53 protein-coding genes and 1 other annotated feature (1 of these 54 running past the window's edge) are annotated in these 57,671 nt (G+C 45.9%); of the genes, 18 read left to right on the top strand and 35 right to left on the bottom strand.

All coding sequences use genetic code 11. The features are described from left to right. The 8 genes in view from BLR65_RS07160 to BLR65_RS07125 are tightly spaced (at most 38 nt apart) and all read right to left on the bottom strand, a layout consistent with a single transcriptional unit that may run on beyond the window. Nucleotides 1-1,106, bottom strand: partial view of a thiamine pyrophosphate-dependent enzyme gene (locus BLR65_RS07160; protein ID WP_093793509.1) — the 5' portion only. Its footprint begins 172 nt before the window's first position; only the first 1,106 of its 1,278 coding nucleotides appear in the window; the start codon lies at nucleotides 1,104-1,106; its stop codon lies beyond the left edge, outside the window. A gap of 20 nt (nucleotides 1,107-1,126) precedes the next feature. Continuing rightward, entirely contained in the window at nucleotides 1,127-2,383 is a 1,257-nt protein-coding gene (locus BLR65_RS07155; RefSeq protein ID WP_093793508.1) for an NAD(P)/FAD-dependent oxidoreductase, read from the bottom strand. Nucleotides 2,384-2,393: 10 nt separating this feature from the next. Continuing rightward, entirely contained in the window at nucleotides 2,394-3,569 is a 1,176-nt protein-coding gene (locus BLR65_RS07150) for a hypothetical protein (RefSeq protein WP_093793507.1), read from the bottom strand. Continuing rightward, nucleotides 3,570-4,460 (bottom strand): 2-oxoacid:acceptor oxidoreductase family protein, encoded by an 891-nt coding sequence (locus tag BLR65_RS07145; protein WP_169716969.1) that lies wholly within the window; start codon nucleotides 4,458-4,460, stop codon nucleotides 3,570-3,572. A gap of 31 nt (nucleotides 4,461-4,491) precedes the next feature. Next, a complete protein-coding gene (locus tag BLR65_RS07140; protein ID WP_093793505.1) occupies nucleotides 4,492-5,187 on the bottom strand; it encodes an acetate--CoA ligase family protein in 696 nt (231 codons plus the stop codon). Nucleotides 5,188-5,225: 38 nt separating this feature from the next. Beyond that, entirely contained in the window at nucleotides 5,226-6,659 is a 1,434-nt protein-coding gene (locus BLR65_RS07135) for an acetate--CoA ligase family protein (RefSeq protein WP_093793504.1), read from the bottom strand. A 38-nt stretch (nucleotides 6,660-6,697) separates the two neighbouring features. Continuing rightward, nucleotides 6,698-7,753 (bottom strand): Ldh family oxidoreductase, encoded by a 1,056-nt coding sequence (locus tag BLR65_RS07130; RefSeq protein WP_093793503.1) that lies wholly within the window; start codon nucleotides 7,751-7,753, stop codon nucleotides 6,698-6,700. Nucleotides 7,754-7,790: 37 nt separating this feature from the next. Continuing rightward, nucleotides 7,791-9,185 (bottom strand): sodium:solute symporter family protein, encoded by a 1,395-nt coding sequence (locus BLR65_RS07125; RefSeq protein WP_093793502.1) that lies wholly within the window; start codon nucleotides 9,183-9,185, stop codon nucleotides 7,791-7,793. Nucleotides 9,186-9,943: 758 nt separating this feature from the next. Here BLR65_RS07125 and BLR65_RS07120 point away from each other — a divergent pair. Both BLR65_RS07120 and BLR65_RS07115 read left to right on the top strand, forming a co-directional pair. Beyond that, on the top strand, nucleotides 9,944-10,705 hold the full coding sequence (locus BLR65_RS07120) for an IclR family transcriptional regulator (protein ID WP_093793501.1): 762 nt from the start codon (nucleotides 9,944-9,946) through the stop codon (nucleotides 10,703-10,705). A 17-nt stretch (nucleotides 10,706-10,722) separates the two neighbouring features. Continuing rightward, the gene (locus BLR65_RS07115) at nucleotides 10,723-11,274 is read left to right on the top strand and encodes a UbiX family flavin prenyltransferase (protein ID WP_093793500.1); all 552 of its coding nucleotides are present in this window, start codon (nucleotides 10,723-10,725) and stop codon (nucleotides 11,272-11,274) included. A gap of 185 nt (nucleotides 11,275-11,459) precedes the next feature. On the opposite strand, the gene BLR65_RS07110 is transcribed toward BLR65_RS07115, so the two are convergent. Then, nucleotides 11,460-13,049, bottom strand: coding sequence for a sigma-54 interaction domain-containing protein (locus BLR65_RS07110; protein ID WP_093793499.1), 1,590 nt, complete (start codon nucleotides 13,047-13,049; stop codon nucleotides 11,460-11,462). Between the two features lie 236 nt (nucleotides 13,050-13,285). Here BLR65_RS07110 and BLR65_RS07105 point away from each other — a divergent pair, with 236 nt between their 5' ends. Beyond that, nucleotides 13,286-14,176 (top strand): LysR family transcriptional regulator, encoded by an 891-nt coding sequence (locus tag BLR65_RS07105; protein WP_093793498.1) that lies wholly within the window; start codon nucleotides 13,286-13,288, stop codon nucleotides 14,174-14,176. 174 nt (nucleotides 14,177-14,350) lie between these two features. On the opposite strand, the gene BLR65_RS07100 is transcribed toward BLR65_RS07105, so the two are convergent. The 13 genes from BLR65_RS07100 to BLR65_RS07045 all read right to left on the bottom strand — a co-directional run bounded on the left by BLR65_RS07100 (nucleotide 14,351) and on the right by BLR65_RS07045 (nucleotide 31,305). Further along, nucleotides 14,351-15,148, bottom strand: a complete 798-nt coding sequence (locus BLR65_RS07100; RefSeq protein WP_093793497.1) for a methyltetrahydrofolate cobalamin methyltransferase — start codon at nucleotides 15,146-15,148, stop codon at nucleotides 14,351-14,353. Nucleotides 15,149-15,199: 51 nt separating this feature from the next. Continuing rightward, nucleotides 15,200-15,841, bottom strand: a complete 642-nt coding sequence (locus BLR65_RS07095) for a corrinoid protein (RefSeq protein ID WP_093793496.1) — start codon at nucleotides 15,839-15,841, stop codon at nucleotides 15,200-15,202. 45 nt (nucleotides 15,842-15,886) lie between these two features. Continuing rightward, complete coding sequence (locus BLR65_RS07090; protein WP_093793495.1) at nucleotides 15,887-17,410, bottom strand: sodium:solute symporter family protein; 1,524 nt, start codon at nucleotides 17,408-17,410, stop codon at nucleotides 15,887-15,889. Next, nucleotides 17,411-17,680 (bottom strand): hypothetical protein, encoded by a 270-nt coding sequence (locus tag BLR65_RS07085; protein ID WP_176772708.1) that lies wholly within the window; start codon nucleotides 17,678-17,680, stop codon nucleotides 17,411-17,413. 206 nt (nucleotides 17,681-17,886) lie between these two features. Continuing rightward, nucleotides 17,887-19,335 (bottom strand): trimethylamine methyltransferase family protein, encoded by a 1,449-nt coding sequence (locus BLR65_RS07080; RefSeq protein WP_093793494.1) that lies wholly within the window; start codon nucleotides 19,333-19,335, stop codon nucleotides 17,887-17,889. 541 nt (nucleotides 19,336-19,876) lie between these two features. Further along, nucleotides 19,877-22,609, bottom strand: coding sequence for a molybdopterin-dependent oxidoreductase (locus BLR65_RS07075; protein WP_093793493.1), 2,733 nt, complete (start codon nucleotides 22,607-22,609; stop codon nucleotides 19,877-19,879). Between the two features lie 104 nt (nucleotides 22,610-22,713). Further along, the gene (locus BLR65_RS07070; protein ID WP_093793492.1) at nucleotides 22,714-23,400 is read right to left on the bottom strand and encodes a cysteine hydrolase family protein; all 687 of its coding nucleotides are present in this window, start codon (nucleotides 23,398-23,400) and stop codon (nucleotides 22,714-22,716) included. Then, entirely contained in the window at nucleotides 23,397-24,755 is a 1,359-nt protein-coding gene (locus tag BLR65_RS07065) for a uracil-xanthine permease family protein (RefSeq protein WP_211285218.1), read from the bottom strand. Before BLR65_RS07065 ends, BLR65_RS07070 begins: the two co-directional genes overlap by 4 nt. A 43-nt stretch (nucleotides 24,756-24,798) precedes the next feature. Next, nucleotides 24,799-25,557, bottom strand: a complete 759-nt coding sequence (locus BLR65_RS07060) for an MFS transporter (RefSeq protein ID WP_245692556.1) — start codon at nucleotides 25,555-25,557, stop codon at nucleotides 24,799-24,801. Next, entirely contained in the window at nucleotides 25,493-25,807 is a 315-nt protein-coding gene (locus tag BLR65_RS30770) for a hypothetical protein (protein WP_245692542.1), read from the bottom strand. Before BLR65_RS30770 ends, BLR65_RS07060 begins: the two co-directional genes overlap by 65 nt. Nucleotides 25,808-26,540: 733 nt before the next feature. Continuing rightward, complete coding sequence (locus tag BLR65_RS07055) at nucleotides 26,541-28,121, bottom strand: sigma-54 interaction domain-containing protein (RefSeq protein ID WP_211285220.1); 1,581 nt, start codon at nucleotides 28,119-28,121, stop codon at nucleotides 26,541-26,543. Between the two features lie 393 nt (nucleotides 28,122-28,514). After that, nucleotides 28,515-30,146 (bottom strand): sigma-54 interaction domain-containing protein, encoded by a 1,632-nt coding sequence (locus BLR65_RS07050; protein ID WP_211285221.1) that lies wholly within the window; start codon nucleotides 30,144-30,146, stop codon nucleotides 28,515-28,517. 262 nt (nucleotides 30,147-30,408) lie between these two features. Then, entirely contained in the window at nucleotides 30,409-31,305 is an 897-nt protein-coding gene (locus tag BLR65_RS07045; protein ID WP_093793490.1) for a uroporphyrinogen decarboxylase family protein, read from the bottom strand. 289 nt (nucleotides 31,306-31,594) lie between these two features. Here BLR65_RS07045 and BLR65_RS07040 point away from each other — a divergent pair, with 289 nt between their 5' ends. Beyond that, nucleotides 31,595-32,083: a CarD family transcriptional regulator gene (locus BLR65_RS07040; protein ID WP_093793489.1), complete on the top strand. Its 489-nt coding sequence runs from the start codon at nucleotides 31,595-31,597 to the stop codon at nucleotides 32,081-32,083. 74 nt (nucleotides 32,084-32,157) lie between these two features. Here BLR65_RS07040 and BLR65_RS07035 read toward each other — a convergent pair whose 3' ends face one another. Together BLR65_RS07035 and pdxR are read right to left on the bottom strand one after the other, a co-directional pair. Then, a complete protein-coding gene (locus BLR65_RS07035; RefSeq protein WP_245692539.1) occupies nucleotides 32,158-33,414 on the bottom strand; it encodes a purple acid phosphatase family protein in 1,257 nt (418 codons plus the stop codon). A 74-nt stretch (nucleotides 33,415-33,488) separates the two neighbouring features. Next, complete coding sequence (pdxR, locus tag BLR65_RS07030) at nucleotides 33,489-34,949, bottom strand: MocR-like pyridoxine biosynthesis transcription factor PdxR (protein WP_093793487.1); 1,461 nt, start codon at nucleotides 34,947-34,949, stop codon at nucleotides 33,489-33,491. A 187-nt stretch (nucleotides 34,950-35,136) separates the two neighbouring features. On the opposite strand from pdxR, the gene pdxS reads away from it, so the two are divergent. The 9 genes from pdxS to BLR65_RS06995 all read left to right on the top strand — a co-directional run bounded on the left by pdxS (nucleotide 35,137) and on the right by BLR65_RS06995 (nucleotide 44,207). Continuing rightward, a complete protein-coding gene (pdxS, locus tag BLR65_RS07025) occupies nucleotides 35,137-36,015 on the top strand; it encodes a pyridoxal 5'-phosphate synthase lyase subunit PdxS (protein WP_093793486.1) in 879 nt (292 codons plus the stop codon). 2 nt (nucleotides 36,016-36,017) lie between these two features. After that, nucleotides 36,018-36,599 carry a pyridoxal 5'-phosphate synthase glutaminase subunit PdxT gene (pdxT, locus tag BLR65_RS07020; RefSeq protein ID WP_093793485.1) on the top strand — a complete coding sequence of 194 codons (582 nt, stop codon included), beginning with the start codon at nucleotides 36,018-36,020 and terminating at the stop codon, nucleotides 36,597-36,599. A gap of 108 nt (nucleotides 36,600-36,707) precedes the next feature. Then, a complete protein-coding gene (locus BLR65_RS07015) occupies nucleotides 36,708-36,950 on the top strand; it encodes a hypothetical protein (protein ID WP_093793484.1) in 243 nt (80 codons plus the stop codon). Between the two features lie 95 nt (nucleotides 36,951-37,045). Continuing rightward, nucleotides 37,046-37,270: a hypothetical protein gene (locus tag BLR65_RS28985; RefSeq protein ID WP_143122520.1), complete on the top strand. Its 225-nt coding sequence runs from the start codon at nucleotides 37,046-37,048 to the stop codon at nucleotides 37,268-37,270. A gap of 38 nt (nucleotides 37,271-37,308) precedes the next feature. Then, nucleotides 37,309-37,458 carry a hypothetical protein gene (locus BLR65_RS29610; RefSeq protein ID WP_169716970.1) on the top strand — a complete coding sequence of 50 codons (150 nt, stop codon included), beginning with the start codon at nucleotides 37,309-37,311 and terminating at the stop codon, nucleotides 37,456-37,458. Between the two features lie 211 nt (nucleotides 37,459-37,669). Continuing rightward, nucleotides 37,670-39,694: a helix-turn-helix domain-containing protein gene (locus tag BLR65_RS07010; protein WP_169716971.1), complete on the top strand. Its 2,025-nt coding sequence runs from the start codon at nucleotides 37,670-37,672 to the stop codon at nucleotides 39,692-39,694. Between the two features lie 160 nt (nucleotides 39,695-39,854). Continuing rightward, nucleotides 39,855-40,895 carry an HD-GYP domain-containing protein gene (locus BLR65_RS07005; RefSeq protein WP_093793482.1) on the top strand — a complete coding sequence of 347 codons (1,041 nt, stop codon included), beginning with the start codon at nucleotides 39,855-39,857 and terminating at the stop codon, nucleotides 40,893-40,895. 56 nt (nucleotides 40,896-40,951) lie between these two features. Beyond that, a complete protein-coding gene (locus tag BLR65_RS07000) occupies nucleotides 40,952-42,115 on the top strand; it encodes a methyl-accepting chemotaxis protein (RefSeq protein WP_093793481.1) in 1,164 nt (387 codons plus the stop codon). Between the two features lie 31 nt (nucleotides 42,116-42,146). Then, nucleotides 42,147-44,207 carry a methyl-accepting chemotaxis protein gene (locus BLR65_RS06995; RefSeq protein WP_093793480.1) on the top strand — a complete coding sequence of 687 codons (2,061 nt, stop codon included), beginning with the start codon at nucleotides 42,147-42,149 and terminating at the stop codon, nucleotides 44,205-44,207. A gap of 2 nt (nucleotides 44,208-44,209) precedes the next feature. On the opposite strand, the gene ilvA is transcribed toward BLR65_RS06995, so the two are convergent. The 9 genes from ilvA to BLR65_RS06950 form a co-directional block, all read right to left on the bottom strand. Next, a complete protein-coding gene (gene ilvA / locus BLR65_RS06990) occupies nucleotides 44,210-45,199 on the bottom strand; it encodes a threonine ammonia-lyase (RefSeq protein ID WP_093793479.1) in 990 nt (329 codons plus the stop codon). A 46-nt stretch (nucleotides 45,200-45,245) separates the two neighbouring features. Beyond that, nucleotides 45,246-45,509 (bottom strand) — a binding site (T-box leader). An 86-nt stretch (nucleotides 45,510-45,595) separates the two neighbouring features. After that, nucleotides 45,596-46,042: an OmpH/Skp family outer membrane protein gene (locus BLR65_RS06985; protein ID WP_169716972.1), complete on the bottom strand. Its 447-nt coding sequence runs from the start codon at nucleotides 46,040-46,042 to the stop codon at nucleotides 45,596-45,598. A gap of 422 nt (nucleotides 46,043-46,464) precedes the next feature. After that, entirely contained in the window at nucleotides 46,465-46,755 is a 291-nt protein-coding gene (locus tag BLR65_RS31730) for a type II toxin-antitoxin system PemK/MazF family toxin (protein ID WP_425441012.1), read from the bottom strand. A gap of 19 nt (nucleotides 46,756-46,774) precedes the next feature. Continuing rightward, complete coding sequence (locus BLR65_RS06975) at nucleotides 46,775-48,436, bottom strand: ribonuclease J (protein ID WP_093793476.1); 1,662 nt, start codon at nucleotides 48,434-48,436, stop codon at nucleotides 46,775-46,777. A gap of 157 nt (nucleotides 48,437-48,593) precedes the next feature. Next, nucleotides 48,594-49,262, bottom strand: coding sequence for a trimeric intracellular cation channel family protein (locus BLR65_RS06970; protein ID WP_245692535.1), 669 nt, complete (start codon nucleotides 49,260-49,262; stop codon nucleotides 48,594-48,596). Nucleotides 49,263-49,577: 315 nt separating this feature from the next. Next, nucleotides 49,578-50,525: an efflux RND transporter periplasmic adaptor subunit gene (locus tag BLR65_RS06965; RefSeq protein WP_245692532.1), complete on the bottom strand. Its 948-nt coding sequence runs from the start codon at nucleotides 50,523-50,525 to the stop codon at nucleotides 49,578-49,580. Then, on the bottom strand, nucleotides 50,518-52,950 hold the full coding sequence (locus tag BLR65_RS06960) for an ABC transporter permease (RefSeq protein ID WP_093793474.1): 2,433 nt from the start codon (nucleotides 52,948-52,950) through the stop codon (nucleotides 50,518-50,520). Before BLR65_RS06960 ends, BLR65_RS06965 begins: the two co-directional genes overlap by 8 nt. Next, nucleotides 52,943-53,704, bottom strand: coding sequence for an ABC transporter ATP-binding protein (locus BLR65_RS06955; RefSeq protein ID WP_093793473.1), 762 nt, complete (start codon nucleotides 53,702-53,704; stop codon nucleotides 52,943-52,945). Before BLR65_RS06955 ends, BLR65_RS06960 begins: the two co-directional genes overlap by 8 nt. A gap of 97 nt (nucleotides 53,705-53,801) precedes the next feature. Then, nucleotides 53,802-54,398, bottom strand: coding sequence for a TetR/AcrR family transcriptional regulator (locus tag BLR65_RS06950; protein WP_169716974.1), 597 nt, complete (start codon nucleotides 54,396-54,398; stop codon nucleotides 53,802-53,804). A gap of 379 nt (nucleotides 54,399-54,777) precedes the next feature. Between BLR65_RS06950 and BLR65_RS06945 the strand changes: the two genes are divergently transcribed. The 5 genes from BLR65_RS06945 to BLR65_RS31720 all read left to right on the top strand — a co-directional run bounded on the left by BLR65_RS06945 (nucleotide 54,778) and on the right by BLR65_RS31720 (nucleotide 56,910). Then, the gene (locus BLR65_RS06945; protein ID WP_093793471.1) at nucleotides 54,778-55,110 is read left to right on the top strand and encodes a hypothetical protein; all 333 of its coding nucleotides are present in this window, start codon (nucleotides 54,778-54,780) and stop codon (nucleotides 55,108-55,110) included. Nucleotides 55,111-55,434: 324 nt separating this feature from the next. After that, nucleotides 55,435-55,764 carry a hypothetical protein gene (locus BLR65_RS06940; protein ID WP_093793470.1) on the top strand — a complete coding sequence of 110 codons (330 nt, stop codon included), beginning with the start codon at nucleotides 55,435-55,437 and terminating at the stop codon, nucleotides 55,762-55,764. Beyond that, nucleotides 55,727-56,107, top strand: a complete 381-nt coding sequence (locus tag BLR65_RS31725; protein ID WP_093793469.1) for a type II toxin-antitoxin system RelE/ParE family toxin — start codon at nucleotides 55,727-55,729, stop codon at nucleotides 56,105-56,107. Before BLR65_RS06940 ends, BLR65_RS31725 begins: the two co-directional genes overlap by 38 nt. Before the next feature lie 12 nt (nucleotides 56,108-56,119). Continuing rightward, nucleotides 56,120-56,332: an iron-containing alcohol dehydrogenase gene (locus tag BLR65_RS31980; RefSeq protein WP_218130626.1), complete on the top strand. Its 213-nt coding sequence runs from the start codon at nucleotides 56,120-56,122 to the stop codon at nucleotides 56,330-56,332. Between the two features lie 356 nt (nucleotides 56,333-56,688). Beyond that, on the top strand, nucleotides 56,689-56,910 hold the full coding sequence (locus BLR65_RS31720; RefSeq protein WP_373657529.1) for an ATP-binding cassette domain-containing protein: 222 nt from the start codon (nucleotides 56,689-56,691) through the stop codon (nucleotides 56,908-56,910). A 298-nt stretch (nucleotides 56,911-57,208) separates the two neighbouring features. Here BLR65_RS31720 and BLR65_RS29605 read toward each other — a convergent pair whose 3' ends face one another. Together BLR65_RS29605 and BLR65_RS06925 are read right to left on the bottom strand one after the other, a co-directional pair. Then, nucleotides 57,209-57,382 carry a hypothetical protein gene (locus BLR65_RS29605; RefSeq protein ID WP_176772707.1) on the bottom strand — a complete coding sequence of 58 codons (174 nt, stop codon included), beginning with the start codon at nucleotides 57,380-57,382 and terminating at the stop codon, nucleotides 57,209-57,211. After that, nucleotides 57,379-57,671 (bottom strand): transposase (locus BLR65_RS06925; RefSeq protein ID WP_218130625.1); only part of this gene is annotated, 293 nt, incomplete at its 5' end. The genes BLR65_RS29605 and BLR65_RS06925, both read right to left, overlap by 4 nt.

The following is a 57,671-nucleotide window of genomic DNA, read 5'->3' as shown; positions in this document are numbered from 1 at the left end:
GCTTCCCATAGCGGGAAAAAGTTGGTTTCCACAGCGGCTCTGGTTATTTCCACACCGCGCTCGCTCTTGTATTTCCAGCCGGTAGGACAAGGCGTTAAAACATGAATATAAGCCATTCCTTTTTTAACAGCCTCTTTCGCCTTCAAAAGTTTCTTCATGAAATCTTCCGGATAGGCAAGGGTCGCTGTGGCAACATATTCAATATTGTGATAGGCCATGAGCAACGGCACATTCTTCGGCATACCCTGTCTGCCGCGTCCCACTGACCCCACCTGCGTAGTAGTCGTCCAACTCCCGAATGGCGTCGTGCTGCTTCTTTGAATACCGGTATTCATATAAGCTTCATTATCATAGCAAATGTACAAAATTCTCTCGTTTCTCTCCGCCGTAGCCGATAACTGACCAAATCCTAAATCAGCTGTGGCCCCATCGCCAATGATTGCTAAACAAATCGTGTCTTTGCCGATACGCCGGAAATAGCGGGACACGCCTGTAGCACTGGAAGCAACGTTGGTCATCAGCGTCCCGTAATAAGAAGCCTTGATCCTAGAACTCGTCACGTTACAGCTTGGTGCGCCAAACAAAACAACATCATTGCCGATAGTACGCATAATAAACCGGTCAACCCATTCCATGCCGCAGCCTTCGCAGAACGGCAGCCCCGGAGCAAAGGGATCTTCCAACATGTTCGCCAGGATGGGTTCGGCCTTTTTATATTCAAGAATATTATGCGGGCACGCTTCGCTGCACAACGGCTTATCACCGCAAAGATCGCATTTTTGCGATTTATGCTCTTGTTTTTTAGGATAAATGCCGCCATATGGACATACTAAATTACAGATGCCGCAACCGACACAAATAGCTTCGTTGATAACAACCGTTCCTGAATCTGAACGGCTTATCGCACCCGTAGGACACACTTCCAGACATTCCGGCTGACTGCATTCATTACAGGTTAACACGGAATGAAAATTCACTTCGGGAAGATCAATTTTCTCAATAACTGCTTCCTGACCTGCCTGTTTTCTCTTGCTGCAGGCTTCAACACAAAGGCTACACGCTGGCGGACAGTTAGCCCCGCAAACCACGAGGGTATTATTTAACATTATCTTTCCTCCTTTGACAGTTAAATCATGTTATTTTTACGATCTTGCAACATCAGCCAGCAAGCCGCTTCTCTTGGTTTTGCAAGCAATAATTGCTTATATTTTTTTACTGATACCTGTTCTCTGATCAGATAAGTAAACACACCGGGGTGAATAAATTTCATGTTTACGCCTTCAACCCCAACTAAATAATCTTCTTTAAACACTAACTTCAAAAAGCTCTTGTCCGCTGCGGTTTCCGAAACTTCATAGCCGGCTTCAGCCTGCGGATTGGTAATGCCAACACTAAACAGGCTTTCATCAAAACAGCGTAACTGATTTTCTGAAATCCAGCCTTTATACTCTAGCTCTTCCCCGGCCATATTGGCTCCCGCTACTCTTCCTTGGCTAACGGCCTCAGGCAGTATCGGGCAAGTAGCATTTTCGCCGTCAAAAAATGACGGTGCGGCGGCAATATCGCCGGCAACATAAACATTAGGCAGGTTTGTTTGCATATGTTTGTCGGCTTTTATGCCACCTGCCACAACTGAAATTTCGCTACTGGCAAGCATGTTGCCAGCCACCCCGGTAGCTACAATTAACCGGTCAACGGTTAGTTTTTCGCCGCCGCTTAACACCAGTTCAAGCTTATTTTGCACTGTTTGGGCCGACACCAGCGTATTTTGGGTGATTACCTTCCCACCATTCTGCTTGAATGCTTTTTCAATTAACGCCACATTTTGCGGGCTGAAATACTTGCGCAGCAGTGAGCTACGGGCTATAATCGTGACTGCATGACCTGCCATACAAAGTTTTTCCGCTGCCTCCACAGCCACAAGCCCGGCACCATAAATAGCAATATTCTCCTTTGGGCCCAAGCCCCTATGCAACCTTTCAAAGTCTCCATATGTTCTAAAAGTATAAATATTTTCCGGTTCCAATTTATCGATGGGCGGGATCTGCGGACCAGCGCCGGTGGCAATCAGCAGTTTATCATAGGTTTCACACTCACCATTACTGTATTTAACTTTGTTAGCGTCATGTAAAATCTCCACTACTTCTTTGCCGCATACTAATTTTAAATTAGCATTCCTTAATATATCCTTGCCTTTCACAAATAGATCATTTTCGGTTAATTCCTTGCTAAGCAAATAGGGCAAAACTGCTGGTGAATAAGGTAATGTTTCTTCCCTGGTAACTAGTGTTATCATAGCAGTTTGATTGATTGCACGAATCGAGCGGGCGGCAGCCAGAGCGGCCGGGCCTGCGCCGATAATCAAATATTTGGCATTATCCATAGTATCCTCCTTATTCCCACATCAGCCAATTGGTTTCCGCTGTTTCTTTACCTTTTAACGCAGCGTTACTAACGGCAACGGCTTTTTTGATATGATCCGCAGTAATATCGGTACTTGCAAAACCATCAATAAAATCAAGCATCCTGGGCGGTTTGACCATATCCGGCAAAACCGCTTTAGTCTCCATAAATAAATGGCCGCAGTCCCAGCCCAAACAGACACTGCGATCAATTACGGCGACCATTTTTTTGCCATCTAAAACTTCCCGCAATTTTTCGCGGGGGAACGGCCTAAACATCCTCAGTCTGGCTAAACCCACTTTCATCCCTTTTTCACGGGCTTCGTCAATAACAACCCGCACGGTTCCGGCAGAGCTGCCGGCGGTGAGAACCATAATTTCTGCATCTTCCGCTCTGTACGTATCTACCATACCGCCATAGCTGCGGCCGAAAATATTTTCAAACTCTTTTTCAATTTCTATTAGTTTAGCTTTAGCCCGCTCCAAAGCCTTGCTTGTCTTATAACGGAATTCGGCGAATTTCGTACCGGCAATACTTGGACTAAACTGCAAATCTTTATTGGAAACCAGTGTGGGACGCGGACTGTTTTTAACCGGCGCCAAAAATCTGTCAACAGCTTCCTGATCCGGTATTTCCACACGCTCGGATAAATGGGAAATATAAAAACCATCATAGGCAACCACTACCGGCAGCAATATTTCCGGATCTTCTGCCAGACGGTAGGCCATAATAACCGAATCAAGGATTTCCTGGCAGGTTTCCGGTTCAATTTGAATCCAGCCACTGTCTCTGATACTCATAATATCCTGACGGCCGCCGCCAACACCACGCATTGATGGGGTTTCCCTGGTAACGTCAACCATAACTGCGGGGATACGCAACCCTGCACAATACATAAGTGCTTCATTCATATACGCTAATCCCCAGGATGATGTAGCCGTAAATACCCGGGCGCCAGCCACACACGCGCCGGTGATAGCACTCATAGAAGTGTGTTCCCCTTCGACTTCTACCATCTCTGCATCTAACTGGCCTTCAGCATGAAAGTGTGCCAATTCCTCAGCAAGCGGTGTCTGCGGAGTAATGGGATACATGGCAATTACATCCGGGCGTGATAAACGTACGCCATGTGCCGCTGCTTTATTACCGGTAAGTACTTTTATCAATTAAATAACCTCCTCAACTTTCATCTTGAGCGCATGTGCCGGACACTCATTGGCACATATGCCGCAGCCTTTGCAATAATCCAAATCCGGATGGAAATATCCGTCTTTTTCCTGCTTCATACAGCCACCAGGGCAATAAATACTGCACCACCCGCAGATTTTACACGCCGCTTTATCCAACGCGGGCCGTCTGTATCTCCATTCTCCTGTCTGCGCTACAAGCAGATTTTTACTTACATCCGCCCATGCTGATTCCAGGGAAGTGGTAATTGTCGGCGGTTTTACTACCGGATCTTGTTCGTTGAGCAAATCCTTTTGTGCGCCACTTGCCTCTGACGGAGAGAATTGAAGTATTTTTACTTCATTAAAACCTCTTTCCATACTACGAAGGTTGCCGGCTAAAATTTTCTCCTTGAAAAAGAGGGGTAATGCCTTTTTCAAATCCTCAAGCTCTACAAGCCCTGTAGTTTTAGCAAAAGCACCCAGCATGCATGTATTCGTAATGGCTGTCCCGGTTTCTTCCAGGGCAATGCTGACAGCATCAATAAATCCCAGCGTCTTTTGATTTACCTGTAAATCAATAATATGTTGTTCATGCTTCGTATTGGCGATAATAACACCGCCGGCTTTAAACCCTTCATAGCATGTCGGATTATCGGTCAATGACTGATCCAGCATCAATAAAATATCCGGATTATAAACCCGCGTATGTTCCCGGATCGGCGCATCCGCATACCGGGCAAAAGCCATAACCGCCGAACCTCTTCGCTCAATACCAAAAGACGGGAAGACAGAAGCGTACTTGCCGCCAAAAACAAACGCGTTGGCCATCATTTCCGCAGCCATGACTGTTCCTTGTCCACCTCGACCATGCAACCTTATTTCACCCATATGACTACCCTCCATTTATGTTTAAACTTCATTATGCTTTTAAAATAAGTCGTGCATCGACAACGACACAGCCGTCAGGATAACAAAATACCGGATTGAAATCCAATTCTTTAATATCAGGGAAAGCTGACAGCAATCGGCCGGTATTTACAATGACTTCACAGAGTGCGTCAAGATCGCACGCTTTTTCCCCTCTAACTCCCTTCAGCAATTTAAATACATTGGTTTCTTGTATTTGCCGTAATGCTTCTTTTTTGTCTAAAGGCGCCAAACGGAAAGACACATCCTTAAAAACTTCTACATAAATGCCGCCTAACCCGAACATCACAACCGGACCAAACTGGTCGTTTTTCAGGCCGCCGACTACAACTTCCACACCTTTAGAAACTTGCTTTTGTACGACCACACCTTCAATCTCGGCAGTGGGGCATGCTTTTTTTACGTTATCCATCAGTTTGTCGTACGCATTATCAAGTTCAGCTGCGTTTTGTATTCCTGTAATTACTCCCCCCGCATCTGACTTGTGAATAATTTGTTTGGAATGGATTTTTATAACCACAGGATAACCCATATCCCGGGCACTGTTCAGGCAGTGTTCCTTATCGGCTGCCAGCGCAGTTGCGGGGCTGGCAATAGTAAATGCCTTACAAATTGCTTGTGCTTCCAGTTCCGGCACAACGGTTTTCCCTTCAGTAATACACTGTTTGATTATATCTTGGCAGGGCATATTGAGCCTCCTTATACTTGTCCTAATATAGTAATGTATTAACTATTTTGCCGCCGGTAGGCGCTGTATCTAATCATATTTACCATAACCCTAGCGGCATCATCCGGATACTCAAATGTCGGCAAGCCGTTTTCTTCTAAAATGGTCCGGCACTTAGCTACAGCATTACCCGCTAACATCACAGAAAGTAAAGGTTTCTTTTTCGCCTGCGGCACTGAATTATAGCCTTCCAAAATCGCCTCTGCCAATCCTTCATCTTTGATAAATCCCGGAGGAGTTGTCATAAATATAATTCCATCAATGTCGTCATCCTGCATTAGCAACTTAAGTACATCCGCATGCATTTTTTCGGTTACGGAAGCAGTCATGTCAATATACCCATCCGGATGACCGATATTGGCACTAGGCACCAGGTATTTGGCCAATTCTTTTTTCAGCGGCTCGCTAAAATGGGCCAGTGTAGCCTCGCCTGTCAGCACTAGCTCGTCCACGCAAATTGTGCTGGGGCCGCCAACAACAGTAAGAATGCAGATCCTGTTACCCTTTGGCAGCGGCTGCTTGTCAAACGTCCTGGCAGTATGATAAAAATCGGCGACACTTTGTGCTCGGATTACGCCTGCCTGACGAAAAGCACCATTATAAATATCATTATTGCCGGCAATCGAAGCGGTGTGGCTGTGTGCCACATTTGTTCCCATGCTTGTTTTACCCGCCTTAATAACTACAACCGGCTTTTTCCTGGTTACTTTCGCGGCCACATCAATCATACTGCGAGCGTCGTTAATGCCATCCATATACATGGCAATAACTTTGGTTTTTTCATCGTCCGCCATGTAGGTCAGCAGTTCTGTAAAATCTACATCAGCCATATTACCCAAAGATACAAACTTATTAATGCCTACCAGTTTCTGATCCCTAGCCCAGCGCAAAAAGGAAGTCGCAAATGCCCCACTTTGACTTACTATGCTAACTCCGCCTTTGGGCGTATTAGGCGGTACACTAAACGTAGTGTTAACGCCGTTATAGGCATCTACTACCCCCTGGCAGTTCGGACCAATAATCCTGGCCCCACACTCCGTAATCGTTGCCATCATTTCCTGTTGCAGGTTTTCCCCTTCTTCGGTCCCCATTTCCCGAAAACCGGCGGCCACAACCGTAACCGCCCCTGCATCGCCTTTTTCTTCCCGCCGTTTTTTTATATCATAAGCAACACGCACACAATTTCGGGGGCTTACGGAAAGAACAATTAAATCAATCGGTGCGGGAATGGATAAAAGGTCTGGGTAACATGTTAAACCGGAAATTTCATCAAGTTTAGGGTTTACCGGATAAACATTCCCGTGCAAACTCATTTGTTTGGCAAACTCCAAAATCTGGTTATTGGGTTTTCCCGGCGTAGCGGAAGCACCAACTATTGCTATTCCTCTAGGCTGAAAAAATTTATCAATATTGGTTGCTACTACTTCTGCCATCTATATTGCCCCTTTCCTTTTTACACTGTCATTGCTTTTTATTGCAAATTTAATCTCTTGGCCCAATCCTGCAACGTGTTCCAAGTCGCGGTTGGTAATGTAATACCCTCTTTGATGGACTGATTGTATTTATTGGCTTCAATTTCACCTGGTACAAAGACTTCCTGACATCCTTTCGCCAATTTTGATGACTTAATTTCTTTACGGCTTTGTTCCATTTCTTTCATATAATCATCCAGCGAAATAAAGTCTTCAAGATTAATAATCACTGCAAAATGGCCGATATTTTGCATATGTTCCAAATCACCGTATAAAGAAGTAATGTTCTGACCATGATTTGAACCGGTAACAATGCCGGCAAGAATGTCAATAATTAAAGATAAGCCATAGCCTTTAGGCCCGCCAACCGGCAGCAAAATACCTTCCAGTGCTTCTTTGGGATTAACAGTCGGTTCACCCTCTTTATTAAGAGCCATTCCGGCCGGCAAGTCGTAACCTTTTTGCGCTGCCAAAAATACTTTGCCCCTCGCCGTAGCGGTAGTAGCCATATCTAAAACAACCGGATGCTTCGGCCCGGGAAATCCGTAAGAAAAAGGGTTCGTGCCAATGCAGGGAGTAATACCGCCCCACGGAGCCATTAAGGGTGTGCCGTTAGTCATGACCAATGCTGCCATGTCGGCCTCTGCCGCTTTGGCTGTATAATATCCGCAAGCGCCAAAATGATTGGAGTTGCGAATCGCAACTGCACAAATTCCAGCGGTTTTGGCTTTGGCAATCCCCATATCAATACCTTTGCTCATGGCTACTTGTCCCAACCCTCCCTGGGCATCCAACAGTAATAAGCCGGCTTTCTCTTTTATGGTTTTTAATGCGGTTATCGGCTTTACACAGCCAGACTGAATGCGCTTCAAATAAATATCCAACCACCGGACACCATGCGATTCCACGCCTTTAAGATTGGTATCCACCATAACTTCAGCCGCAATTGCTGCGTCTTCAGGCGGAACGTTTACTGCTTCGAGTAGCTTACGTGCCAATTCTTGCAATTCGCTGGAATTGACTATCACATTTTCTCCATTCACTTTAACTGACATCTGACTCCATCTCCTATAATTGTTTTTTTATTTTATATTATTGGTTTTCAATCTGGGGGTTCGACGTCTGCTTCATCTTATTAAATGCATAATCAAGCAGAATTACTACAGTCGGAATAACAATGGCAACATAAATATTGTCGATTCCATAAGGGTTTCCTAGGATCATCCAAGTAATCGTTCCAATAAGACTCAGAACTAAGGCAACAGTGCCGCCTGTTTTGGTCGTCATTAACGGCGCAAAAATCATAAACAGTAGTAAAACCGTGATTGAGGATCGCAAAGCCCGTGCGAAAAAGAAAGTTTTGATCATACCCGGTACGCCTAATGCAAAGGGAATCGGTATTAAGCCAATTATGATAGACATAATTCGTGTAGCCCAAATTTTCTTCTTTTCATTAGGTTTTGCATAAGGGACATAAAAATCTTTAATCATCAACGCCGTTGCCCCCAGTTGACAAGCCAAAATAGATACAAATGTCGAAGCAATAATCGATGCTGTTACAATACCAACCAGCCAGGGGTTCATAATATCAAAGTAAGCCGGCATAGCCATTACGCTTTTTATACCTGGAAAAATAGCCGTAGCCATAACGCCAATATAAGCGGCTAAAAAACCAATCGGGAAAATTGCTAACCCGGCAACAATCGTGGCTTTTCGCGCTTGAGCGGGATTTGGCAACGAACAAATGGATTGAAGAACGTATTGAGTAGAAAATACGGCACCAATATTGCCGACTGTCCAGGCCAGCAATTGAGAACTCTTTACTCCGGCAAATAAAGAATAATGTGTTTCAGGAATTTTAGTCAGTAATTGCGGATTATTATGAGTAACAATCCAGGCAGTAGCACACAAAATTATCAGCCCTAAAAACTTAAAAGCGGTATGGATAATATTGGCATACCCGACGCCCCGAAGGCCGCCAAAGGACACATTCAATGTAGCTGCCACGGCAATCATGTAAACGGCGTTTTCGATAGGAATGTGAAGCAACGCCGCAATAGCCGAAGCACCTCCTGTATACACAGCAACACAAACTGTGGTTAAAGCAATTGCCATGGCGACAGATACAACCATCTTAACGCCGTTTCCATAATGATGAGCTAATGCACCTGAGATGGTATATTCACCCAAGGCATTCATTTTAGGAGCCAACATGTAAGAATATAAGAGATATCCCAAAGCTAATGTAGAACAGTTCCAAGCAACAGCCATACCTTTTTCATAGGCGCCCTGAGCTGTACCAATCGTTGCCCCGGAACCAATGAATTCTGACATCAGCAAAATGCCGATAACCCAAGTACTCATTTGATTTTTCGCCGTCATAAAACTTTCAGTATCTTTCGTCTTTTTGACCGACCACATGCCCACAACTGTAGTAACAATTATATAGACAACTGAAAAACCAAAAATAATCCACAATCTATCCACCGACGGTCCCCCCTCTACTTAATACTATCGCCCGTTAACTTTTAACTTCCTCGCCACTGCTTAGCCAAGCTAATGCACTGTTGTTATTTCACCGCAGCGAATTACGTTACCCGAAAAATTGATCACATATTGGATCTTTTATCTCCTCCTTTCGTGTTTCCAATTTATATCTGCCCCGGCCGGTGGCGAATACACGCTGAATATTTTAAAAATTTACTTGCTTATACTGAAATATTTATTTACTATATTGAAATTTTAATTTTACATACTGCAATTATTCTACAGGTATTCTAATATTCCTCCTTTTTTGATAATTTTTTTATAATTTTCTCGACAGTCAAAACTTTGTTAATATTAAGATACTAGCGAAACAAGGTAGCTTCTGCTGGGATGTATTTATTTGCATTATGGATAAATATGGCTATAAGCAAACAAAAAAAATATGCTCGCGCATACAGTACATAATCGTAGCCCCCAAGACAATGTTTTCTCAAATAATGTCAAAAGAAAGCGGGAATCCTATGACTAGAACATACCTCAATCGCCTTAATGTAGCCTAACCATGGTTACTCTTTCGGCGATTGAATTTCTTTCTTGAATTGGAAGCATGAAGTATCATTGTCTTTCGATTTTCTATCTTTACTATTGACATTTATACAATACGCTATAATAATAGAGATAAAATTCCCAAAATAAAGGAATAACCTATATATTGATAGAAGATTTTAATATTTTAGGCATGAAAAGGATGATATAAAATAAATACGAATAAAGATTCTCTAAATAATAGTCTCGTAAAAGCTATTGCGATCATAAACAGTTTCTCGCCTGACAAACCAAGATTACGCTTAAAGGATATTAGTGATTTAACTGGTATCAGTCAATCTACTGTATATCGATTATTAAATACTTTGAAAGAATTTAATATGATTGAGCAAAGCGAAAAAATTTATTCATTAGGTAAAGTATTTCTAAACTATGAAAGAGTCGTTCTCAATTCGATAGAAATACGCCGAATTTGCTTACCATTTTTGGATGAACTGGCTAGCGCAACTCGTGGCAATGCCAATTTGGCAATACTTGACGGCAATGAAGTTCTCTATATTGCAAGATCGGAAACCTCTTACAATTCTTTTGGCTGTTTTAATGTTGGAATGAGGCGCCCCATATATTGCAATTCTCTGGGCAAAGTGTTAGTCTCTAATAAACTTGATCAAATAAAAGATATATTTAAAAATGGAGTTAGGCGATTCACAATGAATACAATTACTAATGAAGAAGTATTCATTGAGGAAATTGAAAAAGTCCGTCTGCAGGGATATGCCACTGACTTTGAAGAATGGGGAAATGGCATTAATTGTATTGGCGCTCCGCTTTACGATTCCAGTGAACAAATAGTTGCTGCCATTGGTATATCAGGTCCCACAACGGTTTTTGACAAAGATACAATTCTGAAACATGTTCCTGTTTTAATCGAATATGCCAACAGAATTTCTGGACGTCTAGGTGCTACGCGCTAGGGATAAGGAGCAAAGAAATGAAAATAATTGTTGCTATCACAGGAGCAACCGGTACTATTTATGCTATTCGCTTATTAGAGTTATTAAAAAAATTAACTATTGAAACCCATCTTATTATGAGTAAATGGGCGATCGAAACGCTTCACACGGAAACGAATTATTCCGTAGATTACCTTGAAGGTTTAGCAACAGAAGTTTACGACAATGGCAATTTGGCAGCTGCAATTTCCAGCGGTTCGTTTAAGACTGACGGTATGGTCATAGCTCCCTGCAGCATGAAAACACTGGCGGCGATCAGTCACGGGTTTAGCGAAAATTTAATACAGCGGACAGCCGATGTTGCTATTAAAGAAAATCGCAAGCTTATCCTTGTTCCGCGCGAAACCCCATTAAATCCAATACATCTGGAAAATATGTTAAAACTCTCACGAATGGGAATAGTCATAATGCCGCCTATGCCTGGCTTCTACAACCAGCCTCAAAGCCTTGATGACATTGTTAATTTTCACGCCGGGCGCATACTTGATCAGTTAGGAATCGAACATAATTTTATCAAGCGCTGGCATTAATATAGGCATACACATTTATTAATAAACTAAAAGCCGGTCAATATGATAGGATCGCCGGCTTTTGTTGCCGACCTGATAAAAAGACTGAACCTCTGATAATGGACTTTTATAAAGCCCTTCATCAGAGGTTCAGTCTTCATCTGGTTTTATTTTATTCGCTAAATCCGGCTTGCCTGCCAACTATATTAAGAAATATTATACTCCCGCATTTTTCGCCACAATGTGGTACTGCTGATGCCAAGCTTGCGAGCCGCATGACACCGGTTATTATTCGCCTGCTTCAACACTCTTACAATAGCTTGCTTTTCCGCATTTCTCAGGATAGCTGCCAAACTGTCCTCGCCACCGCTTATCATGTTTTTATGTACTGTTAATGAGTTATAAAGCTGAGGGGGAAGATGATAGATCTCCAGTTTCTTTTCTTCAGTACGTACCATATTCATCGCACTTTCTATGCAGTTTTGCAACTCCCGGATATTGCCGGGCCACGAATAGCTCTGGAAAACGTCATATACTTGCCGGGATATCTCCGTTACATTTTTTCCAAATACCTGATTATATCTAGCTGTGAAATAATTGGCCAACAGGGATATATCCTTGCCTCTTTCACAAAGTGAGGGGACACGTAATTCGATAACATTAATACGATAATACAGGTCCTCGCGAAAACGCTTCTTTTGAATTAATTGTTGAAGATTTTTATTGGTCGACGATATAATACGGACACTGACGGGGATTGGCTTAGTACTGCCAATTCGCGTCACTTCCCGCTCTTGAATCACGCGCAATAGCTTTGCCTGCAACTCCCAATCCATTTCACTTATCTCATCAAGAAATACCGTTCCCATATTGGCCGCCTCAAAAATCCCCATATTCCCGTCTTTTTTGGCGCCGGTAAAAGAACCGTCCACGTAGCCAAACAGATTGGCTTCTATTAATGTAGACGGTAAAGCCCCGCAATTAATGGCGATAAAGGGTTTATCCCTGCGGTCACTGGCATTATGTATTGCCTGAGCAAACAGTTCCTTGCCCGTACCGGTCGCACCATAAATCAAAACGGAAGAAAGCCCCTTGGATACATAATTAACGATGTTTTTGCATTTTTGGATAGCTTCGCTTTGGCCGATAATATCGGCTAACGTATAGCGGGCATACTGATATTTCTTAACTTCATTAACTAGTTTTTCTTTTTGTGACACCATCGCTTGGTTGTTAAAACCCAAGCCGAACTTCTCGGTAATGGGAATGCGTACCGCCGTAACACCGTGCAGAGTAATAGACTCGCCGATAACCGGCTTCTGACATTGCATAGATGCCTGCGCCGCTTTACTGATCTTGCCAATAAGCTTGTCACTTTTGCTGCCTGTATAATCAGCCGTTTCTAACCGGCGTCCGGAGTAATCAAAAAGTACGGCATCTCCACCTGCAACCTTGGCGATCATGGGCAAAGCTGCCGACAGTGCTTCCCGCAGTTTGTGATTACGTTCTATGCGCTCTATATTACTACAGCAGAGCACATAATTGCCGATTGGTAATGCCCAGGCTTCGGCTTCCTCAATAAATTGTGAGGTCCCCACTGCCGGTTTTCGCTGTTGACCGGCCTGTCTGGCTATGTCATACACTTCCCCTTGAAATTGAGATATTTCTTGCCCATGGGTATCAACACTTCTAAGTCTACGCCCTGTTTTATCGGTTACAGTGGCGTAGCCGCCTGTAATATGGGCAATAAAAGGCAATGCTGCGTACAGATGATCTAACAGTTCTTTATTATCCATGTTTCACCCGCCCTTGAATAAGCACTTCCGTAAACTCCGCCGAAGTTCATCCTCTAGCTATAAACCGCCCAATAAAGGATTTTATCATTCAAGGCTAACCGTATTGCTTACGCTTGCCGCCACCGCCAAATTTGTTGCTTTTCTTTCTAGTATAGGTGTAAACTACAAATAAGAAAAGTGAATATTTTTAACATTCTGGTTTAAAATAATTCATCTTGCAAAGGAGCGGAGTTGCTTTGAGCTTATATAAATATGAGGTTTTTCATTCCATCACAACGTTGGGAAGTATGTCCAAAGCGGCAGAAACTCTTAATCTAACCCATTCGGCGGTCAGTCATATCATTACTAACCTTGAAGGCGAATTAGGCTTTCCTCTGTTTACCAGAAATCGCGCCGGCCTAACGGTAACCAGCAATGGCGAACGCCTGTTGCCTTATATAAAGCAAATTTTAGAAATCAACGAACATCTAAAAAAAGAAGTGGCCGCTATCAACGGCTTAACCGCCGGTACGGTCCGTATCGGTTCTTTTTCCAGTGTCTCCAATATGTGGCTGCCCGGAATACTTGCCCAGTTTCATCAATACCATCCTTCCATACAGGTTGAATTGGCTGACGACGGCAATTATGATGAAATTGAGCGGTGGATAGACACCGGCCTCATTGACTTTGGCTTTGTCTCTTTGCCGACCGCCAAAACCTTTGACGTGCTGTTTTTAAAGAAGGACCGCCTGCTATGCGTCCTGCCAGCGGCACATCCTTTATCCCACAAAGATACGATTCATTTACAGGATATCGCCCGGGAAACATTCATTATGCCTAAATGGGGCAGTTACAATGATATAGGCAGGATTTTGCAGGAGAAGGGTGCCAAACTAACTGTAAAATATGAAATAACGGAAAGCCAGACTATTATATCGATGGTAAGCAAAGGCCTGGGCATCAGTATTCTGCCGGAAATGGTCCTAGCCAGGAATGCGGAAGATATCCGTACTGTCTACTTGGATCAATCCTATTACCGTAAAATAGGCATCGCCGCCCGCTCATTAAAGAACTGCTCACCGGCAGCAAAAAAATTTATTGCCTGTACAAAAGCATGGTTAAATGATCATAATCTGCTTGATTTTTAATATCATGAACTTAAAGGCCATCCTTACTCCTGCAAGGATGGCCTTTCTCTATTGTCTGCCGGGCCTACATGCCGGTATTTCCATTTCATTATCTTATATTAGAATAAAGACGTAACGCTAAGTTCCAAAAGAAACCGGAACTTAGCGTCAAGCGTCAGGGTGTAAACCGTCACTTTAATCGTAATAACCGTTTCTATAAGCCGTTAAGTAATCTCCGCAATATTCATCCTGGCCTAATAAAGTCCTGCCGGCCTGAATGAATCCCATCATTCCCTTATCTGTAGGATTTAGAATATAACCATCCATGCCTAGGGCCATAGTTTGCACTACAAATAATCGGTTCAGCACTTTCCGGCCCGGCAGTCCAAAAGATACATTGCTCAAGCCGCAGGCAAAGTGGACGTTCGGATAATCCTGCTTTATCCATTTGATGGTCTCCAAAACTTCTACCCCGGCTTGACTAACAACACTGATCGGCTTCACGAGCGGGTCAAAATGAATATTTTCCTCCGCAACGCCTGCCGATGTCAGCTTTTTGTACAGGCTGCTAACCACCCGCATGCGATCTCCTGCCGTATTCGGCATTCCCGTATCGTCCATGCATAAGGCAATCACCTTGGCCTTGTACTTAAGTACCAAAGGTAAAACTGCCTCATACCGCACCTTCTCGTCAGTAATGGAATTAATCAAGGGTTGTCCAGTGCGGGCCAGAGACAGTCCGGCCTCTAAGGCTTGGGGATTGGGACTGTCAATACATAACGGGATGTCAACGGCCGCCTGAATATTTTTTACCAGCCATTCCATGATTTCTACTTCGTTATGCACCTTGTTGCCGCAGTTCACATCAATGTATGTGGCTCCCGCTTGCATTTGCTCAATGGCGACTTTTTTTATATAGGCGGCATCCCGCTTATCCACCGCTTCACTGATGGATTTACGGCTTGTATTAATAAGCTCACCGATAATAACCACTGCTAATTTCTCCTTTGTCTTGTAATAACCCTAGCAGCCGGAAATGCTGGATCAGGCACTCATTTGGGTGGCAATTTCCTTCGTGACAATGGCATCCGCACAGTATGCATCCGCACGGATTTCATCAGCAAATTCCTGGGAAATGGGAGCACCGCCGATTAAAATTTTAACTTGGTCTCTAAGACCGGCAGCCTGTATCGCGTCAACAGTCTCCTTCATGGCCATCATGGTCGTGGTTAGCAATGCGGCCAAACCGACAAATTGCGGTTTATGCTCCTTAATAGCCTCAACAAATTTCTGGGGCGAAACATCAACCCCAAGGTCGATTACATGAAACGAGGCACTCTCTAAAATAAGGATTACCAGGTTTTTTCCTATGTCATGCAAGTCCCCGGCAACCGTGCCGATGACAACGGTTGCCAGCTTCTTCAAACCGCTCCCTTCACCCGCTCCTAACATCGGCTTCAGCAATTCCATCCCGCACCCCAAAGCTTTTGCCGCCCGCAAAACTTCCGGCACAAACATTTCCCCGGCCTTAAACTTGGGGGCCACGATATCCATCCCGCCAATCAAGCCCTGGTTAATGATATCATCCGCCTTTGCGCCGCCATCAAGTAATTCTTGCGTGAGCGCCTTGACGCCCTTTAAATCCCCCTGAAAAACCGCCTGTGCCAACTTGTTAAAATCACTCATGATAATCCTCCTCTAATTTTTATGTTTCTCTTGTTGTCCCGCCTGCTAGTTCTCATAATATTCCGCTTCCGCTTTCGCCAAAGCTCCGTAAAAGTCATCCAGTACTTCTTGGCTGGTTTCTTCGGTCAGATAGCTGACCACGACCATAAGTACGGCCGAGGCCAGCATGCCGAAGACGCCGTACCAGCTGTCGCCCAGCCCATAGTAGTAAGTCAACAATACCCCGATAACACCTGTAACAGAAGCAACGATCGCCGCCGGCGCGGTGGCTCTTCGCCAATAAAGAGCGGCTACCAGCACAGGAAAAATCGGCATAACCAGGGCAATGGCAAACATGATTAATGTCCACATTAAATCCGGCGGATTGAGAGCCAGCCATAATGCCGCAATACCTAAGCCGACAACGGCCAAGCGGGCAATTGTAATATGCACATTAGGGCTAACCTTAAGGTTGAGCAATCTGGTAAGAATATCCTCCGAAACGATCGAGCCGGCCACCAACAGGTGCGAGGTGGCGGCAGACAGCCCTTTAGCCAACGTACCCCAGACGAATACTGCCATGAGTACCATAGCAACAGTTAGCGATTCCGGTGAAATAATTTTGGTAAGCAGCAACGGAATAACCAGTTCGGTATCGCCGCCCTTTAGCCCCGGCAGCATAGCAATAGCGGCGAAGCCAATAAACATCGTACCGGTCCAAACGATAGTCTGCAAAACCGGTTGTAAAAACATCAGGCTGCGCTGGGTTTGCATGTCTTTGCCGAAATACCCGGCCCTGATAAATACGTCCGGCAGCATAATCGTCCAGCCAATAGCACAGGCGATTGGATAGCCGAATCTGGCAGAATAGGGTACCCACTTTTCCGGTCCGGGATAAGAAAACCAGGAGTTGGTGTTTTCCCAGACACTGGCTGCCGCCCCAAAAACATCACCGCCAAAGCCGTAAGCAATGGCGCAAATCCCTATGCTCCACAAGGCAACCATGAATATCCAGGCCTGGACTGTCGCCGCCCAGGCCACCGATTTTACGCCGCCAAACGGAATGAAGAGCAAGGCTGTCAACCCAACGAATATCACTGCGCTGCTTTGGGTAATAGCGCCATTGGTGGCAACCGTTGCCGCTTTGCCGCAGGCAATGTAAATAGCAGCGGCATAAGGCATGGAAACACAGAAAAACACGATGGCCAAAATCAGGCGCAGGGTTGGACTGCGAAACCGGTCCACGAATATATCGGCCTGCGTGGTGTAATGCCGTTGGGTATTTAACAACCAGACTTTATTCATCACAAAATAAGTAAGCACCGGGAATAACGGGATATAGCTGAGTTCGGACATATAGTACCCAAAACCGCCGCGATAATAGCCACCCGGTCCGGCAAAAAATACCCAGGTGCTCATGAGTGCGGCGATATAGGTCATACAGAGCACAAACCAGTTAATCGTGTTGCCGGCGGTATAAAAATGCCGCGTCGTGTTATTCTTTTCTTTCCACCATACGAAAATGCCAAAAAGAATCAACGCCCCCATATAAATGACGTATAACGCCCAAGTAGTAAAAGCGGACAACATTTATATCCCTCCCTTGGAAACAGGCTCACGGGGTATGCGATTTATTGCCTGCGGCGATAGGTCCGGTTTCTTTTTCAGTCTTCTTTGTTTATTCAGTATGAACAGCCCGCCATACACAACCACCCACAATGGCAAAACAGTCAACGCCCCATGCCATAAAGCGGCGTTTGCATCTCCATACACCGGGACCCCTGGCAGGTTATACAAAACATAAAACAGTATCGTTAGACCCAACCACCACTTTTCTGTTGTTTTATAAGACTTTTGCACAATTCTCCCCCCCTTTTTCTCCTAGCGCCCTGTGAATATATATAATGCACTAAAGTTTTTACAGGCGAGTGGTGTGTTGGCAAAAGCGTAAGTCAAACGCCAGTAGTGGAGCGTTGTCAATACACCACTCGCCTGCGATTGCTAATTCTTTAATGCAGAATATATAGCAGACATCGCACAAAATATTGGCCTATCAGCCATTCGCCTTATTTGCCCACAAGCTTGGCATCGGCTTGTTTGGTGATTTGGTCCAGATTGCTGAGAACATCGCCTGCCACCGTGATCGGCTGATAATTATCCTTAATATGCCGGTAAACATCTTTAGCCCGGTCAAGCATGTCTTTTTTGCCTGCCTTTAGCCAATTCGGCCTGGAGTCGCGGTTAAAGGTCGGCAGCCGCAAAGAATCCCGGAAATGTTCAAAGGTATGGTCCATGTCGACAAAAGATTCATTGCCGCTTAAGCCCATAATTTCGTTCCAGGCCAGCATATCGTCATTAACCGCTAAACCGCCTAACAGTTTTTTGGTCATGCTAAAAATATCGTCGTCAATAATAAGCTGGAGAGGACTGATGGTCTTCGCTACCTCCAGTTGTCCGGCCCCGCCCAGTACAGATGCGCCGGACAACGCCAGCATATGCGTCAGCGATGTTCTTTCGACCATAGACTGACCGTCAATCAGGAAGCTGTCTGTGCCGGTGCCATAGCTATGCGCCCGAATGTTATAGCCTTCTTCAAATAACTGCATGGCGGCCATTCTGCCCATAGTTGTCTCAATGGGCGATTGCAGGGTATAGGTTGTCAACATATCCATAGCAAATAACAACGGTGTGGCAATAACCGGTAAACCGGGAGCCAACAGCTCAGCCATAATAATTTGCGCCATAACTTCGGTAGAGGCCAACAGGGCTATGCCTTGCGGGGTAACAGGCGCATTGGCCCCGGCTGCCGGTAAGGAACAGGGTTGAATCGGCACTCCGTTCAGGCAGCATTGGTACAGAGCCTCCATATCCATATATTTAAATTGTAAAGGAGGAACCGAGCAAGTAATGAAGCTGATAATCGGCCGTTTCTTTAATTGTTCTTTGCCGCCCGCGCGGGCAGCAGCCAGTTCAATCAGATATTTTACATTCTCCGCCTCATAAGGCTGCACCCAGATATGCTTCTTACTGTGCTCAAGCATAGTTCGTAATGTATGAATGTCAATCGCTTCGCCGGGAACTGATTTCCCGGACGTGGACGGCAATGCGCAAAAGTCGATATTATCTAAGGAATTAATAAGTTTGGTCCATGCCGCTACTTCCTCAATGGTAATATTGTGGTACTCCGCATTTTCGTTTAGATAGTTCATCCCCCCTGTGCAGGTCCGGGTATAAAAGCTGCCTTGCGGATGAGGAAAAACTAAATCATATTGAGGATCAGGAGCGGCCAGCGTAAATTTTTCCGGTATGCTTTTCAGGGCTTTGTCGATTACCGGTTTCGGAAACTTTACCGTACCGGCGGCACTGTCAACTTGTGCGCCGGCAGCCTCTAACATTTCCATAGCTTTGGGATGATCAAGTTTTACGCCTTTGGCTGATAAAAGCGTCTCCAGTTTTTCCTTCATGACCACAATTTCATCAGGTGATAGGATTTTTGCATTGAGTTTTCCTTTCATTTTAAAACCCTCCTAGCATTTTTGTCGTTTTACCGACTTGCTTTTTTATATTTGCAATAATCATGCCTAAGAATTTTTTTGCTAAAACCATTGCCATCAAAGCCTGATAATCCCTTACGCCAGCGCGTTTACATTGTTTCTATTTTTCTTTACGCCCTATTATTTGAATTTTATTGTAAATCTTAATTTTTTCATTATTGAAAACTATTGAAGTAATTATTTACTGAGGATAGTGTTTTTCTTGCCTATTTTCCTGGAATCTGAGGCATAAGGCAAAAACTATTTCAGCAGCGTAATAGTATTTCAATCCTGCATGTGTTCACCAAGCCGGCCTGTGCTAAAATATACAATAAATCCTCAAGTTTTGCTGTTTACAGCCGCAAAATATTGCTGCGAACTTCGTTGCTCTTTCATTATCTGCACAATGAATAAACCTCTGATAACCGGCTTTCATATAAGCCGGTCAGCAGAGGTTTTGCAAATACACCCTGTCATAATAAACGCGCAATTATAGCAAACTCCAACGTTCCCGTATATCAATTCAATTAGTGCCACTTCCGTCGGTTTTTGCACCAGAACCTTTCCGTCTACGCAGGCCATCCAAAACGGCTGCCGGCGTGATCGGCAACGTGAAAAATCGTAGACCGGTTGCATGATATACCGCATTCATTACGGCGGGCGTCATCGGTACGGTTGCTACTTCTGAAATTCCTTTAGCGCCGAAAGGACCTTCCGGTTCAGGGTCTTCCACAAGTATCAATTCGTATTCAGGGGTTTCGTCAATTGTCGGCATCCCCAATTTCCCATAGTATTTTTCCGTGGGCCTGCCTTCTACAACATTAAAATGTTCTGTTAACGCGTAGCCGATTCCCATCGAACAGCTTCCTTCTATCTGGCCTTCGATGATATGGGGATTGATGGCACGACCAACGTCGTGCACGGCCACAACCTTTAATACCTTTATTTTACCGGTTGCCGTATCGACCTCCAGAATCACGCCCTGTGTTGTATAAGCATAGGCAGGATAATTGCGATAATGAATTCCTGCTGCTATTCGGCCCGCCTGATCGTGCAGCGCATAGGTTTTCGGGGCAACATAATCATAGCGCGCAGATCTGGGTTCCCCCGGTCGCCAAGGATCCTTCGCTAATTTTTCCCGCAGCAGCCGTGCCGCCCGCACAACAGCATTCCCACTATTGAGCGTTTGACGTTCACTGACTGCCTGGCCATGCTTGGGCGTCAAATTGGTATCACCATTGATCAGATCAATATTTTCCAGTGACTCGTCCAGAGCTTCCGCCGCAAGCTGACGCATTGCGGTACGAAAACCCTGTCCCATATCAATCCCCGAAACGCGCATCTCAATTTTTCCGTCCGCAGTTTTTGTCAAAATTGCGCCGCCATCATCAGGCACACCTTTGCCAACGCCAACATTTTTATAGCCGCTGGCCATTCCCCATCCCAAAACTTTCGTGCCATGCGGATATTGTTCCTCATAATCCTTCAGTACTTCGTACATTCTATCGCGGCATAACTCAACCGTATCCCGAATTCCCACACTATACTCCACACGCTGTCCGGAAAAAGTAACATCTCCGGCATCCACGGCATTTCGCAAGCGCAGTTCAAAAGGGGTGATTCCCAGCTTTTCCGCGGCAATATCCAGAGCAACTTCAATGGAGATCGCCGCCTGATTGATGCCAAAGCCACGGAATGCGCCGGAAAGTGTATTATTGGTTTTCAAGGCCTTCCCCTGCACGCGTCCATGGGGAATTCGATACGGACCGCAGCAAAAAATCATACTCTGTTCCAACACGCCAGGACTCAAGTTTCGATATGCACCACCGTCAGTTTTGAAATGCGCATCAACAAAATGTATCCGGCCATCTTTGCGCAAACCAATTTCGTAATCAATTTTATACGGGTGCCGTTTAGTGCTAAGATTCAGCGATTCTTCACGGTTCAGGGTAATTTTAACCGGACGCCGCAAGGCATAAGACGCAACCGCCACGGCAGCCTCCATATAGGGGTCGCACTTTTTCCCAAATCCGCCTCCCAACGGCGGCGCAATGATTCTAATCTGATCAACACGCATGTTTAAAACCGCAGACAGCATTTCCCGCAGTTCATAGGGAGACTGCGTCGTGCAATACACCGTCATGCCATGGGGATTCCAGCTGCCGATGGCCGACTCGGTCTCCATGCAGGCGTGCTCCTGTCGGGGAATGTCGAAGTGCAGCTGCAATTTCAGCAAGTCCGGCTCATTTTTGGCGCGGTCTACATCGCCGACAGCATATGAGATTTCTTTGAAAATCGAATTTTGCTTTTCCGCCTGGTCCATTGTAAATATACCCGGCAGCGGCTCATAGCTCACTTTCACCTTTTGGGCCGCAGTGCGCGCTGTATATTCGTCTTCGGCAACGACAACCGCGACAACATCCGCAATAAAGTTAACCTCTTGCTCACAAAAAACAGGCTGATCCGGGGTCAACAAGCCAAAGCCATTGATACCCGGAACATCTTTGGCGGTAATCACCGCCGTGACCCCAGCCATCGCCAGAGCTTCCGCCGCGTCAATACCTATAATGCGCGCATGGGGCTCCCCGCTCCAGACTACGCCGCCGTGCAGCATACCCGGAAATACATAATCATCTGTATATTTCAGAGTACCGCGCGCTTTGGCAATACCGTCCATATCCCAGACAGGTATCCCCATCGCTTTGCCTTGCGGTGCCTCCATTGCTGCGCCTGTCGTACCTGTTACAATAGTGGTTTTCTCCATTGCATTGGTTATGACCGCATTTTCATCTCCGCCCAGCCATCGCGCTGCCAACTCTACGGCTTCAATAATTTTTACATAACCGGTACAGCGGCAATAGTTGTGCTTGAGTGCCTTCAGGATTTCGTCACGTTCCGGGTTGGGATTTCGATCCAGCAGAGCCTTGGTCGCCAGAATCATTCCCGGAGTGCAATAGCCACACTGAATTGCGCCAACATCCAGATACGCTTTTTGAATCGGATGCAGTTTATCACCAGTCGACAATCCTTCAATCGTAAGAATATCCGCACCTTCCAACCGCTGTAGTTTTGTAACACAGGCACGTCTAACCTGACCATTGATGAGGACAGAGCACGCGCCGCAGTGACCGGTGCCGCAACCTTCTTTTGCGCCCCGCAGACAGGTTACGTTTCGCAAATACTGCAGCAGCGTCGTCTCAGGCGCACATTCCGCTATAACCGGGTTTCCATTAATTTTAAGCCGAACTTCTGGCATGGTTTTCTCCCCTTTATGACTTATAACACTCTGTCAAAAAAGAATCTTTATTGGATTGCCTCTAATGGTTCTCTTGCGTTTTATTGGGCAAGTATACCTAGTCGCTAATCGGCAAGCTGTTCTTGCCACGCCTGCAACAGGTCGCCGGAATCTACTACAAGGCCAAGATGCAGCGAGATGATCCGTAAGGCAGGTTCCTCCAGATCTTCAAAACCCCGGCACAAATCCCGTGGGACTATAATCCGGAAATCTCTGTTTGCGCCGTCAAAGGCTGTGTTAAGAACACAACAATCCGTCATTGTGCCTACAAGGACAATTGTTTCTTTGTGAAGGTTTCGCAGCAGGAGTTCCAGGTCGGTTGGATAAAACGCGCTAAGACGTTTTTTCCCGTTTACGATGTAATCTTTTTCCTCTACCCTTATGGCGAATTCGGTCCACTTGGTTCCTTCCAGAGCGTGTTCCCCAGACCCGGCAATATCCCCTACAGTCATGGGAAACACCAGTCTCCAGGCCGAGATATTGCCGTTAACATCATCTGATCCGTCTTTTCGCAAAACTGATCGTACGTGAATAATTGGCATCCCCAACTGCCGACACGCAGCAGTGAACTTATCTATCGGTTTTATGATAGCTCGAGCCCGTGGGGCCGGACATGGGCAGTCCGGTCCCGCGTCCAAGTGGCCCCTATGCATATCAATGGTTATAACTGCCGTCTTAGTGGCATTTATGTAGTAATTACATAGTTCTGTGCCTGCCAATGACTTTTTTACGCCGTTAAAATACGCCTTCAATTCATATCCTCCACCCTTTGTACTTGTTTTTGGGCCAGCAATGGTCTGAGCCACATATTAATAACAATATTCAATGTGATTAGCAAAACTACTCCCACCAGCATCGGCTGAGACATAAAAATTTTGGCGGAAAGAGGGAGCATATCGAGAATTTCGGCCGGCATGAACATCGCCCCCAGCGCAATGATAAATCCCGTCGAAGCTACCGCCATATTAAGTTCATCCCACTCCACAACCGCCAGCATCTGAATACCGCTGTACGCAATTACACCAAAAAGCAGCGCGGATGCGCCGGCCAGAACGGCTCCCGGAATAATCGCGATCAGCACCCCGATTTTGGGCAGGAACCCCAGAAATAGCGCGAGTATTCCCGCCGTAAGCGTCACAAATCTGCTGCCAATGCCGGATACGCGGATTATGCCGATGTTCTCAGGATAGGAAGTGGTTGCTATGCCGCCCAATATCCCCCCGAGAGTACAGCCTAAGACTTCAGTAAATATTCCCCGGTTAACCCGGTCGACAGTGAGCTTTTGTCCATCCCAGCCGGTCAGCAACGTATACATGCCCATTGCCTCACCGGTTGCATGAATAAAGGCTACGCACATTAATAGCACAATCCCGGCATTTACGCCGAATCCCCAGGGAAAGATTTGAGGCAGGCTAAGCAGCGAGGCTTTGGCCACCGGGGAAGTATCAAAATTCCCGAAAGCCGCACAAAACAGCGTCCCGACAATAATGCCCCACAAAATAGCGCCCCGTCGCAAGATACCGTTCCCCCCCAAAGTCATGAAGAGAATAATCGCTACCAGAGTGACGACGGCGGCTGCAAAATTAAATCCGGGATAACCGGCAGTTCCGGCGTGTCCAAAGAAGCCTGGCAATCCATAAGCGGCCAGCTGAGCCCCGATAATTACTAACAGACTGCCAAACACAATGGGAGGACTTATGTATTTGACAAGCCGGCCCATAATGCCTAATTTTTTAAAAGGAAGTGACAAGACCATAAAGATAACGCCCGCTACGCATAAAGATCCATAGGCGACCCCTAGCCCCAACGTTTTTCCGGCTGACATGATTGCTACAAAAAATGCCGCTGTCGGGCCCTGCACAACCGGCAGCTTCAAAAAGCGGCTTGACTGCAGTATCGTAACGATGCCGGTTGTTATGAAACAACACTGAACAATGTAGCCAACCACTTCCGGCATAAGTCCCAAGACCGTGCCAATGATGCCGGGGAATAGCCAAATTCCTGTTAACCCGAGTAAATGCTGAAGGCCGAATGTAATATTCTCGGCCAGCGATAATTTGGTTTCGATGGAAACCTGCAAGGGCGATTTCGTCATTTGATTGCTCACATTCATTTCTCCTTTCTTGATCAACCATTGCTTGACTTCTTCCTTACTGCAGGCTCTGGCCGCGGGTTTCCCTGCCCAGAATAGCTACGACAATGCCGGCGAGGATAAAGGCGCCGGCAACAATCGCAATCGCCCCGGTAACACCCACGAAATTAAGTGCGTAGCCAATAACCAATGGCGCCAGCATGGAACCCACCCGCGAGCAGGTTGCCGCCATGCTTGTTCCCGTTACCCGCACGCCAGTGGGGTACAGTTCAGGTGTATAGGTATAGGTTATCCCCCATACGCCTGACACGAAGAAAGAAGTCACCACTCCCAAAAATACAACCTGACCGATGGCTAGGGCCCCCAGGCCCAATGCCCAGCCGAAAAGCACTGTCGCTATTCCGGCTAACAGCAGATTGGCGGTCAGCAACCGTTTCCGGCCGTACTTGTCCATGCCATAAGCACAGGCAATTTGATTGGGAATGTACGCCAGTTGCATAATCACTACATAAAGGAAAGACTTTACCATGCTGTGGCCGGCTTTAACCAGCAAGGAGGGCAGCCAGGCGAAAAGCCCGTAATAGCCAAACATACCTAGAAACCAAAGCAGCCAAAGCATTAGTGTCGTCCGCCAGTATGCCGGTGAGAATAAAGTGCCCACCGAACTTTTACCGGCGACGTTGACAGCCGCCAGCTTGTCTTCTGTAACCGACGGTATTGCGTGGGGTTTCGCCACTTCGCCCTCAATCTGCTCAACAATGCTCAACGCTTCCTGATCCCGCCCCTGCAGGGCAAGCCACCGGGGAGATTCCGGCAGACGCCGGCGTACGATCCAAATGTAAAATGCCGGTAAAGCGTAATCCCGAACTGAGTAAAATGCCAACTTGTGCCGAACTAAGCTGCCAGGCCTCACTTAGCGCGGTAGCAATAAAAGTTATCAAGCCAACGTCGAACGCGTCAAAGGCCCAGGCACAACCATTAATGGTCAGTAGTTTGTAATGAAATCCGGAAAGTGGCAGCCGGTCAAGTTTTGCCGCCACAGTTACCGGTGTCCCATAAGTACTCATAATAAAAAACCTCTGATTCATTATTTTTTATTAAACTTGCAATTTCTTACTAAACCACTTACCTTGTATCCGCATCGCCTCCATCTTGCTGCACCGTTGCCCGCTTTTTCGGTTGCTGTAACAAATTCTTATACAGCAAAGCATCTATGTAAATACCGATCACAGCTTAGACGTCGTTGGCTATAGCTGCGGCGGCCGGAAGTCAACCCGGCTCTTCCCCACCTTACGGTAAGGTTACCTGTAATTAGGAATCATGGGTTGATCCCGGCACACCATTGGTGAGAACTATCAATCTCTTGAAATTCGCCGATTCCATTTATATCTACTACCGCCTGCGGCATTGGTTTTAACAAAACTCAACTATCTATATAGCAACAACCATGCCAAGCCTTGCCGGCCTACAAAAATCCGCACCAATGTCCACCTTGATCATTGTTTGGCCAGAGCTGTCTTTAGCTGATGAGCAAAGCTGCTATCCGCTTGTTTTTTGGCGCGGCGGCAACACTTTCGGGCTCCGTAAAAAACAAAATGCATTTCAATAATGAAATGCATTTTGTCGCTTTTAAAAAAAATACTATAATTTTAGTCTTATTGTATTTCACAAATGCAATACACATTACAGCAAGGAAATGTTTTTATGAAAAATGTCAGTTGTTCTTGATTTTGATACTTAATTTTTCCCCGTTAGGAAAGCCTTTAAGGATCTTTTACTACCTGCTTTTATCAAAGTTATCTATAATTCAATTCCCAATTCTACCATCTTACGCCATAACGTTGTTGTACTGATCCCCAACAGTTTGGCCGCTTTTCTTTTCGTCCAGCCCGAATACTCCAGCGCCAAGAGAATGGATTGCTTTTCGGCAGCGGCAACTGCTGCCGCCAGCGTATCAATTTTACGCACTTCCTTGCCTTGGGGCCGCCAATTATGCAGATACTGCGGCAAATGCCGCTTCTCGATCGTACTTTCGTTTACGCTGACAATGTTCATGGAATATTCAATACTATTTTTAAGTTCACGAATATTCCCCGGCCATTGATACCCTTCGACAATCTTTATGGCTTCTTGCGAAATACCGGTTACAAACTTGCCCAATAAAATATTGAATTCAGTAATAAAGCCATGGACCAGTGCCAGAATATCACCGTAGCGCTCCCGCAAGGCAGGGATTTTAAGTTCAACAACATTCAAGCGGTAATACAGATCTTTGCGAAAAGTACCGTTACTGATCATCTCAGCGATATTCCGGTTAGTGGATGCAATCACCCGCACATCCAACCGAACCGCTTTCTCACCGCCGAGGCGGGTCACTTCCCGTTCTTGCAATACCCGCAATAACTTACTTTGCAAGTTAACATCCATTTCGCTGATTTCGTCAAGAAAGATGGTCCCGCCGTTGGCCTGTTCAAACGCGCCCGGACTTCCCTTCTTTTTCGCGCCGGTAAAAGCTCCTTCTTCATAGCCAAAAAAGGTGCTTTCAATTAATGATTCGGGCAATGCACCGCAATTAACGGCAATAAAAGGCTGACTTCGCCGGTCACTGGCGTTGTGAATCGACTGGGCAAACAATTCCTTGCCTGTCCCGGTCTCACCGGAAATGATAATGGAGGAAATCCCCTTGGCTACAAAAGCAGCCCGGCTTTTTACTTTATTAATTGCCTCACTTGTCCCAACAATATCGTCAAAATTATAGCGGGCATATTGGAATTTTTTTACTTCTTCCAATAACTTTTGCTGCCTGCGCACATTTTGTTCATTATTAAACCCGAAACCATATTTGGCGGTTATCGGAATACGCACCGCAACTGCCCCCAGAACGGAAATCGATTCACCGATCACCGGCCGCTGACTCTGGATGGCCTGCTGGGCGGCCTGGCTTATCTTGCCAATATAACTGGCATTTGCCTGCCCGTCACTGCCAACATTGGCTATTCTTCTGCCTTCATGATCAAAAAGAACCGCCTCACCGCCGGCGACTCTGGCAATAAACGGCAGCGCCTTTCTCAGAGATTCTTCCAGTTCCTGTTCGCCCTGCAAGCGTTCCAAATTACTTGCCGCCAGCACATAATCGCCCAGCGGCAGCCCCCAGGCTTCCGCCCCTGCAATGATTTGCGACGGCCCCACACTAACTTGTCCGTTTACCCCGGCTGTTTGGGCTAACTTGAAAACTTTACCTTTCAGCGCAGCCACTTCCTTTCCCTGCGAGTTCACAGTCTTAATCCGAACACCGTTTTTATGCGTAACGGTGGCATAACCACCGGTAATGCGGGCTATCGGCATAAGCGACTGCAATATACATTCCAGCAAATCCGACACAGGCGCACCCCATTTCTTACATACTTATTTAATTCATGCTTGGAGTTGCTCTCTATTTCACCAATCAAATCCTGTTCCGTCCGTTCTTTTCCATTGATATTGTGACCCTCTCTGCAAAATTAAGCCGATTCATTTGAGGATGCGATAGCAATCTCCGTTTTAACTTATTGCAAGTTACATGCCAAAACACTTACATGTTGAAGAACATTTTTTAAGGTTCTCTGCGAATTGTAAAGACAGCATCGTATAAAAAAGCCGCAAATTGTAACCGCTAGGCCGGATACGATTGCGGCGCGTGTCGATAAAGAGTAAAAAAATAGCAACAAACAAAAAGATAGACCTGGAAACAATCAGATCTATCTTTGTCGTTACTCATTAAAGCTACAGCCATATTCACAAACATTGCCCTTCCGGTTGTATGCCGGGTTCTTCTTCCAAACCGTATTCCGAAAGTTTTCGCCACAGCGTTACCGTGCTGATTCCTAAGAGTTTTGCGGCAATTGTTTTCTTGTGTTTGGCTCGCTCCAAAGCAGTTTTGATAATCATTTTTTCGGTATTTCGCAAAGCCTCCGTTAATGTAAGCCCGCGCGGACAAAATTCAATAACAGGAGTCTCGGTTGCCGGTTGAGCGGACTGAAACAAATAAGCCGGCAAATGGTTGCAGGCAAGCACCTCGTTCGTCTCCACCATATTCATGGCGTGCTCAATACAGTTTTGCAGTTCCCGGACATTCCCCGGCCAGGAATGGTTCTGTAAAATCTGTAGTGCTTTTTCTTCAATATTTTTGACTTTTTTGCCAAACACCCGGTTAAACTGGTTGATAAAATGCTTGGCTAACAGAACAACATCACTCTGCCGTTCTCTGAGCGGCGGTATTTTTATTTGCACCACATTGAGCCGGTAATACAGGTCTTGCCGGAACTTTCCCGCGGCAATTAATTCATTCAGGTTTTTATTGGTAGAAGCAATAATTCTTACATCCACTTGCTTTACTTTAAAACCACCAATGCGAACCACTTCTTTTTCTTGCAGCACCCTAAGAAGCCGTGTTTGCAAATTCAATTCCATCTCACTGATTTCATCAAGAAAAATAGTTCCGCCATTGGCTTGCTCAAAAGCCCCCGCTCTGCCGCCTTTTTGGGCGCCGGTAAAAGCCCCCTCCTCATAGCCAAACAGGTTGCTTTCAATCAAGCTTGCCGGCATAGCCCCGCAGTTTAAAGCGACAAAAGGCCGGTTGCAGCGCTCACTGGCATGATGGATGGACTGAGCAAACAGTTCTTTGCCAGTACCGGTTTCCCCGCTTAACAGGATGGAGGAAATACCTCCGGCCACAAACCGGGCGATGCTTTTGGTCTTGGCAAGCGACTCACTGTTACCAATGATATCTTCAAACGTATACCGTGTCTGCTGCAAATTTTTCACCTTTTCATAAAGCTTTTGATGCCGGTGAGTAATATTTTCATTATTAAACCCAAAGCCAAATCTCTCAGTAACGGGGACGCGAACCGCCATTGCCCCACCCATAGAGCAGGAATCTCCGACAACAGGCTGCTGCCGATTCATCGCTTCACAAGCTTGAAAACTGACTTTGCCCTTGTACGTAAGCACTTCCCTGCCATCTGCATCAAAACTTAAAAGGCGTTCTCCCCGCTCATTAAAAAGAACGGCCTCGCCACCCGCTACTTTGGCGATCAGCGGTAATGCCATTTTGAAAGTTCTTTGCAATTTATCCTGAAAATCCTCATCCGCTTGTCTTTGAAAAACTAAAACATAATCTTCCAGCGGCAAAATCCACTCTTTGGCCAGACAACCATTTTCCTCAAAATTAACATAAGGACAGCCCGTCTTAGCCGTTTGTTGTGCCAAACTATGGATCTCTCCTCTTTTTTGTGCTTCTTCTATTCCCTTAACATTTACCGCATATAATGTCCGCCCTTCGCTGTCTGTAATGGCGATACTACAACAGGTCATTTGGGCCATTGCCGGCAGCATAGTAATTAAAGTATTTACATTAGAAGAATCCAAAGCCATCCCTCCCCCTATCAAACTAAAAAAGCTCTCGAAAAACCAATGTTTTTCGAGAGCTTCATTGCTCGTGTATATGAATCTATGCTACTATCACGATAATGGAATAAACTTATTGGTATTATGCTACCACTATACGGTCACTTGGTCAAGCCCATAAATAGAGAGAATAAAACCCCAACCACAGCCTCAGTCCAAATTACAGCGGACTGAGGCTATTCACGCTGCGGTCCTTACAGTTTAGTTAATTTCTTCATTCAGGCTAGCTTTTCCTGACCATTTCATAAGTAACTTTCAGGCTATCCAGCCGCATGTTTTCAAACAGACCGCTGCTTGTTCCAAAAATCAAACCGCCATCATGACCGGCTGCTTGCACAATCTGCCTTACGGTTTGCTCCAGCTGGCTTACACTGCGCGGCTCAATAAGTTCTGCCGGATCCAGGTTGCCCCATAGACATAACCGGTCGCCAACCTGTTTCTTAACTTCGCCGATATCCATCCCGGCCAGTGCCTCAATGCACTGCAGTCCGTCAAAGCCAGCGGCGGCAATATCATCAAGCACCAGCGTCAGGTTGCCGTCCGAATGAAAGAATACCGGCAAACCCAACTGTTTGGCATAAGCGGCCTGCGCAGCCAGCGACGGAAACACCATTTCCCGCAAAACGGACGGACGGACCATTAATCCCTGCGTAAAAGCAATATCATCAGCCAGAATAATTCCATTGACCCCGCTGCCGGCCAAGCGATTGATCAGTTCTTTGTTCATGGTTTCGACAGCGGCTGCCAATTCACAAACCGCTTGGCTATGCCGGGTCATTTGCATCATAACCTGTTCAAAACCCAGCAGTTTTGTCCCCCAGCCAACCGGACCATCCAATACGGCAAAGGTAAACAAATCGGTGTTGACCCATTCTGCTGCATCGTAAAATACAACATCCTTAGCGCAAGGTACTGTTGCCGGCGAATATTGACAGCCCGGATGCAGACATGTGGCATCTAACCCCAATGTATTAACAAACTCTAAGCGATGGCTAAAGCCGATCGTTGTCTCCGGAAACATCGTTTGCACAAGTTTGTCGTTAATGATTAATTCCGCACAAGGTACCTGGTCGACAGTCAGCCTCTTGATAGCGCGTTCCACTCTTGTCCTATGTTCCATATTTACCTCCTATTCATTAGTCCCTCTCCTTGCAATTCCAAAAACAAAATTACTATTAAGATTAGCCGTCCAAGCATAAAGAACCTGTTTTTTCCGTAATAGTCAGCAAAATTTTTATACTATATAACAGCCACTCAATAACAACACCAGTAAAAAACTATGAAACAAATCCTATTTATAACAAATAATATGTTGACTAGAGCAACATCCAATGATATAATTATAAATTTATTTGATTTTTTTATGTTGTTGTGGTATACTTAATACTATCGCATTAGGGGGTGACTTCATGTTTCAAGTTGGCGATAAAATCTTTTATCCCATGCATGGTGGAGGCATTATTGAGAAAATCGAAGAGAAGGAAGTATTTGGGGAAAAACAGCTTTATTATGTTGTAAATATACCTCATAGAAACATGCAGGTAATGCTCCCTTATGACAAGACAGAAAAATTAGGGATGCGCCCAATTGTAGATCCAGATGAACTAGATAATATACTCAATACTTTTCATGATGAGGAAACGACCGCTCCGCTACCCATGAACGATACGCAAAGACAGCGGCTTAATATGAATAAAATTAAAAGCGGCGATATCCACGAAGAAGTCGCAGTCATAAGGGATCTACTCAGAATCAAGAATAAACGAAAATTGGGAATGGCAGATAAGAATATGCTTGATAACGCCAGGCAGATTCTGATCAGTGAGGTTGTACTGGTCAAAGACATTCCCCACGAGCAAGCCACTCATTTGTTAGATAAAATATGTGAGCTTGAATAATCTCGAATAATACCGCACTACCGGCAAAATACCCCAGGCCAAAAGGCTTGGGGTATTTTATCTTATATAATTAACTATTTACGAATCTCCCAACTGTCGATAAGGACGCCACTTTGTTTAAATGCTTTTACGGCAAGCGTAGTCTGGTCAACCGCAACAACCAAATAGTTGGGCTCATCCTGCGGATCATAAAAAAACGCATGCCGTTCTTTAGAGAGCACATTCGGATACGTTTTGGTACCGCTCCGGCCGGTGGCTGCATAAATGGTCCCCTTGGCCGGGCTGTCTGTCGGCATACCGGCAAACAGCGAATACGTTCGCGCATACGTATGGTCGTGACCGGTAAACACAACGTCCATATGGTATTTATCAAAAATAGGCGCAAATGCTTTACGGATATTGATCTCGCCTTCACCAGGCTTGTTGTTGTAAAGCGGGCGGTGAATAAAACCAATTTTCCACTTTTTCCGCGTCTGCTGCAGATCTTTTTCCAGCCAGACTTTTTGTCGTTCCAACATATCGGGCACAAAGCCACGTTGTTCTCCTTCCTGGCTGTCCAGCATAACAAAATGGGCATCGCCATAATCGAAAGAATACACCCTGCCCTTAAGCCCCTCAGGTCCATTGAGCGGCAGTTTAAGCTTAGCTGTGAACAATTCCGGCAGGGAAAACTGATGATGCTGTACTGTATAAAACTCATGATTTCCTGTTATTGGCATAGCCGGAATGGTATCAATAACGCCCTGCCCGGCACGAAACCACTTGTCCCAGTGGGAGTAATCCTGGCCAACATCCACAAGATCACCTACATTGGCAAAAAAAGCCGCCTGATGATTAACCCGGAAGGCGTTATGCAAAGTCTTCTCCCATGTCCCGTAATTCATGCTTTGCGAGTCGCCAAATACTAAAAAACTAAAAGCCTTGTCCGTTGCCGGCGCCGTTGTAAAATACTGCGGCTGACTCCAGCCGCTTATCCCGCCGACCTGATAAACATAGCGGGTATTGGGCTTGAGGCCGGTTAAAGTGGCGGAATGAACAGCTACACTTCCCGTGTTGGTATGGAGCGCGGTTACGTCAGCCGCAATTCTTACCGCATGCAATGGCAGCAATTGCTTATTCATTGCCTCGGCATACTGTACCAGTCCGTCAACGGTAGTGGCCGCCGTTTGCCAGGTTATCGTCTGCGTGGTTTTCGGATCTTCAGACCAGGTTAAGGTAATATGCTCCGGAACAGTCTCCCCAGCGGCAATAGCGGCAAAGAGGCCGGACGAAGAACCCAGCAAGACAACCAGCAGCAACAGGATATGTAAAAATAATTTATACTTTCGCACTATCTCACCTGACCTTTCTTGTGAAAAATTTTAAAAATGAAATTTTAAACTGACTTTTCCTTGGGCGTCAGTACCTATTTCGCCGACTTTTGCAAGCAATCCTGCGTGATAATTTCACCTAGCATTTTCACACCATGCAGGATCTCTTCCGAACTAACCACAGCAAAGCTAAGACGGATAAACCGGTCGGGTGCGTGGCGGGGAAAAAAAGCCGTACCTGGAGTAAGCAGCATTCCCCTTTCTTCCGCCTGCTGCACAACCTGCCGGGCTGATACTCCCTCCGGCAAAGCCAGCCAGCAGGTCAGTCCTCCCCGGGGGCGATGGCAGGTTACCGCAGGCGGCAAAAACTGTTCAACAGCCGCCATTGTCGTTTGATAGCGCTCCAGGTATATGCGCCGAATGGCGGCAATGTGCTTTTGCCAAATACCTTTACGCAAGTATAAATCAAAAGCGCGCTGCGTCAGTCCCGAAGTAGAAATATCCGAAGTATGTTTTATCGCCAGTACCTTGGCAACCAACGACGGCGGCATCAGCAAAAAAGCCAGCCTGAGACCGGGCATAAAGATTTTGGAAAAACTTTTCAGGTAAATCACCCGCTGGTCCCTGTCCAGCGCCTTTAACGGCGCGAGCGGCGCATCGGCAACATCCAGTTCACTGATATAGTCATCCTCTAAAATCATGGCATTGTAGCGTCTGGCAAGACCGATTAACCGGTTGCGTTTCGTAAGCGAGTAGGAATAGCCGGTAGGGTTTTGAATATTGGCCATCGCATAAATAAGCTTCGGGCGAAAGGACCTGATTTTCGCCTCTAATTCCTGAATATTAATCCCGTCATCTTCCATATTAATTTCCACAATTTTGGCTCCCCGGGATCGAAAAGCCGCAATCGCACCCGGATAAGTGGGATTTTCCGTAAATACATAATCCCCATAACGTAAAACAGCCTTGGCAACAATATCAATGCCTTGCTGGGCTCCGGATATAATTTGGACATTATCGGCCTGAGCCTTGATTCCCTGCTCCTTCAAATAGGCGGAAATGGCCTGGCGCAAAGGCTTAAAACCCTGACTATCCTGGTAAGTAAAAGCATAGCCCTGATCCCTGTCCAGCACTTCCATCAGCACATATTTGAAATCATCAATTGGCAGTAGATCCGGGGGCGGCATTACGGTGGCAAAATCAAGGCAGTTAGTAGGTATTGACGTTCTCGGCGGAATGGCTTCAAACTCTGACTCAATATCAGGCGGCTGATAGGAAGCCTCCTCAGCGACGGTGATTTCCGCCACATAGCTGCCGCTGCCGCTGCGGGAAAAAATATAACCGTTTTGTTCCAACAGTTTGTAGGCGCTTACCACAGTACCCGGATTAACCTGCAAAAATGCCGCTAATTTACGTACTGGCGGCAGCAAATAGCCATTACTTAATTTACCGTTTAAAATCAGTTCTCTTAAGGCATCATATAACTGCACATATAAGGCTGCCTTACCATTTTTCGTTAATTGTATCGATACAAAATCCAAAAATTCTTGACTCATATTGAATTTTCCCTGCTCTCCTGCTATAATTACCAAAATTCAGTGCCGAACACAAACAATTGTATCGGTACAATTATTTTACCAGATAAAGTTAGATTTCGCCAGCGGCGGCAGGCCGACCTCGCCAGCAGGCGGTAATCAACTTGATCGTCAACATTATTTTTTGTTCAAGAGGAGGAGTTAATCCATGCAAAGTCAATATGAATTAAACAAAAATTTAGCTCAGATGTTAAAAGGCGGCGTCATTATGGATGTCACCAACGTTGAACAGGCCAAAATTGCGGAAACAGCCGGAGCCGTTGCCGTTATGGCTCTGGAAAGAGTTCCTGCCGATATCCGCAAAGACGGCGGCGTAGCCCGGATGTCTGATCCCAAGATGATTCGTGAAATAAAAGCGGCCGTTACGATACCGGTTATGGCCAAAGCCCGGATCGGCCACTTTGTGGAAGCCCAAATTCTGGAAGCGATTGGCATCGACTATGTAGATGAAAGCGAAGTGCTGACACCGGCTGATGATCTATATCATATTAACAAACATGCCTTCAAAATCCCTTTTGTCTGCGGCGCCCGTAATCTGGGCGAAGCCTTACGCCGCATTGGCGAAGGCGCAGCCATGATTCGCACCAAAGGCGAAGCCGGCACAGGCAATGTCGTCGAAGCTGTCCGGCATATGCGCACCATGCTGGCCGATATGCGCCGGGTAAAAGCAGCACCGCCGGAAGAACTCATGAGCATTGCCAAAGAACTGGGCGCCCCCTACGACCTCATTAACTACGTATGGGAACACGGCCAGCTGCCTGTCGTTAATTTTGCCGCCGGCGGTATTGCCACCCCGGCCGACGCCGCTCTCATGATGCAGCTTGGTTGCGATGGTGTTTTTGTCGGTTCAGGCATCTTCAAATCCGGCGATCCTGCCAAGCGCGCCAAGGCGATCGTCCAAGCCACCACTCATTATAACGACCCCGAACTTTTATCCCGCATTTCGGAAGATTTAGGCGAGCCCATGGTCGGTATCGAAATTGATAAAATCGATCCGTCCGAACGTCTGGCCGCCAGAGGGTGGTAACTTTGCTGACAATAGGTGTTTTAGCCCTGCAGGGAGCCGTCCAGGAACATCTTGACTGCCTTAATTTATTGCCGGATATCAAAGGAATCGCCGTAAAAAAAACGGCTGAGCTCAACACAATCGATGCGCTTATCCTGCCGGGAGGCGAGTCGACAACAATGGGCAAACTCTTGCGCGAATTTAATCTCACTCCCAAGCTAACGGAAAAAATCCGGTCAGGCCTGCCGGTGTGGGGAACCTGTGCCGGTATGATCCTCCTAGCCAAAAATATTGTTGATGAACCAAACTGCCATCTGGGATTAATGGATATTACCGTCCGGCGCAATGCATACGGCAGCCAGCTTGACAGCTTTTCCACCACGGCACTGATTCCGGAAGTCTCCCGCACACCGCTGCCGCTGGTTTTTATCCGTGCTCCTTATGTAGAAGCGGCCAGCCCGGATGTCAAAGTATTATCCACGGTAGCTGATAAAATCGTCGCCGTCGAGCAACGCAACATGCTGGCTACCGCCTTTCACCCTGAGCTAACCGGTAATCTGGATTTTCATAAATACTTCGCTGCCAAAGTCCGTAACAAAAATTAACATCTTTTTAACACAAACTGCCTATCAGACCTCCCGACTCTTTGTTATAGTAAAAGAAATACGGCTTGTGCCCAGGATAGAAACGATGTTCTCGGGAGGGAATGACGGATGCGTGAAACCATCACAATTAATAGAATTACTCAATGTTCATTTACCGGCAAAGAAGTTGCCCAGCAGTTTTCCGCCTACGTTCTGACTAAACAGGAACCGAATCCTGACAGTGGACTGCTGACAAAATACTGCAGCGGTGAAAGCACCTGCAAAAGTACCGACTGTCAATTCATTGTCGGGTTACCGGGAAAACACTACTCAAAACCGATTGACAGCATCTTCAAGTACATTAACGAATAACTGCCGGAGCGGCCTTCTATCTCCCATCGGTGATTAGGCCGCCTTCTTTTTATTCATGTACAACAAACTAAAAATTTTTGCAGGCAGGTGGTGTGTTGGCAAAAGCGAATAAAGATTTACGGGCATTGCCGATACCTTGCATGAAAATCAAGCTTTCCACAAACAATAACCAGGAAAAAGTCAGCATGCACACTCATCCCAACGTACAAAGTCTTTTCTTATCCCGGATAAGAAAAGACTTAGCTTGTGCCAAGTCCTTCAGGACGCCGGCAGAAGCCCTAGTCGCTCTTACTTATTATCAAAAAGGTTATACTTTCTGATAATGTAAAAAATCACATTGCAGCTGGAGGTGCAACCAATGACCGCAGGAGATCGCGGAGCAACGCAACAGGATATTTTTAATAAAAATGTTTCAGAACAACCGGTAGTTAAATACAACAATCCGGCAACCAGCGGCAAGATACAAGATAGCTTACGCAATCGCCGCGACCCTCACATTCATTCCTAACCCTCCCGTTTCCGCAGATTTGCAATAAAATACAATACCGTCTCTAAGGCAAGACAAAAGGGCAACCTTTGTCTTGCCTTTCTTTATTCTCCTCCCAATGGCGCGATGGATCATGCCACTCAATAAAAGGGTTTATTATCCTAATATCAAATAAAGGAAATAATTGGCCCATAGTCCGGCCGAGGCAAATATGAAGGAGCAATGTGAGTTGATGAGAAAAGATTATTTACCAAAAAAAAAAGCGTATAAGGAAGATCGTGCCCCCTTATTAATCATTCGCTTAAACCGCGAAAAAAAGCTTACACATATTACCTATATTGACCCAGATATTAACGTGCTTCCCCAAAACATGATTGGCAAAAATCTTGAAGACTTCCAACTAAAGCTGCCTAACTATGAAAAGTTTATATGCCGTTTGGAGCAAGTCTTTGTCAGTGGCAAAAAAGAATTGTTGCAAGTTCATACCCCCAACGGCTGTTATGACATCATGTTGCTGCCTGAGCGAAATAACAATCAGCTTGTATTTTCGGTACTCGCCTTAGTATTTACAACAACAAGCAACTATCAAACAGACAAACAACTGTCATTTTTTAAAAGTTATTTTGATACGATTCAACAGATTGCCAATATAGGCTACTACGAATATGACTGCGTCACCAGCAAATTTTTCTTTGCTGATCAGGTTTATAAAAATATCGGACTGCCGCCGCAAAGCATTCCCCTTTCCCTAAAGTCACTGTTACAATATATTCATCCTGAAGATTGGAAATTAGTTGAAACCAAACTTATGCAAGTCCCTACCGCCGAAAACAGCCTGTCAGATTTTGAGTTTAGAGCTGTCAAACCGGACGGTTCGATTGTCTGGCTACACACCCGGTCTTATCCGATCCTTGACCAGGATGGGCGGTTGTTAAAAAAGATCGGCACCATTCAGGACACCACTAATAAAAAAATCTTAGAATTAGAGTTGAAAGATCTGACCGTACAGTTAAAGCAAATCAATAGCTCACTGAAAGCAAGCCTGCATAATATACGAACAGCGCAAAAAATGGCCAAACTCGGCTATTTTGAGTGGGACATAGTAAACAAAGAGATATTCTGGTCAGAGCAGCAATATAAAAATTTTGGTTTTAATCCCCATGCCTTTATACCCTCGGCAGCACTTCTACGCCGCAGGATCCACCCCAACGATATCAGAGTAGTAAAATCGGTTGTGCACAAACTTGCCAAAGAAGCAAGTTCCGAATTAGAGTTCAGAGTAATAAAGCCGGATGGTTCCACCGGCTGGTTATATGCGAGAGTTAAGGGCGTTACCGATCAGCAAGGGCACTTGGTCCGCCTCCTGGGAATCACTCAGGATATCACGGAAAAAAAAGCTGCGGAAGCACGCATAAAAAAAGCCGAAAAAGAGCTGATTTTACTTAATCAAATTAACACTCGCAGCAATTATCTCAATCGTTTACTTGTTAATGATTACCCGTTAGAATACACCAGCAAAGCACTTGGTGAATTCAGCATTGACAGTCAGTCAGTCTATTGTTGCTTTGTGATTCGGCTGCTGGAAAAAACAACAGCCAATTCTGATATAACATACGAATCTGAGAATATTTCCACCGTAAAGCGGCATGTATTCATTAGGTTATCCGACAAAGGTTATGATAAAATCTGGAGCTTAAACAATAATATTATTATTTTGGCACCTGTTGCCGATGATCATTTGTTCAGCAAGCAAAACCAACATGCTTTTGCCGGCCAGTTGGCCTGTGAAATCAAGGAGCAGTTTCCCGCTTTCCATATCACGATTGGAATATCCGGTCGTTCCGGTCTCCCCCTAAATCTCAAAAATGTTTATGAAAAAGCTGTCCATGCGGCAATCGTCGCCGCTGATCATCCTGGCAGAATCATTCATTTTGACGATATTGGACTTTATGAAATCGCTTTTCAACTCATAAAAGATCAAAATATCATTTTATGTGCCAACAATACGATAGGCCGGCTCATTGAATATGATCAAACTCACGGCGGCAATCTATTTTTAACATTAAAGTGCATTTTAGAATATGATAATCTGAAGGCGGTTGCCCAAAAGCTCTATATCCATCATAATACGGCCATCTGGAGAAAACACCGCATCGAAGAGCTATTGGGAATGTCGTTAGATAAGGTAGAAAACAAAGTAATCCTCCTGTTACATCTAAAAATGTGGGAACTCAAAGGTAAAACGGACGTTAGTTAAAAGTAGGAGTGGCTGTTGTTTTTCCATAACAATAGCCGCTCCTACTTTTTGGTATTTGACCTAATAGAAATTTCACAATACCTGTCTTAAAATAGTAAATATAGTAAATTTTTGTCATATATACTTTATTGGCTACTATCTAATTACGCGGAGGCTACAAATGTTTTCCAAATATGACGTAGTATTAACCAGAGACCTCAAAACCGGCATGATCATTGCACAACCCGTTATTTCTGAAAAAGGACAGATCCTCGTGGAAGAGGGAAGCTTAGTAACAGATGAAACAATTAACAACTTGCTGCATTGGGGAATTGCCGTCGTTAGTGTAGCCTGCTCAGGCAAACCGCATACTGTAAGCCCGGGTTTCCTTCATACCTATAAGGAAACCCTTGATTTAGTGTCGTCGACCTTTAAAAAAGTACGAAAATTTAAAGAGGTCCCGATTTCTGAATGCAAAGAACTAGCGGAAAACTATATCGCCCTGATGATTGACATTGAAGGGGTTCTTGACAGTCTTTACCGGATTAAGATGCATCATGAGTACACCTTCAAACACTCTTTGCATGTAGCCATACTGACCGGACTGCTGGGTAAATGGACAGGCTTTGCCGGCGCACGGCTGAAAGATCTGATTTTATCCGGGTTATTGCATGATGTTGGCAAAGTCTTTATTCCCGAAAAAATACTCGATAAGCCCGGGCCGCTTACGGCCGAAGAAACAGCTATTGTCAAACAGCACCCCTGGCAGGGCTATCAGTTGTTAAATGATTGTGCCGAAATTTCCCCGGAAGTCAAATTAGGCGTACTGCAACACCACGAAAGAGAAGACGGCAGCGGTTACCCCTTAGGACTAACAGGCAAGGATATCAATCTCTGCGCTAAATTTGTAGCCGTTGCCGATATTTATGATGCGATGACTACCGAGCGGGTATACCGCAAAGAAATTCCACCGTTTAAGGCTATTCATATTATGCGCCATCAAATGTCTGACAAACTTGATCCGGTCACCTGCTTAACCTTATCTGCCAAACTGCAGGAAGTATTACTGGGCACGCGGGTCTTGTTAAGCAACGGGACGCAGGGCAAGGTTGTGCAAATGACCGCCATTGACACAGCCAGACCGGTAGTCCAACTGGATAACGGCACTTTACTTGATTTAGAAAATCATGAACGCCTTACCATCATTACCTTACTGGAATAAATCACCGCAATAGACGCGCAAGAACGCATCAAAACATAAAAGGGAGGAAAACTAGCATGCAACCAAATGATTTACGGGTACACCCAAAAGAATTAGAGTTTTTAAAACAGTATTGGGATATCATGCTCCCTTCTTACGAAGACGGCGCTTGTTTTTTTGTTACCGATCTGAACACCGTAACCTTTAAATCAAAGCACAAGTTTGATATTCCCGGTTTAGATGTAGGAACGCAGTACAGTCAAAACGGTGTCGCCGCCCAGGTTATCCAGGCCCGGCGAATACATACGCTGCAAATTGACCGCAACGTTTACGGTGTGAGGGTATTTGCCATTGGCGGGCCTGTCTGGAATGATAGCGACAGTGAAATTCTGGGCGCCTGGGTTTTGGCCATGCCGCGGCAGCACAAGCTTGTCAATGCCTTTGATTCCTTTGCCCCAGTCCTAGCTGATTTACTACCGGAAGGCGGAGTCTTATACGTAGCCGACAAAGAAAAAATTATCAAAAGACAAGCCTCAAAAAAATTTGATATTCCCGAAATGCAAGTTAACACCCCCTTGCCAAACGAAAGTATCGCTATTCAGTCCCAAAAACAAAAAAAGCTGATCGCCCAAGAGATGGATGCGTCATTTTACGGCCTGCCCACTATGGTCACCGCCTCGCCGCTCATCGTGGAAAGCGGTGAAATCGTCGGCAGTTTTGGCTTAACACTGCCCAGGCATCTTGCCAATGATTTAAAAGGCATTGCCAGTTCTCTCGATCAGGGGCTAAGCGGTGTTTCCGCATCCGTACAGCAAATCACGGCTGCCACTAACGATGTCAGCGGCAGTCAGTCTCACTTGCACGAAGAAATTCAAAGAGTAAAGGAGCATTTAGAAAACATCAACAAAGTAATGGGATTTATCAAAGAAATCGCCGACGAAACCAAAATGCTTGGCTTAAACGCAGCCATCGAAGCTGCCAGAGTGGGAGAAGCCGGTCGTGGTTTTGGCGTTGTCGCCGAAGAAATCAGAAAGTTATCGGAGGAATCCAAGAAGACAGTTTCCCAAATTCGCGATTTAACAGGGCAAATTGATAAATCCGTGACGGAAACCTCCAGCGCCTCCGAATCCACGCTGGCAGTTGTGGAAGAAACCTCTGCCGCCATTCAGGAAGTCAATGCTACCATTGAAGAGCTGACCAGTATAGCCGGTAAACTGACGCAAACGGCTGCAAAACTCTAAAGGAAGTGATCCCGATGGCAGAAGGTCAACTATGAAAAGCATTCAGATGAAATTGACAGCCATCATACTTTGCATCTTTTTTGTGGCGATATGTACTTTAGCTGGCCTGAATTATTGGCAATCACGGCAAATTATTGTAGAGAATATGGCAGAGACTATGCTTACGCTTGTCTATACCTCAGCCGACGATATTGCCGGTTGGTTAAAGGAACGTCAGGCCGTCTTACAGGGAATTGCCTTGACACCGGCTATGAAAAGCGGTAATCCACAAGAGATCGTTGCCTATTTAACTGGCATTGCCAAATTCAATGACCAGTTTGAGAGCTTGGCTTTTGCCACCGCTGACGGCACCTTTGTTGACTCAGCAGGAACGACCGGAACAATTAAAGAGAGAACTTACTTTCAAAAAGCTATGCGAGGCGAGGCCGCCGTCTCCGATCCGCTCATTTCCAAAAGCACGGGGAATTTGGTTACCCTTGTCGCCGTCCCGGTTACAGTAAACGGCAAAATAAGCGGCGTATTGTCCGGCGCGGTCAACATGGAAAAAATCGCCGAAAAAATCTTGGAAATAAAAGTGGGAAAAACAGGTTATGCTTATGTGACACAAAGCGACGGCTTGATCATTATTCACGCGGATCAGGATATTGCCATGAAGACCAACCTTCTCGCCGACAGTAGTAATTTGCCTGCTGCTGTTAAAGAAACTGCCCAGCGCATGATCAGCGGCGAAGCTGGAGTTACCTGGTCTGAGTGGGACGGGAGTGAGAAGATCGTGGCTTTCGCCCCGGTACCAGCGACCAACTGGTCGCTGGCGCTGGCAGTACCGTCAGCGGAAGTAACAGGTGCGGTATCGGTCCTGGCAAAAAATTTGCTGATCGACATGATTGCCGTTTTACTTATTGTGATCATAGTCACCACACTGGTTGCCCGTCGAATCGCCAGGCCCATTCGTGATTTGGACAAGGCGGCCAACCGGATTGCCGCCGGCAAACTTTCACCAACCGGGTTTGCGATTTCTTCCGCTGATGAAATCGGCCGACTTGGTAAAAGTTTTGAACAGCTGACGGAGAAGATGCGCACCTTGATCCAGAAAGTTTTTGGGTTTACCGAACAACTAACTGTTTTTTCCGGAAAACTGATTACCTGTTCCGTTCAGTCAACCCAGGCAACCGACCAAATAGCTGCCGCCATTACTCACATGGCGGCAACAGCCGGCCAGCAGACGGCAGCCGCCCATGAGAATGCCGCAAAAATCAAACAAATAACGGCAACTATATGCCAGGCAGCAGCTAATACCGAGCAGGTAGCCGCCCATTCGCTGCAAGCGGCAGAAAAATCCCGGGACGGTGATCGGGCCGTAGAGAAAGCGGTTGCCCAAATAAATCAAATGGAGGCAACTGTCAATAATTCCGCCCGGATTGTCGCCAGGCTCGGCGAACGCTCTCAAGAAATCTGCCAACTTGTCGGCACCATTTCCTATATCGCCAGCCAGACAAACCTGCTGGCTCTGAACGCAGCCATTGAGGCGGCGCGTGCCGGCGAGCAGGGAAAGGGCTTCGCCGTGGTAGCCAAAGACGTGCGAAAACTGGCCGAACAGTCTCAAGCAGCCGCCGCAAAGATATCCGGGCTCATCGGTAATATCCGGGACGATGCCGCTAAAGCGGTAACAACCATACAAGCCGGTACTCTGGAGATTAAAACAGGGACTGAAGCAGTTCACTTTGCCGGCTCGGCCTTCCGGGACATGGCAAAGCTGATTATCGAAGTATCCGCCCAAAGCAAAGAAGCAGCAACAACCCTGCAGCAAATCATGGCGAGCAACGAACAAATTATCGAATCTGTCCAAAAAACAGATACGCTCGGCAAGCAAGCAATAGACGAAGCGAAAACCATCGCTGCATCTGTCACAGGACAGTCGGCGACCATGAAAGAAATCGCCAATTCCAGCCAGTCGCTGACTGAATTGGCGCAGACTTTACAGACTGTACTTAGCGATTTTCAACTTATCGAAGAAACAACTCAACAGCGTCCTAACCGATTTACTTTCTGGCGCAGATATAAACCCTTAATTGCTTATTTGCGAAAGCCTTAGGTTTACCAATTCGCTACTTGCTGATATTTATCCTCAATTAGTAAGGATAGCAGCAAAGGATCCATATTGCCACCGCTGACAACCACAGCCACCTTTTGCCCCGGCAGCTCGATTTTACCGGCCAACAAGGCGGCAATGCCCGCAATTCCGGCTCCCTCTGTCATCACCTTGCCACGTTCCAGCATAAATAATATGCCGCCAATAAGTTCTTCTTCTGTAACTAAGATGAGTTCATCCACATATTTTTGCGTATAGTGGAAAGTAATATTTCCCGGCTGTTTTACGGCAATTCCGTCGGCTATGGTTTTGACTGACGGGAGACAGGAACACACTCCGCAGGCTAACGATTGTGCCATTGACGGAGCACCAGCCGCCTGTACACCAATTATCCTGATTTTAGGGTTATGTTCTTTAGCGGCTACCGCCAGCCCGGCGATCAGGCCGCCCCCGCCAACAGGCGCTATAATGGCATCAACATCATATAGTTGCGACAGAATTTCCAGGGCAATCGTTCCTTGACCGGCAATAATCTCCTGGTCGTCAAAGGCATGGATAAAAGTGCTGTTTTGTTCCTGCTGCAGCTCACAGGCGTATCGGTAAGCCTCATCATAATTTTGGCCGCACAGCACTACATTAGCTCCGTAAGCCTTGGTAGCCCGTACTTTGGCTGCCGGGGCTTTTTCCGGCATAACAATTGTGGCTGATACCTGACAGGCCTTGGCTGCCCAGGCCACCCCCTGGGCATGATTACCGGCTGAGGCCGATAGAACGCCGCAGGCCATTTTCTCCGGACTTAAAGTAAAAATTTTATTAACAGCTCCCCGGATTTTGAAGGAGCCGGTTTTTTGCATATTTTCCAGCTTTAAGTAAGCCTGACAATTGGCAATTTCACTTAATGTGCGGGAATGCTGCAAGGGTGTCTGATGAACAAAGGGGGTAATTCGTTGCCAGGCCTCTTTTATTTTTACTAAGGTTAACTCATAACGGTCCATTTTTATTACCTCCTATAAAAAATTAAAAACCCCCGTTCCCTTGTTATAAAGGGACGGAGGTTAATCCGCGATACCACCCTAATTATTACAGTCCTTGAAACGACCATAATCTCTCTGTAAAGTACGGAGCCAAGCTCGATACCCCAGTGCAATAACGGGCACTGTTTCTGGGTCCCGGCAAGGCCTACTGTTGTTCAGCCTGCAACTCACAGATGATTTTCGATCATACCAGATTCTTGCTGGCTCACACCAAACCCAGCTCGCTGAAAGCTTCTTATAGTATGTCTACTCTTCTGCTCATCGTTTTTGTTTGCTATCTATATTGTTCCTAAGTATATAGAAAAGACTACCTGTTGTCAAGGCTTATTGACCTTATTGATGACCTTATTGAAAATCTTATTTGCCGGTAACTTTCTTCAGGACATCCTGGGTAATGTCTACCCCGCCGTCAACAATAACGTTTTTTCCCAGAACGACCGATAACCCTTTTTCTGTTCTTACCTCTTTAATAGCGTTGGAAATTTTATCAACAATGGGTTTAAGGAGCTCTTGACGTTTCTGCTCGATTTGCTGCCCAAGCTGTAAATCAAGTTCCCGTTTTTCCTTATCTCCCAAACCGGCGGATTTAGCGTCAAAATCTTTTTTGGCCTGTTCGCGTACAGACTGAAGCTCTTCATTGGCTTTAGGAGTATCCGGGTGATTGTTAACCAAGTACAAGAAATCAACATAGCCGACAGAAGAAGCCGGTTGGGGTGCCGCTTGCACCAGGGCGGTGCCGACCGTAAGGGTAAACAAAAAGGTAATGAACAAGGCAAAATAAACCTTTTTCTTTTGTATAAACATAACTATTTCCTTCTTTCTATCCATATTTGCTTATTTTGATTATATTCCCTTTTTTTGACCATGATCCTGCTATGATCGCCAAATTTTGTCAGACTAATCAACGCAAATAAACTCTGCAGCGTGCGCCGCAGGGTTTATATTGGGTAAGAGCAATAGTAGCAGGTTTCCCTTCGATTCCATGAAATATTCGTATTCTTGTGTCTATCAAGGGTATGCCCCATAAGGGGAGTACCCTATAAAACAAAAAGAACCACCATCAGAAAGTCATTAGCTCTCTGACAGTGGCTCTTTAAAATCATTTAGAGAATGAATAAATAAACAAGGAGCCTAACTAAACAAGTCAGGCTCCTTGAACCTAATAATCAACGCAAGACCTCTTGCGAACCTAACATTACATCTAGTTTCTGTCAATATTTTTACAGTTATTTTAGTGGTTTTAAACGATAAAACCAACTTAAAACAGAGTCTATATTTTCCCAATCTCTTTTTGTTAGAACTGCTACTTTTCCACCAATGTATCTAGGCTTGTCAATACGACTTCTATCAATAACTCGTAGTTGCTCAATTAATACTGTAGAATCTATAACTTCAAGATCAATATGATAGTTTTTCCTATCATTTAACCTCTGATTTGTTAATGGAATTACTTGACATATAGGCGAACTGGGATGCGAACGCACAATCACAACGGGTCTATGTTTATTTTCCTCTATAGGTGGTAATTTTCCCTCCTTACAAATCCATGATAATCGGTAAGATCATCGGTCTACGCCCGGTTTTCGCAAATAAGTACTTCACTAAGGCCTCCCGGATGCCATTTTTCAAGGGGGCCCATTCGGTAATCGGCTGATTTTCAAAGCGCTCCAACACATTCTTTACAATATTGCGCGCCTCATCAATTAAAGCCTCCGAATCCCGCACATAGACAAACCCCCGCGACACAATATCAGGCCCATCCAGAATACAGCCTCGGTTTTTATCCAGGGTAACCACCACGATTAATACACCGTCCTGCGATAATTGCCGCCGATCCCGGATAACAATATTGCCAACATCCCCGACGCCGAGACCATCCACAAAGATTTTGCCGGCAGTCACTTTCCCGGCAAAACGGCCTGTTTCTGCCGTAAATTCAAAAACATGACCATTCTCGCCGATAAAAACATTTTCCTTGGGTACGCCTGTTTGGTTGGCCAGTTTACCATGCTGTCTGAGCATCCGGTGTTCTCCATGCACAGGAATAAAGAACTTAGGATGAACCAGATTCAAAATAAGCTTAAGTTCCTCCTGGCTGGCATGTCCGGAAGCGTGAATGCCGGAAGCCCGCTCATACACGACATGCACCCCTAAACGCATCAAGGAGTCAATGATGCGGCCGACCGAGCGTTCATTACCCGGGATTGGATTGGCGGAAATCAACACAGTGTCCCCGGGAGTCAATTGCAAGCTGCGATGATTTTTCGCAGCCAGGCGGCTGAGCGCAGCCATGGGTTCCCCCTGGCTGCCTGTTGTTAAAATCAACATTTGATTGTCGGGATAGCGGCCGATCTCTTCGGCCCCAATTAACGTTCCTTCCGGTATTTCCATATAGCCAAGTTCTACCGCTTTATTGACCACGGTAACCATGCTTCTTCCCAATAGCGCTACTTTGCGGCCATAAGCGCAGGCCGCTTGAATGGCCTGCTGCAATCGGGATACATTGGAAGCAAAAGTGGTTAGAATAATACGTCCTTTAGCGGAACGAAAATGCTCATCAAGGGCTTCCGTTACAGTGCGCTCCGACTTGGTATAACCCGGCCGCTCAGCATTGGTGCTGTCCGAGAGCAAGACCAACACTCCTTGATTTCCCATTTCGGCAAATTTATGAATATCAATCATCTTACCGTCTACCGGGGTCTGATCAATTTTAAAATCCCCAGTATGGACAACTGTCCCAACCGGCGTCTTGAGATAAATTCCCAGTGCATCGGAAATCGAATGGTTGACCCGGATGAAGCCAACCTTAAACGGTCCCAGCGTAAGCGAATCGCCGGGAGCCACAGGAATTAAGTTAGGAGCCGCAACATCATATTCTTTTAGCCGCCCCTCTACCAATCCCAAAGTAAGTTTCGAACCGTACACCGGCACACTAACCTGACGCAATAAATAAAACAGCGAGCCAATATGGTCCTCATGACCATGAGTTAACACCACAGCCCGGACTTTATCCTTATTTTCGCTAATATAGGACATATCCGGTATCACTAAATCAATTCCCAGCATGTCCTCTTCAGGAAAAGCCAAACCGGCGTCAAGAATAATCATATCATCCCCATAGCGGAAGACGGTCATATTCTTACCGATCTCACCCAGCCCGCCAAGTGGTATTATAGAAAGTTTATTATTTTTGTTCACTAGAACCTCCAAATAACTATATTTACTAATTGTTGTTCTTATCCGCTCAAAACTATTAAACGTAACTCCGACCACGAACTAGTGGTTTAATTATATACAACTGGGCAGTGATTTGCAAATTTACGGCAACCTGTTAGGAAGAACTTTCCCCTAAAATTTAATTGCCTGCATTACGATTGCCTGATATGCCCTTCTTGCCTTCCATGTCAAGAATAGGAAAGTTCCAGCCATATTTAATACAACACAGCCGCAAGCCTGTTGTAATGCAAAAACAAAGATACAAAGGAAAATTACCGGTAAAGTACGGCTGGGTATAATAAAACGCCATGGCCCCCACAATAGTGGTTATGGCATAAACCTCCTGCCGAAACACATAAGGAATTTCTTTGACAAATACATCCCGCATGACACTGCCGCCAATACCCGTAATAACCGCAACGGTAGTAACAATAAGCAATGAGTCCAGATTATGCTGAGTGGCAAGCTTGGCACTGGTAGCCGTAAAAGCGCCTAAGCCAATGGCATCAAAAATTTGAATGGTATTTTTGAACCGGTCCAGCCAGCGGTAAGTAAAAAAAACAATAACAGTAGCCAAAGCACTAATCATAAAAAAAGTAGGGTCCCGAAAAGTTAACGGCGGTGTGTTGCCGATAATCACGTCCCTGAGCACCCCGCCGCCAATGGCTGTTGTTACCGCCAATACCAACACGCCAAATACATCCAATCGCTTTTGAATACCGGTCAGGGCGCCGGAAATGGCAAAAGCAACGATTCCCATTATTTCAAACAAACTCCAGGCTGTCATTACGCTTCCTTTCTTATGCATACTCTATACAATATCCAAATAGAGAGTTATAGGCAGAGCGATAATAGCAGCATAAATCCAGTGCAGCGTTCGAACGTTACTAACCCCCCGGTAGAAAAAACTCTTTATTGGATTATATATAGTGATTTTACCTTGCTAATTTTATCATAAATTCAGAGAAATGTCGGTAATTTCGAAAAAAATTTTTAATACCGTCTAGACTGCCACAACGGTAAGTCTTTAGCGAAACGGGCCGTTCACTGCCCAATTAAATTCTTATTCATAACTTGACACGCCGACAGGATAGGTCAATGGCCTTATACCTGCCACTCTCAGCTATATCCCGGAAGGCGTAATCGCCAACTGCGCCGTCATATTCCAGCGCAGCCGTTCGTCCCAGCGTTCCGGCACGACTGTCACGGTATAGGTAATATCCCCTCGTTTCTTCTCGCCATAAGCTCTGATAGCCTTTACCCGCCCGGGTATCTCCAAGTCGGGTATGCCGTCAAAAGTCAGAGCTGCCGGATCTCCTTTTTTCACCTTGGCAATCGTGAGTTCGGTCAAATCGTCACTGCGGATCTCCCAGGCACTTTCGTCGGCGATTCTTACCAACACCGTACCGGCAGCCGCATGCTCTCCCACTTTTATATCCAGAAAGGCAACCGTGCCGCTGATCGCCGCTTTAAGTTCCGTTTTGTCCAGCAGCCCTTCTGCCTCTACCAACCGCGCTTGTTGTGTTTCCAGTTCGGCCTGCGTCTGGGCTAACGCGGCACGGTTTCGTTCTACCGCAGTTCTCGCCTGATCGCATTGTTGCTTGGAAGTTGCGCCGACCGCTACCAAACGTTGTTGCCGTTCCAATTCGCGTTCGGCGTCAGCCAGATTGACTCTCGCCTGTTCCACCGCGGCGGCTGCGCGGCTGATATCTGCCTTGGTACTGCCGACTCTTGCCTGATAATCCTGACGCACCAGCCGGATAATCGACTGGCCGGCCTGTACGGAATCCCCCTCCTGCACCAGTATTTCACCAATTGTGCCTTCTACGGGCATAACCATCTGGGCATAGTGTACCGGAAAAACAATGCCTTCCGACAACACCCGGTTATCGGCCTTAACCGGTGGAATATCCTTTTTCTCTCCCTGCCGTCCGGTGGTGAACCACCAACCGCCGGCACATAAGAGACCAGCAATAATCAGTGTTAAAAACCAGTGACGTTTAAACCATAGCCCCATTACCCTTAACCAGCCTAATTTCATTATGCTCTCTCCGTTCTCCCTCTTATTCATAGCCAAGCACCTCACGCACACTCAGCTTGGCGGCATTTCTAGCCGGCAGCAAACTGGCGGCTACCGACAGTAAGGCCGACAATACCAGCCAAATCGCTACCCCCAGAAAACTAAACGAAAATGCCAGTGGACTCTCCAAAAACATCATCCCGACCTGATAACTCAGCAGTGCCGCTATTGGCAGTGCCAGCATGACCCCTAACAGCCAACTCAACACGCCGATGCACAAGGCCTCAACAACGAAAATTTTGGCAATTGCCAGACTGGAAGCCCCAATAGCGCGCATAATTCCAATCTCACGGGTACGTTCCAATACATTGATTCCCATCGTCCCCATAAGTCCTAAAGCACCGACAAAAGCCAGCAGGACCGCCATAATCAGTAAAAACACGATCAAAATATCAAACTGTGACCGGATCCGCTGCTTTTGTTCCCAGGTAATATCCACATTCTGCACCCGCAAATTATTTTTCTTTACATGCTCTTCAATTTTCCTGGCCAATTCGGTTTGCTCCCGGGGATCGTCCGACTGGGCGACAATCTGAACAGACCTGGCTCCGCCTGCCTCCTGCACGGCAGCGGTAAACCAGGGATAAGGCGCATAGACAATCGGCCCGGTCAGGGTGCTTTTGGCAATTCCTACAACCGTAAGCTTGAGCCGGCGGTGGCCTATTTTTAAAACTGCCTGATTGCCCACCTTTAGCTGCGGATTATCCTTCAGCGTCTCGGTATTGACCACCAGAGCACTTTCGTCTTCTGAGAGCAGCCAGCGTCCTTTGATGATTTTGGGTTGAATCATCCTGGTAGTTACCGGCGGCGCGAGAATAAACACATTTTTACTGGCTTCATCCTCAGATTCCTTGCGTTCATCTTTCAGCACCCGTCCGGACGTAAAACCCCAAGACTCTGCCGCCTTAACACCGGGGACCCTAAGAATTTCGTGGTCAATCCGGGCAGAGCGGTAGTTTTGCGTAAAACCAACAGCAATATCATAATGGAAATAATCAAGCGCATCATCAAGTGTGGAATATAAAGACGCCCGAACGGAGAATACAGCCATAAACACCGTTCCCGCGACTGTCAGTGTCAGTAAAGTCAACACCAGCCGCCCTTTCCGGCGAAACGTGTTGCGTAACGACAGCAGGACAGGCCGGGACAAAAACTTGATCCTTTCTACAATCCGCTCTATCCATTTATCCAGACGGCTTTTGCCTGTCAAATTGCCAATCCCGTAATCACTGACGGCTTCCCGGACAGTGACCCCGGTCCCGCTCCATATTGGCAAAATGGCGGCAAAGAGCGGCACAACAATAGCCGCCGTTACTTCCAGCAAAAGCACCCTAGGCGATAATTCCACACCGCCGGAATTAAAGTTAAATACCTGGGCGATAAAACCGGTAACGGCACTGGCCGCCAGCGCCCCCAACGGAGCGGCGATCAGCAAGGCCAAAACACCATAGAATCCCACCAGGCATAGATACAGCCGCAGTATCTGGCCGCGCCGGGCACCAATAGCCTTCATAATTCCTATTTGGCGAACTTGCTGGGTAAGAATCGCCGACACCGTGTTGACCAGCAAAAAAGTTCCTAACAATAATGACAACACGCCGAGTACCGTAAGCAGCATGACAAGCGCATCAATAAGGCTCTGCAGCTGATGTTCTCCCGGTTTATTGGCCTGCAGCCAAAAGACGGTGGTGTCGCCCTCTTCCAGCTTACTCCACGCCCGTCGGCCGACTGCCTCAATCGGCGCCGTTTCCTTACCCTTTAACACCCACGGTTCCACGACAAAATTCACCTGGTCAAGCTTGCGTTCCTCATCCACCTTTGCCAGCGTGTCCATATTGATATAACCATAACACCGGCCGCTAAAAAAGCTGGGAATCTGGCTGGGATCATAGACCACGCCGGTAATCTTCAACCGGCGTTTATGTCCGTCGGCGGTTTCGACCTCAATACTCTCCCCTTGCTGCAAACCAAGCTCGGAAATTGAAGATCGTTCCAGCAATACGTCGCCGTCGCCGGGCGGCCAGGCACCACTCTGGCTTTTTATAATATTTACCTTTTGCTTGCTATAGTCCGGAATAGCTGTCAAATACATTTGCCGCCATTCGCCGCTTGCCGTTCGCACCCGCAAATCAACATTGCGCCTGCCCTCGGCTTCCTTCACCCCGCGCAGACTGCGCACACTGTCCACCAGTTCCTGGTCAAACGGATCAGCGTAGAGACTGGCACTGGCCGGCGCCGCTGATCGCCAGCTTATGTCCAAATCCCTGGCAAACATGAGATAGGAGCTATACACCATGCCTACGGCAAACACCCCGACTGCAATGGACATTACCACCAGCAATGTTCTCAGCTTATTTCCCCATAAATCGGCCAAGACCTTGCGCCAGCGCGGCGAAATAAACGGATAATCAAACATGGCGCCCACGCTCCGACCTTTCGGCTGTCAGCACCTGCCCGTCATAGACGGTTACGATCCTGCCGCTCCGGCTGGCTAAATCATTGTCATGAGTTACCATAACAATGGTCTTTCCCTTGGCCGCCAACTCTTTAAAAAATTCTAAGACACTGGCCGCTGTACGGCTGTCAAGATTGCCTGTCGGCTCATCCGCGACCAAAAGCGGCGGATCATTAGCCAAAGAGCGGGCAATCGCCACCCGCTGCTGCTGTCCGCCAGACAAATTGGCCGGCAGCTTATGCGCCTGTTCCCCGACTCCTACCAAATCCAACAGCGTACGCGCCCGTTTGGGTCTTGCCGTTTTGTCATACATATCACAAAAATCCATGGGCAGCATGACATTTTCCAAAACCGTCAGTGTGGGCAATAGCTGAAAAAACTGAAAAACAACACCTACCGTGCGGCCCCGCCAAATCGCAATTTGATTTTCGGTCAGGGTATGAACCGGCGTGCCAGCCACCCATACCTCACCGCCAGTCGGCCGGTCTATGCCTGTAATCATATTAATCAGCGTTGATTTGCCACTGCCCGATTTGCCGACAACGGCAACAAATTCGCCGGCATCCACCTGCAGACGTATGCCTTTTAACGCCTCAAACTGTCCGGCCTCCGTCACATAACTCTTACGAACATCAACCAGTTCAACCGCTGCAGCCGCCTGGCGGGGTTGCGGCAAATCGCTGCTTACGAATGCGGATAACCATTTCCCCAGCATATTTCCTCCCCAATTACCTTACTCTGTTTACAATGTTTTATTGGCTAAAGATTTTTGCAGGCAACAATACACCAGCCGCCTGCGCCTGCCATATTCTTTACTGCGGGATATCCAACAACACATCGATAAATGTGGCTTCAAATTGCCTGGCCAAACTTTCAGGAGTTAAGGTTTGACTTGTGATTAAATACGGCGTAACTCCGTCCAGGGCTGCAAATAAGGCGGTTGCCTGGCTGTGAGCATTGTGGCTGCGAAACTTTCCCGCCCTTATTCCGCCGACCAACAAGCGCTCATAAAAAGAAATCATTTCTTCACTATAATTATTAATCAACGGCCACATAGCCGCACAAACAAGAATTTTCGACAAAGACAACAAGGTAAATATCATTTCGCGCGAATGCCTTGACCAATGCTGTAGATACGCATAAATAAAATAACGCAGTCCCTCCACCGGACAGTTCTTTGCCTCCGCTGTTTGGATCATCTCCAAGATAGGTTCAAAATATCTTCCATTAGCGGCAAGCAGTATCTCATCCTTACTGCCAAAATGATAATACAGCCCGCCTTTCGTCAGGCCGGCCCGCTCGGCAATCGACTGCATCGAAGTCCCTTCATATCCCTTTACTACAAATTCATTTACCGCGGCTTCAATAATTTCTTCCATCCGTTGTTCTTTAGGAGCCTTCTTGGTCACTGAATACATCTCGCTTTCAAAAAACCTACCGACGGTATTTATTTTAGAGGAAAATAGTTACTCTGTCAATTCCTGCTGTTACACCAGTCTGGCTGTTGCGTTGATTGCTAACCATACTACGACTCGCGTTGTCCTTTTGTTCGGTCTTAGAAGCAATTTATCCGTATATTCAAAGCCCCAGCCATCCTTACTTCAATTGTCAACTGTCTTTTACTTTTGATACGTTGAATTCGGAGATTATTATGCCTTGCGATAACCCTATCAAGAATTTTGTAACAACCCGCTACTATGGTTAAATTTTCCGAAAGTTGTTTTATAATAGTATTATAGCCACTCAAGCTAATTGAATTTTAATTATCTTTCGAGGAGGTTTTTAAGCATGGAAAACGATAATCAACAAAACCAATTAGTACCTATTCTGGAAAGCAAGCCTGTCGGAGTTGAAGAAAAAGAGCGTGAGGGCGTTTTTGTAAACGGGTTTATATGTCAAAACTGTGGTCTTCACTTTAATTTGTTTTCTTGGAAAGCTAATCGCCATCGAAGCGAAAATACGTACTGTCCAGAGTGCGGCGTAAAGGGGTCCTTCATACACTACCGGAAAGTTTTAAGTAGTAAGAGAGTTAGAGATGACAATTCCAACGACGAGATATTCAGACAAGTGCCTTTAGAGGGTAGTCAGTTAATGCCTGACAGCATTGTAATTTCAAAATAAAGCAGACTAACCTTCAGGTGGGGTTTTAACCCCATCTGAAGCTAAGTCTCAGGATAAAAAATTAATAGGGGTAGCACCAAGATTATGCGGATTTGATACGGCAAGGTGATAAATGATTTTCTTACTTAACATTTCTTAGCGTACGAAATCCGCGTTTTATTGGCGATACCCCTATATAATAATGTACTTATTCTGTTTTACACTCTCAAAGAGCACTACTTAAAAGTATCTTAAAATTGATTTTTTCCTGATTTATTCTTGATTATTTTTTCATTTTTCAGGTATAATAAATATAGAACTCTAATACAAAGAGGTGCAAATAAAATGAAAGCAATAATTCGTCCAATGACTGATTTGGCTAAAAAAATGGACGAGATTGAGCATTTTTGCTTAGTAGAAAATTTACCTGTTTATATAACAAAAAAGGGTACTGGCAGGCTGGTTGTTCTTGGTCACGAAAACTACGAAGACCTAATGTCTCAAGTAGAAAAACTAAAAGAAGAGAACGAACTATACAAATCTCTGATTCAGTCGGCTGGAGAGAGTCGTCGAGGCGAAAGTCGAGATATCAATGATGTCTTGGACGAATTAGATGCCGAGTTAAGGGAGCGGGAAGATGACGACGAGCAAAACGAACGGAAAGTTTCAGGTTAAAATCGTACCTACGGCACAAAGAGATTTAAGAGACGCTGCTCTATATATTGCCAAAGATAGTCCCGTTAACGCCCGGAAATTCGTTGCAGATATACGGGCTAGGATAAACAATGTTTTAGCCAACAGTCCCAACATATGTTTACCGCCTAGGGCATACCCCTTCCTTGCAGAGCAAGGATACTTACGGTTTTCCGTACACACTAACTATAGCGCATTGTGGATTTGGAACGGACAAGTTATCGAGATACACCGCATTTTACACAACAAACGCAATTGGACGCTCATAATGGGTGGTCCAGAAGAAACGGCTGAAGGCGAGAACGGCAATACCATACTTTATTAACGCTTACCATAGTTGGGTTTACAGGGAAAAACCAATGGCGAACTGGTAGACTCATTAATTACAATGGTGAAGAATTTGAGGGCCAAAGTTGAAATACCGTCTACGCTAAAAGAGTTTGGTGTACCAGAAATTCTATTTAAGGCTCATCTGGATGAAATATCAGAATTTGCGGTCCAGGATCCCTGCACAAGCACAAATCCCAGAGATATTCTGTCGAACAAATGAAACGGCTGTTTGAAACCGTGTATTACGGAAAATAAAAGGGAGCCGCTGCCATGTTACAACCAATGAAATTTGCGGAATTTCTGGAGGAACTGGGTTCAGACTCACCATGAAAATAATAACCATTCCATGGATAAAGTGAAAACAGCCCCTGAAAACTTTTTTAATGTAAATAGAGAAAAGGGTATAACGCGTCAGGGGCCGTGCTGAAATATAAAAGTTTCAGCACGGCCCCTTTAGTATTTTAGGCGCTCTTGTCAGCAAAAGTTCGGACTGAGTCATCCGCCTCATCATATTGCTTAGAAGCCTTGCCAGTACACAAAAAACTAAATTCGATCTTTCAAGGAGGATTATTGCCGATGCCAGTAGCAACCAGTGGAACCATCGACGTCTATGGAGCTCAAGAAAACAACCTGAAAAATGTTTCGCTTCACATTCCTAAAAAGCAGATTACAATTTTTACAGGAGTATCTGGATCTGGCAAATCCTCTTTATGTCTTGATACCATATACTTTTTCCTTCAACCATCCCCTGGGAAGATGCCCTCGCTGCGACGGGTTGGGCGAGGTAACCGACCTTGATGTGCATAAGCTGGTGGACTTTAATAAATCGTTAAATGAAGAAGGAGCAATCAACTACATTGCGTTTAAACCGGGAGGCTGGCGCTGGATTGAATACGCCTGCAGCGGACTATTTGACCTTAACAAAAAAATCAAGGATTACACCCCTGAAGAGCTTAACATGTTTCTTTATTCACCACAGATCCGGCTGAAAAACCCTCCCGCGAATTGGCCCAAAACGGCTAAATATGAAGGACTCATAGTCCGTATGTATCGTAGTGTCATCAAATCGGATGAGGGAAAACGGCATAAAAAATTGCTAGAACCTATGACAACTACCCAAACTTGTCCGCAATGCGGGGGCGCGCGCTTGAGTGATACCGTACTCTCCTGCCGTATTGCCGGAAAAAATATCGCGGAAACCACCGACACGGCGTTTCTCTTTTTTATCTTCTGCTTTATGTTTAACTTCAAGATAAATAGCTTCTGTCATTTTCCCAGAATGTTGATAGCTTTTTTTAGTACATCAAGAGCATCCTTTGCATCACGAAGTTCTCTTCTAAGGCGGGCATTTTCTTTTTCAATATCGCTAGAATAATTGCCTGATCCGCGAGTCGGAACATCGCCGTTATTTTCTCTGGCGATTTTAAGCCATTTTGTTAATGTGCTATATCCTATTCCTAAATTTGATGCACAACCCTTAACGCCAAGATCTGAATGGTCGTAATAATAACGGACGGCATCTTCTTTGAATTGTTGAGTCTGTTGCTTTGCCATTGTAT

Source organism: Sporomusa acidovorans (assembly GCF_900101845.1).
Taxonomy (GTDB): domain Bacteria; phylum Bacillota; class Negativicutes; order Sporomusales; family Sporomusaceae; genus Sporomusa; species Sporomusa acidovorans.
Note: the sequence above shows the minus strand (reverse complement) of the source record. Positions and strands in the feature narration are given on the sequence as shown.

Coding starts and splice junctions, on each gene's coding strand:
- BLR65_RS31725 (WP_093793469.1), top strand. CDS start 55,727: ATGACGACGAGCAAAACGAACGGAAAGTTTCAGGTTAAAATCGTACCT.
- BLR65_RS06965 (WP_245692532.1), bottom strand. CDS start 50,525: ATGAATAAGAGGGAGAACGGAGAGAGCATAATGAAATTAGGCTGGTTA.
- BLR65_RS06945 (WP_093793471.1), top strand. CDS start 54,778: ATGGAAAACGATAATCAACAAAACCAATTAGTACCTATTCTGGAAAGC.
- ilvA (WP_093793479.1), bottom strand. CDS start 45,199: ATGGACCGTTATGAGTTAACCTTAGTAAAAATAAAAGAGGCCTGGCAA.
- BLR65_RS06955 (WP_093793473.1), bottom strand. CDS start 53,704: ATGCTGGGGAAATGGTTATCCGCATTCGTAAGCAGCGATTTGCCGCAA.
- BLR65_RS07155 (WP_093793508.1), bottom strand. CDS start 2,383: ATGGATAATGCCAAATATTTGATTATCGGCGCAGGCCCGGCCGCTCTG.
- BLR65_RS07130 (WP_093793503.1), bottom strand. CDS start 7,753: ATGTCAGTTAAAGTGAATGGAGAAAATGTGATAGTCAATTCCAGCGAA.
- BLR65_RS07075 (WP_093793493.1), bottom strand. CDS start 22,609: ATGCCAGAAGTTCGGCTTAAAATTAATGGAAACCCGGTTATAGCGGAA.
- BLR65_RS31720 (WP_373657529.1), top strand. CDS start 56,689: ATGCCAGTAGCAACCAGTGGAACCATCGACGTCTATGGAGCTCAAGAA.
- BLR65_RS07110 (WP_093793499.1), bottom strand. CDS start 13,049: ATGGATAATAAAGAACTGTTAGATCATCTGTACGCAGCATTGCCTTTT.
- BLR65_RS07080 (WP_093793494.1), bottom strand. CDS start 19,335: ATGAAAGGAAAACTCAATGCAAAAATCCTATCACCTGATGAAATTGTG.
- BLR65_RS29605 (WP_176772707.1), bottom strand. CDS start 57,382: ATGACAGAAGCTATTTATCTTGAAGTTAAACATAAAGCAGAAGATAAA.
- BLR65_RS07090 (WP_093793495.1), bottom strand. CDS start 17,410: ATGTTGTCCGCTTTTACTACTTGGGCGTTATACGTCATTTATATGGGG.
- BLR65_RS07145 (WP_169716969.1), bottom strand. CDS start 4,460: ATGGGTGAAATAAGGTTGCATGGTCGAGGTGGACAAGGAACAGTCATG.
- BLR65_RS07000 (WP_093793481.1), top strand. CDS start 40,952: ATGCAACCAAATGATTTACGGGTACACCCAAAAGAATTAGAGTTTTTA.
- BLR65_RS06970 (WP_245692535.1), bottom strand. CDS start 49,262: ATGCATAAGAAAGGAAGCGTAATGACAGCCTGGAGTTTGTTTGAAATA.
- BLR65_RS07140 (WP_093793505.1), bottom strand. CDS start 5,187: ATGCCCTGCCAAGATATAATCAAACAGTGTATTACTGAAGGGAAAACC.
- BLR65_RS06940 (WP_093793470.1), top strand. CDS start 55,435: ATGAAAGCAATAATTCGTCCAATGACTGATTTGGCTAAAAAAATGGAC.
- BLR65_RS07135 (WP_093793504.1), bottom strand. CDS start 6,659: ATGGCAGAAGTAGTAGCAACCAATATTGATAAATTTTTTCAGCCTAGA.
- BLR65_RS07095 (WP_093793496.1), bottom strand. CDS start 15,841: ATGAGTGATTTTAACAAGTTGGCACAGGCGGTTTTTCAGGGGGATTTA.
- BLR65_RS06995 (WP_093793480.1), top strand. CDS start 42,147: ATGAAAAGCATTCAGATGAAATTGACAGCCATCATACTTTGCATCTTT.
- pdxS (WP_093793486.1), top strand. CDS start 35,137: ATGCAAAGTCAATATGAATTAAACAAAAATTTAGCTCAGATGTTAAAA.
- BLR65_RS07040 (WP_093793489.1), top strand. CDS start 31,595: ATGTTTCAAGTTGGCGATAAAATCTTTTATCCCATGCATGGTGGAGGC.
- pdxR (WP_093793487.1), bottom strand. CDS start 34,949: ATGAGTCAAGAATTTTTGGATTTTGTATCGATACAATTAACGAAAAAT.
- BLR65_RS30770 (WP_245692542.1), bottom strand. CDS start 25,807: ATGAGTACTTATGGGACACCGGTAACTGTGGCGGCAAAACTTGACCGG.
- BLR65_RS07010 (WP_169716971.1), top strand. CDS start 37,670: ATGAGAAAAGATTATTTACCAAAAAAAAAAGCGTATAAGGAAGATCGT.
- BLR65_RS06960 (WP_093793474.1), bottom strand. CDS start 52,950: ATGTTTGATTATCCGTTTATTTCGCCGCGCTGGCGCAAGGTCTTGGCC.
- BLR65_RS07045 (WP_093793490.1), bottom strand. CDS start 31,305: ATGGAACATAGGACAAGAGTGGAACGCGCTATCAAGAGGCTGACTGTC.
- BLR65_RS07005 (WP_093793482.1), top strand. CDS start 39,855: ATGTTTTCCAAATATGACGTAGTATTAACCAGAGACCTCAAAACCGGC.
- BLR65_RS07015 (WP_093793484.1), top strand. CDS start 36,708: ATGCGTGAAACCATCACAATTAATAGAATTACTCAATGTTCATTTACC.
- BLR65_RS29610 (WP_169716970.1), top strand. CDS start 37,309: ATGACCGCAGGAGATCGCGGAGCAACGCAACAGGATATTTTTAATAAA.
- BLR65_RS06985 (WP_169716972.1), bottom strand. CDS start 46,042: ATGTTTATACAAAAGAAAAAGGTTTATTTTGCCTTGTTCATTACCTTT.
- BLR65_RS07115 (WP_093793500.1), top strand. CDS start 10,723: ATGAAAATAATTGTTGCTATCACAGGAGCAACCGGTACTATTTATGCT.